This is a genomic window from Tepidanaerobacter syntrophicus, assembly GCF_001485475.2.
In the GTDB taxonomy this organism is placed as follows: domain Bacteria; phylum Bacillota; class Thermosediminibacteria; order Thermosediminibacterales; family Tepidanaerobacteraceae; genus Tepidanaerobacter; species Tepidanaerobacter syntrophicus.
Window position 1 is genome coordinate 230,687 of the sequence record NZ_DF977001.1, and the last position, 57,671, is coordinate 288,357.

Sequence of the window (57,671 nt, forward strand, 5' to 3'; positions counted from 1 at the left end):
GAATCATCCGGGTACCATGCAATTCCCGCAGAAGCAGTAATATTCAGGTCTTTTCCGTCTGGAAGTTTTAAGATAGTATTACAGAGTTTGTTCTGCACCCTCTTGATTATTTCTTTTATTTGTTGCTTATCTTCATATCCATAAATAAAGGCATAAAATTCATCGCCCGACATTCTACCAACAATTCCGTTATAAATAGACAGTTCATTTAGAACCGAAGCGGCTGTTTTGATATACTGATCTCCAAAATCATGGCCATAAGTATCATTTACGAATTTCAAGTTGTCTAAATCCCACATAACAAGAGCGGCTGTCTTAACATCTTTTTCTTTAAGAAGTTTTATTACCTTTGCCTGAAATGCACGGCGATTAAGAAGATGTGTGAGTAAATCTCGATCTCGTTCATATTCTATCTTCTTTTTTTCCATTATTTCCCGCGTCGCATCTTCTATAATTCCAAGTATCTTGCCATCGCTTTTTTGAACCTTTATGCGAAGCCATCTATTACCACAGCTGCCATTTTCGCAGCAATATACATCCTCTGAATCCGGTTCCGGACATCTTCTTATTTCATCGAGTAGTTTATAGAAATATTCGGCGCTTATATATCCGCTTTCGTTTTTTTCTCTTTTTGCCCCTGTAAGCTCAAAAAAAGCATCCGTACATAATACCTTATCATTTTTTAGATCATGCTCAAATGCGCATATAGGCACTTCCATCATGCCGACGATCTTTGAAAGCTCGGCCGCCGATTCAGCAACCTTTGTGCTAAGCGACTCTACTGACCGTGCCAACTCGTCTATTTCGGCTATATTTGTTTTTGTTAAAGTTATAGGCATTTCGGGATCACTGCTCTTAACTTCTTTTACTAAATCTGTTATAGGCTTTATGAACCATATACCTATTAAAATAGAGACAATGAATCCTAAAACAAGGGAAAAAATAAGGGATATTGCTACATAAAACCTTATTCGTTCTGCGGGTTGAAAAAGATTTTTTTCTTCAACTATTCCCAGCAGCGCCCATTTATCCTCTTTAAATGGTGTATTATTGTCATATAAATCTAAATAATGTATACATCCATAAATTGTGTCTTTATTACTAATGCCCGTATTTATGGTAGCTATGTTTTTATATTCTTCTTTTCTTGTTAAGCTTATATCGGTCCCGCTTTTGAAAATCTTATTAAAAGACGATCCGCTAAAGGTTACATTTTCAAATGTCTTACCATTATCTCGAGTAATGGCCAAAAGATATGTCCCTTGTTTATTTGCCGCCATTTCATCATAGTAAAGCATTTTTCGAATATAGTCAGAGTCAAGTTCGATGCCAATTACTCCATATACGCTTCCGTTTTTATTGATAAGCGGGATTGAATAAGAAATTACTTTCGTCCCATAATTATTGAGCGTAAAATGTGTCCAATATCCCAGTTCTGAAAAGTCCGCATAAGGATACATTAGAGCAGTCTCAAAAGGCTTGTAGTAAAAGAATGAGCTTTCATCTTTTTTATCGAAGATAAACTGCGGCTTCCATCCCATTCCTAAGGCAATCTTTGATTTTCTAGCTGCTGCCGACGGTCCTATTTCCATACTCAAGTCTGAGTTATCGCTGGGATTAAATAAGGGGTCTGAGTCTCTTATATAAATCCCCGGATAATTTTCTTTGTTTTCACCATCGAGCACTATGAAAGCACCGGTTACCGCACTTTGTCTAACCGTAAAGACGATTTCATCTACAACTCTTTCCAAGAATTCGGACATAAGTACTGAATCTTGTTTAAAAGCCGCATAATCTGTGCCTTTTTCTTTTAGAAATGAATTTATTTCATCTTGAATGTCTTGTTCGAATTTTGCAATGTTTGAACGCCTTTGAATCATTTCGTTTTGAACATGATTTTTTCTGTTTAAAACTTTTTCATCAAGCAGGTTAATAGAATTCCTATTAAGTTCGTCAATTGTGCCACCATACCGTATATTTGCAGAAAGTATCAAGGTATGTATCAATAAAACCACGAGCATGGACAAAAGTAATCTCACTATTATGGAATTACGTTTAAGCCCCATTTTTCTCATATGCGAAGATCACCCTTACTTTTTTATCGCATCTTCTAATTCTATTTTTAAGCCCCTTAGCCACTCATTAAAGTTTTTATCTGTTGCAAATTGCTTTACTGCTGTTTCTCTACTTCTACCCTCCTCTATTAGCTGAACAACTTTTTCTCTATCTATTTTCGACTTGTCCAGCAAAGATTTTTCTAGCACCTTCCTTGCGTCTGTTCCGTTCTCAAAAGGTTTAGTAGTATATAGTTCATAGGTCTGTATTTGACTAATTATTGTAGGAAGAGCTGCTTTTAACTTATTCGAAGCCTTATTGTCTTTGTCAGCACTTAAAAATTCTTCCATTGTTTTTCTTTCAATAGATTCCTTTTTTACAGGTATATAGCCGGATTGTATGCTAAATCTGATATTATTATCTTTTTTTGTAAACCATTTTAAAAACTCCACCGAAGCAGATTCTTTAATCTCATTTGATTTTGTAACAACTATTCCTGCTCCTTGCTGAACTGCACAAGGATATGTATCCTTAAAATTAGGGAGTGGTAGAGTCAAAGATTCGATAGGGTATTCGGTGCTGTCATTGATAACCACTGTATCAGGAAAATATGTTATTCCCGAAGTAGAGCATACAAGTGCAATTATTTCTCCGGTTTTAGCATCATCAGATCGAAACTTGCCTACGGCCTTATAATATCCGTTGATGTAAGGAATATAAAAATTATCCCACAATTTTCTCATAACTGCATCATTAATGGTCAAATAGGCCTGGCCATTTTTTACATTAAATATCTCGCTCCCTAATTGTTTGGAACCCACAAGCATATAATTTGCCATTGCATCTCGACCAAAAAACGCTTTACCATCATTAGGAGTTAAGGTTAATGAATCAGTCCACTCATAGTATCTTTTTGCTGTTTCTGCCACTCCTTCCCAAGTTTTAAGGTTATCTAAACTTGCACCAGTGCCCAAGGCAAATTTATCCCAATCAGTTTTATTTAGCATCATAATTTCAGTAGCCTTTGCAGTAGGAAAAATTTTAATTTCATTTTTGCCGTTAAAATTTCCTTCAGAAATAAAAGAATCTATATACTCTTTTATTTCTTGCTCTGTTAAATAATCTCCTATATCAGTTGCGAAACCTAGCTTATCAATTTGATAGGCATTGTCTGCATACGCTGTAAACATATCCGGCATAGGTTCTGCTCCGATTTTTCCGTTGATGGATTCAATTACCTTTCTTTCCAAATCATCAATATTGCCTTGGCTAAATGCTTCTACGGCTATTCCCTTTTTAAGTCCTTCAGTTTCATTAAATTCAGTTACCAGCTCATCAAATGCTAATTTTTGAACTCCGTTGTAATAGTGCCATACAGTAAGCAGCACAGGACGGCCAGGGCTTGTCCTGCTATTTTTATCCGGAGAACATCCCAATAAAAAAATTGATAATGAAAAACAAACAAAAATAACTAAAAACCTTTTCATGCTCCGATGCAGCCCTCCCTAAATCTTAACTTTTGATTATACTCAGAATTTATTATCAATAATTGTATCAAAAGATTTCAAAGATGTATATACAAAAATAGGGCGGCATCTTCCAACCCGCCTATAATTTTGGCGAAGTTAAGTGTCTTGAGGAGATGGCGATATATACTTACTTAGAATTTCCATGACTTCTTCGTCTGATACCTGAGCAAAGTTTTCGTAAAATTGGCCTACTGCATAAAAAGGTTCTTCTGATATGATACATACAACTTCATCTGCAAGCTTTTTGAGCTGTAAAAGAGTATCGGGAGCTATGACAGGAACGGTTAGTAATATCTTTTTGGGGTTTAATCCCTTAAGAAAATTTATAGCTGCAATTACCGTATAGCCTGTGGCTATACCATCATCTACCAGCAAGACCTTTTTGTCTGTTAAATCATCGTATGTGTCTTTGCCTCTGTACTTTTTTAACCTTTCCCTTATCTCTTGAAGCTTAATACGTGATTCCTGCTCTATATAATCTTTACCCACGCGCAGCATATTTATTGCATATTGGTTTAGAGCCACTTCACCTAAAGGGTCTACCGCCCCAATAGCTAGTTCCTCATTAAATGGAGCACCCAATTTTCTTGTAACTACTACATCCATGGGAAGATTCAATTTGCTGCATATTTCATCAGCCACTACAACGCCGCCTCTAGGAATTGCAAATACAATCACATCAGGGTCATTCTTATATGCTTTTAGTTTTTCCGCCAACTGCCTTCCTGCATCGGTGCGATCTTTAAACATGCTATAGCCTCCATCTTAAAGAGATTAGTCTTAATCTACTTTAAAAAAATCCAAGATCTATTGCAAGTTCAGATCTTGGATGTCCATAAGTTCAATTAAGGATATTTTACACAAGTTCGCTTATTATTTTTGCCGATATCGAGCGCGCCAAGACTACCGGTATTTTTGTTTTGTCATGCACCATCTCTTTCATCTTCATTGTATAACCAATACAATCCATTACTATTATATCAACTTTTGATCGGGCAAACTTGTCTGCCGCCACTTTAATTTCATCAATATCACCATATGGAGAGCAGGCTTCTACCACTACTTTTTCTGCCGCTTTTTGCCACCTCTCGTAAGCTGACGGCACCTGATCTTGGCTTGGTATGGCAACTCCCAATGTCCTATCTTGCGCTATAGCTTTTATAGTATAATACAACAGTTTTTGTGGTCTAATTAATAACGCTTCTGTGTCCAAATCGGGAAATTCACCGGTACACGCTAAAAATATTACATTGATATTGCTTTTTTCCAACTCTTTTATTCGTTCTTTTAGCAGTGGAAATACTTTTTCTCCTGCAATTTTTACCTCGGTGCCATCTGCCATTCGAGTTACTAAAACTTCCTCTGTCTGCTTCGGATATAGTTCTTTAACTTCTTCCCTCGACAAGCCATCCAGCGCGCCTTTTTCTTCTATGTGCACATCTTCTCCTAAAATCATTTTAAGCTCAGGGGTAAGATCGGTTCTCGGCGCTTGCCCTATCGTCACAAGACCTATTTTTTTCACGCTATCATCCCCGCCTTTTATTCTAATATCAGTTTGCCATTATCCATAATTAATTTTCCGTCTACATGCACGGTAGGATTTAAGACAACCGCGTCCAGGTGAACTCCTGCGCTTACTGTGCCGCCGAATGTATTATTACTGCCAAAGGCCACATGAATAGTTCCCAGTATTTTTTCATCTTCTAAAATATTTCCGGTAAGACGCGCATTAGGATTTGTACCTATACCAAATTCAGCAAGATTTCTTGCTTCTTTAGAGTCTCCTAAAATCTTAAGCCATTTTTCGGCCTCTTTTCCTTCAGCGCTTATTAAAAGCCCATTTTTTACGGTAAGCAGGATCGGTTCATCCAGTTTTCCTATTCCGACTATACTGCCATCTACTAAAATTTGACCGGAAGACTTACCTTCAACAGGAGCAATATAGGCTTCGCCGGACGGAAGATTGCCTGATTCACCTTTTTTAGTATATCTTCCCGGACTTTCTATACCTTTTCTCCCTGTTATATCGATTTCTAGCTTATAGCCTTGTTTTTCTACTATCGCACTACTGCCCCGGGTTAGAATATCTGCAACTTTTTTAGTAAGTTTCTCCACTTCTACATAATCTGCGGTTATAGCGCCTTCTCTGAACATTTCTTCTGTTATTCCCGGCATGGTTGCAATTCTTGCGCCACTTTCCGCCGCAGCTTTTTTAGCATTTGTGTGTGTCACTGAATGCTCTGTTATACACACAACCACATCTGCGTTTTTCATGGCTTCTGCCGCAGCTTTTGGGGGTTCTTGTCCGGATTTTTCCATTGTAGGTATTTTTACAAGTATCGGAGTTGCTCCCAGAACTTTTCCTGCTTTGTACATATTTTGCGCTAATTCTTCTTTTATATCATCCGTAAGCACTAAAAGTTGTTCGCCTGGCTTTAATGCAAGACAATCCCTTAGCAGGTTTTTTGATATTTCTACAAGATCAGCCATCTCAATTCCTTCTTCCTAATGTCTTGAGGTGCTCCATTGAACCATATAATTTGATTATACGTTCCCATTCCTGTTCATCATAAAATTTACACTGATTTCTTCCAAAGCTTTTGGCAACTTCTAAAGCAAATCTTGAGGTAACCTCTATATCTATTTCATGGGATGCTCCCGTAGCACAACCCGGCACTGCTGTTTCTGTTGTAATGGCAACACCAACTACAGGACTTGAAGTGGCAGTACAAGGCTGCATTAAGCTATTTATATGATATAAGTCATTTCCATATGGCGTTATATCTTGCGTAGTTATTGCAAGAACTTGTGCAGGCTTTCCTGTAGCAATCTCCATTATGCTTACTAAATCGTCGCTTATTCTTAGTATATAACCGTCCTTTACAGTAGGCGTTATGGCAAAGCCTCTGTGATTGAAAACTCTATTTCCTTTTGTAGTATCTATTGTCAGGATTGCATCCATTGAAGGATCAACTTCCATTTTATTCATTGTCTGCATATCTACCGGAGAACCCATAAAAGGAACAGGGTCATGAGGTTCCGTAGGGGCATTTGGACAAATATGTGTTGAAATTATAACATCGCCATCAAGTATATCGCCTTTTTGCTTCATATCGCCAAGCTTTAATGCACAGGAAAGAGCTGCGCATGCTCCGTCACCATCAGATACATAGCCGATTCTTTCGGGTCTTGCTCCAATTCCGCCTAATCTGCCTATAATGCCAAGGGTGGGGCAATCCCCTCCTTTTATTTTTCCATTTTTACCCGGGATTACGATTTTTATAAAATCTGTTTTTCCGGTTTTTCCTTTTATTTCTTTAATTGAAATATCTTCCAATCCTCTTTTTGTAAGAAAGTCCTTTACTTTTTCTCCATTTACTGCGGAATCATCCAAGAGTTCTATCATTTCTATTACTTGTTTTAACATTGCTTATCACCTCAATAATTTTATTTTATAAAGTCAGATATTCTAATATTAAGCCTGCGGCTTTTACAGCATCAACCACTTTTATACCAACTTGTTCCTCTATGTCTTTTCTAATATCTATAGTCGTCATTCCTGTGCATCCTAATGCAATAACATCACATCCAGAATCTTTTAAGTCTTTTGCGGCAATTAATGCATTCTTTTTTCCTTGAGCTGTATTCAAATCTAATGTTGTGTCCACTTCTTTGGGTTTCACTGATTTAACAAGCCTTTTGCCTAAAATTTCTACCATTGCCGCAGGTGCTGTTTCAGTAATTCCCAATACACCTATCTTATTGCCCAAGCTTAAAGCTACTGATGCGCAAGAAGAACCTGCTCCAATTACCGGTATCCTCAAGATTTTTCTTGCTTCTATAACCCCGGGATCTGCTGCACAGCTTATGAATACTGCATCCTTACCCTTTTCTTCAAATTCTTTAGCAAGGCTTAGTATTTTAGGCAGTGCAAGTTTTTCAGTTTCATCATCGTGTATTCCTTCCGGTTGATCCGGAATACATCTTGATTCGATTTCTAAATTTGGAAAAAGTCCTTGCAATATCTTGCCGTGCTTGTCTAAAAAATCTCTATCTTCGGTTGTGAGAACTCTTATTAACCCTACTTTAAGATTCAATTTATTCACCTGCCTATTTAACAGATTATCTTACCCACAATCTTGCCGCAATCAGCTAAAAGCTTCGGATCTTTCATTCCTGCGCCAAGTTTTAGATTTTTTCTATCTGTTTTAATGAGAGCTATTTTTTTATCTTCTCTGATTTCAGCTGATGTTAAAGGCATTCCGGTCTCTGCATCGATTGTCATAATTAAGTCCGGAAAAGTTGCTATACGCTCTTTACCTTTTTCTAATGTCATATACTCATTCCAAAAAGTTACTTCTATATCTTCGTCCATTTCAAATTTTCCTACGTCAAAACCGCCTTCCATGCTTAATTTAATGCTTTTTATAGTGCCGACTGACACTACATCTGCTTTGAGAAAGTCGCAAATATTCTCGATCACTTTTGAAGGACCGCTTTTTTTGCCTTCAAGCATTCTGTTTCCAAGCTCTATAGCTTGTTTTACTGCACCTAATGCCGCATTCTCTTTTGCATATTTGCAAGTTACAGGATTTCTGACCACGGTAACAAGACCTCCTGCCTGCACCGCTGCCTGTCTTATTAAAGCTGAGGCTTTTTGCACCGTTCCCATTGCAATTACTTCTATATAGGAAGATTTTTCTTTTCTTCCTCCAACTGCTACTTGATAAGACTTATAGTTCGGATCCTTATGTAACCCCATAGCTCCCATGACTCCCGTGGGATGCGCCCTTCCATTACACGGTGCATCGACAGTTGGCACTTGCAGCATTGCAGCTTGAAGCCACCCATTTACCGTTGCAAGACCACCCATTTCATTAGTAATAACTCCGTCCGGTTCTATACCGCTTACTTTTTTCATAAGTTCTACGGCTTGCAAATAATGAATCGGTTCTGCATAAGCATCTTTAGCAGAAGGTGCGCCTACCGCAGATACGTTTATTAAGATATTATCATCGTTCATATCTTCTATGTCTACAAGCTCTACCGAAGATAAACTCAATGCGATATTTGCAATTTGCCTGCCTTCTTCCATCGAGCCACCACCGCCGCCTCCCAGGACACATCCGCCTAAGACAGCAGCGTCTACCAAGTCTTTGGTAAGTTTTAGCCTTGACATAATAAAAACCTCCAACATTAAACTCTTTTTTGTTAAATAACTTCAATTCTAAAAGAACGTTTTCGCTAATGCCGAGAAGAAACCATACAGACCATCGCCTGCAATTAATCCTGCTTCTCTGATTTCCATAGGTTCAGTACCTATGATAAGTCTTACAGCTACAGCAATTAGGACTCCCCTTATAGAGTTCTATATTCACTTAAATAATTCCTTCTGGCCCCACAAAAATTCTAACTTATTTAGACTATAAGCATAAACTATCCACCTGCTCTGTTGTTTTTCTTAACTTTTTGTAAGGTTTTACCAATGACATTGTAAAAGATTTAGGCAATGCGGTAGGCATTGACTTTTCCAAAAGATTTATGACCCAAGGACAGATAAAAAAAGATCATATCTTACACTAAAAGATAGGTTATTGCACAACAACTTTAGGATTAAAACAAAAAGCCTGAAACCTTTGATATGTACTAGGTTCAGGCTAATTTTTTAAGGGATTTGGTGTAAAAGTTAGGTCATTACATACAAAAAAGCTTTGCTGCCGTACTCGAAAATATGGCAAGGTACAGCAAAGGAATACTTATGTAAATAGTTTATCCAAAACAAGGTTAGTTTTATCTTGCTGGATATAATTGATGTGGTTCTACTACCCACTGAGTTTTTCTACCGGTTGAAAGCCACACGTTTTTAAAAACCTAACATTGTGTTCAAAATTGTTTAAAGCATCCAATGGGTCAATAAGGTCAAAGTTTAGTTCGCTTAATGTGGTTTTATCTATTTTAATCGATAATGTCGTTATGTTGTCAACTTTTCCTACCTGAGTGTCTAATACCTCTGTCTGAACGTTAATAATTGCGCTTCTTATCGGTAGTAATCCAAATACATTTCGTGCTATGCGCAGAGTAAGCCCTGATACATACTCCTTTACTATCACATAATAATCAGTCTTGTTGTATTTCCTTATAGAAAGCTTGCCAGTCTTGGTTAAAGTCTTGTAATGAGTCGGAATTACATCATTTATATTTATATTGCAGTCAATTATTAGGGTATCCCCATCGGAAGCTTGAAATTGAAAGGAACTTATAAATCCTGCCAATTCACTGCAAAATTGAATATCTTTTAATAGTGCCATATATGCCTTCGGATCTTTTTGCAGTATTGATTGAAATAATTTTCTTTGATCTTGCCAAGACTTATAGAGCTTTTTGTCATTTTCTATGGCTTTTTTTAGATCTTCCTCCAGTGCTTCTCTGCGTCTATTATCTAAAACTTTAAACACTTTTTCTAAAACATTAGGCTTGTAATTATCTAATTTCTTTAAAGCTGCCAATTCATTTGGTCCTTTTTCACCTGTATTAAAGGGCGCCGGCTCTTTGACCATTAATTCCCAGTCGTATTCATAATCACACTCTTTGTGAAAAGAAGTTATATAATTTATAAAATCATTAAATTCCGCCACTTCTCGGTAAGAATCAGTATGGTCTTGTCTGTTTGTTGACTGAGGCTTATTTTTTGAATTTGCATAATGACTTTTAGTGTAATAAAGCCCCGTCCCTGGTATGCCAATCGATGAGGTCCTTCTGCCCGTCGAACTTATCGTATATCTAGCACCTTTTTTTCCAAAACTAACACTTGCACTCTTTTTGCCTACATTTAATCGCATTCCCGGAGCTATCTTAACGCTTTTTCTAAATCTAAAGCCCATAATAACCCTCCGTTTAATTTAAATTAAATTATCTATTCAACCCCAAAGGCTTTAAAAACAGCATCCTTAGGATCTTGATAAAAAGATATTTGAAATTTTGCAAACAACTCAGGAGGAACTGTTCCTATGTCTGCCGCAGAAGACATAGGAAGTAAAACTTTTTTTGCTCCTGAATCAAAACACACTTGAAGAACATTTGCCAGTTCTTCTACTTTATTAATAGTTCCGCCTATGCTCATAGAACCTAGTACTACCATCTGGCTTTGCACCGGCTTGTTTAAAGCTCCTGAGCATAATGCAATAAATGCAGCTAGTGCCAACTCTGATGTAAGCCCTATGCCTTGAATATCTTCAACATGCATTAGATAATCTTTTTTTGATGTACTTATAGTGCCACTTATATTCTTGCTATTCGCTCTAAAGTATCTAAAAGCGGTTTCAATTGCTTCCTTCGCTTCTCTGTCTGAACCAAGACCTGTTTTTTCAAACTTACCAGTGCCACTTACTACCTCGGTTTCTATTTTATAGACTCCAATCATGCCCGACTTTCCACGACTGACAGTATATAAATGCCCAGGCTTACTTAATCCTTCTGGAATTATCTTGCCCCCGCCTTGTTCCGGCACAGATACAAATTTTTCTTCCATGGTTTCGATGTCTATATATGAAAAATGCACATCATAAAACTCCATGCCACCTATTTTCTTGAGCTGCTCCTTAACCCTTCTTCGACCCACTAAGGCATATCTTAATACTTCTTCTACATCTTCTTTTGAAAAGTTCCCATCCGGATAAATTAACTTAAGTAAACCTGATACAGTCTTTCTGACAGCAATTACATCCCTCTGATTTAAGTTGTTGCCTAGCCTAAAATATTTGTCAAAAGCATCAGTAAAAGATCTTTTCCTCATTTCTCGCATAAATTCAGACAAATAGTCGGTAATGAACCCATATTCATCGGTAAAATACTCGGGCCGCATTTTGGGTATTTCCCATCCGGGTAAATAATAGTGCATACGGTCAAAAAAAGCTGCATCATTAGCCATGGCTTCAGGGAATGGCTCAAATAAATGAGATGTTTTTAAAAGCACATCAACGCTCTGATTTATGTTTCCAATAAATACCATTGATGCATTTGCATTTTTTTCTTCCTTACCTCTTGCAAAAGATCCGGATGCCATAAAATCTTTCATAATCTGAATCCCATCTTGGTCTTTAAATTTTATCCCTGCCACTTCATCAAAGGCAACACAGTCCCATAGTCCAACAAGGCCGATTTGCCGTGTTGCCATGTTATAAAACAAATTCGCTACGGTAGTTTGTCCTCCGGATACCAATATAGAATTAGGCGAAATTTCTTTGTACAAATGAGATTTTCCTGTTCCTCGTGGTCCCAGCTCACAAAGATTATAGTTGTTTTCAATAAGTGGCACCATACGCTCAAGAATATGGCATTTTACTTTTTGTTCTAATTGCGTCGGTTCCATGCCAACAGATCGCATCAGAACATCTATCCACTCATCTTTTGAAAAATATTTTCTGCCTTCAAAAATTTCTTGCACATCCATATGAGGCATCTGAATAGGCGTAAGAGAGTCTATATTAAAAGGACTTGCGATCTTGTTTTCTTCATTGTAAAAGTAATTCATTTTTACAATGCACCAAATACCCCCCGCAAGAAGCTTATCAAACTTTTTTATATAATTAGGCGAAATTTCTACGCCTTTTATACCCAGGTTTGAGAACTCAGCTTGGTATATATCAAGTTTTTCATTGAGTTTTACTGTTATCATATCAATAACAGTATATCTGCCAAGTTCACGAATTTTTGATTTAACCTTTTCTGCTTCATCGGGTCTTACAAAGTTTTCTGCAAGAATATTTTTCACTGTCTCCACGCCGTCGTTGATACTATCTTCGTCGTCAGTAGCACAGTACATACCCAGCAAGTATTCGAGAACATAGACGGGCACATTAGCTCCTTCTTTGATCTTTTTAGTCAGGTCTTTTCTTACAACTCTTCCGGGAAAATACTTATTCAATTTTTTACTAAGCTCATCCATTCGGCTCTCCTCACTTTAAAAATCAAAGTCATCGGTAAATGCAATATCGATAATAAACGGAATCTTTTCATATATATTTTCGACAGTTTCTTCTTCATCTTCTAAGACTAAGTAATACTTGCTGTTTTTATCATACTTTGTGCTTTTTAGTATGAACTTTTCCTTAAAAGTCCGCTCTTCAGGATTATCTGATTTGCTGTCGGCTATTATTATGTTTTCATTTGATACTCTATTTCCTTTTTCATCTGCAAGATAAACTAAAAGCCTTCTTGGAACGGTTTTGTCTTGAATTTTTTCTACCTGGAAAAATTCAAGATAGGTAATATTATTTGTTATCTTCCTAGATATGCTAGTAAGCTTAACATCAACCTTTTTAACTTCTTTTGCGTTTTTACCTCTCTCATTTTTAAATTTGACAACCGGTATAACCACTTCCTGGAGCGCCGCACCGCCATGAACATAGTTTGCACCTTCGCCTTGGGCTTTAAACCTGTTGACTCCTCGAGGAACTATGCACTTTAGTCTGGTATTTTTAATATGATTCATATTAAAAATAATGGTGCCTTCGAGATCTACGTCTTTTTCAGTGAGAATAAAACGGCGATTTTGTAATGAATCCTCCAAAGATTCCTTGGGTACTTTATCGCTTTCTTGCATATTTCCTCGTTTATATATAAAACCATGATCGGCAGTAATATATATATTGGTAGCTGAAATATTATTTATTAAATCATTAATTAAGGTTTTAATTTCAGTAAAAGCTTCTTCAACAGCGTTAAAAACCTCATTTTCTGTATGAGCACCGTCTCCCCTTGCATCAATTATTTTATGATATATATAAATTACTTTTTTACCACCAAAAAGCTTTCTAAAGTCATCTCTTTTCATATTGCTAAGTTGCTCATATCTGACGGCAACGCTATCTTTTTGTGCTTTTTGGAGAATCTTATTACGGTTTTCCAGTCCGTCAGAACTAAACCCGTCAACAATTACCTGGAACTTCTCATCTACTTCGATTTCGTTGTGCGGAAGCAAAGCAGCCATGCCAAGAGCAGTATAGGACGGAAGTATGCCAAGCATTGAAGTAATTTCCGTCGAGCCATTCCTTTCAGTATTTAGATTCTCTTGCAATTCCTTAGCCGCCTCATATCTTAAACCGTCAGAAATAATTACGACTACTCTCTCATCTTTTTCTTCATAAGGTTTTACATGTTTTATATAGAAATCCTGCTGAGGCTCCAAGGAAGGGATTTGCCAGTTTTGGCCTAAGGTCTCCAGGCTATCGCTCCATTTTATCGACAGTTGGTTTAAATAACCGTTTACATAAGTGTTTTCTACTTTTTCTCTTAGCTCGAAAAACTGTTCTTTACTAGTCAGTTTATCGAAGAAATATATGAATTTTCTATAAGCCATATCTATAATGTAATATTGACCCACATATTTTTGAAATAATTCATATGGCTCGTCTTCTTTTATATTATCTTTAATCTTTTTCCATGAATCTAACAAAACCGAAGACCAGTAAATACAATTATATTCGTTTTCGTATATTCTATACCAATGTTTTGTCCTGCGCTCAAGTATGATATCTTTATATCTGTCAAACTCGCCAGCGTCAGAAATTAAATTTTTGATTAACTTGTCTATTATAGCCTCGTCAAAAATTTTAAATACATCGCTTACCACATAATTATCCATATGCCAGCTATCAATATAATTTTGCAAATTTAATTGTTTCTCTACTTTTATTGAGAGCATATCGAAATAATCCATTGCCTTGGAATTGTTCATAAAATTACTAACGAACACAAAACAATCAGCCTTCTTTGGAGAAACGAACCTTTCCCATTGAGGTGGTATTTTTTCTTCGAGGTTGTAATACAAACCCGTTATTAAGAAAAAAACGCTGAGATGTTCAATTGTTTTCTCCTCTAAAATATAGCCGTAGTATTTCTCTATTAGCATCCAAAAAGCATCAATATCTCCAAATTTATTTATTTCATTAAAATATGTGTTGCCATCTTGAGCATACTCTATTAAAAGAGATTTTACTACTTCGTCAAGGCTAGAATAAGGGAGTTTGCATAAAGCTGACAATATTGCTATATGGACAGATTCTTCATTGGGGTAATCTAAGTTATATGATTTGAGGAGCTTATTTCTTTCTTTGTTGCTAAAAAACTTCCTATAATGTTGAAATACGCTTCTTAAAGCTTCATTTTTTACTCCTAAATTTCTCATGATAACAGTAATTCTATCAGCATAAAATTCTTCATTATATTTTAAAATATCTAATAGCCAGTTTTCTCTAGGACTTGGTTTGCTAAAAGGCGCATATACTAAATAGTTGCTTTCTGTGTCTTGTTTCTCTAAAAGGTACTTTGCATAAAAATAGTTTTTGCCGTCCAATTTTAAAAGTTTAGCAGCTGAGAGCTCTAAACTATCGATCTGATCTTCGAATTCTCCATTATCGTCATACCAAAAGATTATATTTCGCTTTTTCCCTTCAGAAAGCTCTTTATTAAAGTTTTGTTCCAGAATTTTTTTTATTTCATCAAGTTCCAAATCAATCACCTGCTTAAATTTTTGCCAATAAGTTTGCTTTTAATGGTTTCTTCCCTTGCCCTTGTGGTATCTCTATGCCTTGAAACCTAGCATAATTTGCAACTACTCCGTCATCCAGGTCTATTTTTATCCTTTGATTTGCCACATGAGCAATCGCTTGATCATATTCAAAACACTCTCGTATCTGCTTTTGTATTCTTTCTTTTGCTTTTTTTGCATTATTTTTTTCTCGCTGGGATAAATTTGAATTTATAATTACATCAAGTCTTTTTATCTCATCTTCATATTTTCTCTGAAGTTTATGAAGATAGTCAATTCTAACTCGGGCTACGGTATTTTCATCATATCTGTGCATATATATAAGAGCTTTGAACCCATCCTGCTTCCCTGAATCAAATAACCAGTATATTGGCCTTTGTTTATATGTCTGAACATGGTCTTTATAAAAATCCTTTAAGAAATAACGGCGAAGTGTTTGACGAGAGGTTTCGATCTCTCTTTTCCCTATGCTTTCGGCTATATAGTCTAGATTTTCTTCTAATTTTTCTTCTCCAAAAGTCACCTTTAAAAACTCAATAAATCTTGCAACTATGTCATTTTCAAAATACTCTTCATCGTTTATAGGAATAATGTTGTCGCTTTCCGGGATAAAAGTAGCGTCAACCCAAGTATCTTCCAATATATTGTTATTGTCATCCTTGACTAATTTACGGACTTTCCATTGCCCGTTTTCTATCTTCCACTTATCGCTCCACTCTCCTCCTGCATACACCAATCCTTCCACATCAGGAGAATACCTTCCGAACATACAACCTACCGCATATAAGATAAATGACTTAATGTCCCGCTCCCTGTTGGCTTTGCTTACCGTCACATCTTTTTCATCTACTTCAGGAGTAAGCTCATCTTCAAGACCATAGATCTTGATAAATATTCGGTTTAACTCCTCTTCATTTGCCTTAAGTTGGTAAAATTGTCTCTCCGCAAACTCCGCCCAATTGTTAAAGGCTTTCTCTATGGTATTTGCATCGCCTTTGTGTGTGAGTATGGGATGTTTTTTAAAGTCCCATGAAGTTTCAAAGGAGTCCCAGTCGGTTTTGGAGATGGAGATGTTTTGTTGAACAAGTTTATTTATTAATTCTTTATGTGTGTAATCTTTAATTATTGGAAGTTTTCTTAATGGCCCTTGATTAAAATCTAATGTTGGAGCTAATATTTTCAACAAAATTTCACAAATAATGGAATTAAAATATGCCAACAAAAGCGGCTCGTCTTGCTCACTGCAAATAAAGCACATTGGGCCCTTAGAATCAAATAAGTGCCCTTCTTTGCAAAATCTCATTGACAATTTTCCTGATGATAAGGCTGACCATGTTAATCCTCTTCTAAAATAATAGTTTTCGTTCCTGATTACAGATTTTTCGAAGTTTCTTATTTCGGCTCCATTATTCTCCCAGTTAACTACAAATTCATTATTTCCATACCATTTTCGAAACTCTCCACCCTTATTGTATGGAAACCATTTTAACTTGCTTTTTGCTGCCTGTTTGCAATCTTTAAATCCAAATCCTATCTTTGCACATGACACTTCAAACCAGAGTCTTAAAAATCTGTTATTATCTGAAGTAGCCATTCCTTGGCGTGGTTCGGCAATCCTCCCTAAGGGAATACTCTCATTAAAAACTTCTCTTATTCTTTCACTCACCCAGTATGCAATCGGACTGCCTGGAATCTTGTTAAAGTTTGATGCATTAGTTATAAATCTATCTTTATTATTTCCTTTGATGATTCCTATTGTTCTTTGTTCTTTTAATTCGGAAGTTTTATAGTCAACTAATCTAAAATAAGTCCCTTCATATTCACTAAGAAATATTTTTCTACTCACAAAAGCCGTGCTTTGTACTACTTCTCCACCTATTTCTTCAAATGCTCTTGGGCCTAAATGCAACATATTATATATTGTTGTATGTTTGATAAACTTTTTTCTTAGATTCTCAAAACTTGATAAAAACATCCATGACTGCTGATTTATCATTCCCATAAAACCGTATTGCTTCAAATAATTTATTCCGGCTTCCATAAAAACTGCAAATAAATCATTCTTTGAATCTTTGTAGTGCTCATCAATATACTTCTTTAAGTTCTCATTCATTCCTTTTCGCCCCATATAAGGCGGGTTGGTGACTACTACATCATATTTGCCGCTCATTATCTTGGCCTGCTTTATGAGGGGAGGGAGTTTTTCAAGTAGGATTTGTTTATGTCTAAATTCAAATGCGTCGCCGGGATGATTTTGCCGAATTTCCTTTAATCGGTTTTCTAGCTTATCAAAATCAAGCTTTTTTACTTCCAAGATTGAACCATACTCTTTAGCATCGTGAAATACTTGTATAAGGTATCTTGCCTGAATTTCAAAATCCATATCAGACAAGTCGTCTTTGCCCCTTATCTTTTCATCCAGTTCTGTCTTTGAAATAAATTTTTTTCCGCCAGCAAAGTATGTAATAGTTTCTTCAGGTATTTCATCGCTCTCTTGTATAGAGCACAAATTTATATCTACATTTTCGCGAAATATCCGCCTGTTTTTGCTTCTGGCTTTCATCATCACTGCAAAGTAGGCTAGCTGGCCTGCTCGATCGTCAATATCTAGACCGTAAAGGTTATTTTCCAATATAAGCTTAGGTATCTCCCTTTCAGAGTAACCGGCACTTTTGTAGATATCAAAAAGCACATCAAAGGCATAGACTAAGATATGGCCACTGCCCATAGCAGGATCTAATACTTTTAGATCTTCAGGTTTAATGTTTCTGCTTTCTTCTCTTATTTTTTTAAGTTGCTCTTCTACCTCTAGCTTCTGCTCCGCCTCATCCAGATAGTATTTCCACTTTTTCTTTAGTTCTTCATTGGGATGGCCTTCCAACCACAATCGCCCTAGAGAATTTTCCACCATATATTTTACTATCCATTTTGGAGTAAAAAGCTGGGTTGCGGCAGGAATCTTCTCTTTAGTTATCTTTTGATTTTTCTTTAAACCCGCAAAAACCTCATCTTTCTTTTCTGTAATATAGTATTGATAAAGCCAGCCAATTATTTCTACTTGTTCTTTAAAGTATTCTTCTGGTATGTCTGATACAAGACGGCGTATTATTGAGCCTTCTGACAGCAAATTCTTCGGCAGCAATATTTCAGTATAGTCTCCTATCTTTTCAAAAAGCCCTGGCAAAATATCGTTTAACTTGTTGCACTGTTTAACAAGAAGATATCTGAACAGTTCTTCTGTATCATTTTCATCTTTTAATCTTGAAACTACGTTCTGATTTAAATCAAGATCGACATGTTCAGCATATGTGATAATATCCGGCTCTGTTTTTCCGGGTTCTGTCGATGATATAACCCTAATTCCTTTGGGAAGATAGCCATTTACTTCCATAAACCTTATAGCTATAATGCGGTTAAACCAAGTATAGGCAACCTCTTCGATTACTTGATTGAATCCTTTTTCGCGTATTTTAGCTTCAAGGCTTTTACGCTGGCTTACTTCAAAAGGTTTAAGTTTTTTTCCGTTTATTCTGATATAGTCTTGTGAAACTTCTTCAAGCTTTTTTATTTCATTTTTTGTAATTCCAAGTTCATAGGCTCTTTGAGAAATATCCCCAATTAATTTATTTCTAGCCCATACGGCATAATTTTTGATTAAACTTTTGTCCATATAGAGCCTCCTCTTCTGTGTCTTTCTGCATCTATAAAGCTACTTTTTTTGTTCAAACTAAACTAATTTAATAATCGTATTTTCGTCTAAGCTGTTTTCAAGTTTTTCCTTTATTTCAGTCACTAAATTGTCTATGTCTTTTTTGGATTCAATGATTCTAGTGCCTGGAAGTATACTGGCAAGGCTAACGTTTACAGTCTTCCTAACTTTGTACGGCGCCCCTCCTCCTTCACCACAGAGCGGTCCAAATTGTGTTGGTTCAGTCTTTCTTGATTCAATCTCTTTTTGTATTGTATTGAGGCATCGAATTTTTAGTGTGTCGCTTAATTGTGTTAGGCCGTAAATTTCCGCAAGATTGTTCGAATGTTTCAAGGTATTTAGTAAATCATCGAAGCTATTTTTGAATTCTGCTCCATACTTGTCCTTTAAATCATATAAATCGAGTTGTTCCATAACTTTGCTATAATTTTCTTTTATTGACTTTTCTATAGGTTCGCTTTCTTTCTCCAGTAATTTAACAAGCTCGGTATTAAATTTTTCAATTAGCTCAGGAAGCTTTGGTATGTCACTGTAAGGTTCATCCATATTTAATATGAATTTTATTTCATCTATATATTTCATTAGGATAGGATTTGTTAAATAATTCTTATTTTTTTCATATATTTTTATTTTGTCAAGGGCATTATCGAAGATTTTTCTTTGTCTTCCTTCTTTGTCAAAAAAGTTTTTAATCTCAGGAGAATATTCTGCATAATCCAATAAATCGTCCTCATATTGATATAAAGTATCAAAAAACTCTTTGGCATCATTTATAGGCAATAACTTTTTAAATAATTCCAAGCCCTTTTTTAGTACATCTTCTCCGGGATATGGCGCACTATTGTATTCTTTGAGAAGCTCCTCAATTTTATATACTTCAGTTTCAATAAGCTTATCAAGCTCTTTCATTATACTGTCTTCATCATTTGGAAGAGCCGTTATATTAAAAAGTTGCTGGCATAAGCTTTTTGCAGCCGCTATTTGAAAAGCAGGAACCTTTATTCTTTTTTCTATCACCAATCGTTCAGCATAATCCCGTTTAGTCAGATAATTTACCAGGTTCTTATCTTCGATATTTAAATATTTGCTGTTAAGCTGAAGTTTAATTTCTTGCTCTTTAAAGAGTTTTGCAACAATGCCTTCAATATCTAACTCATTCCAGCCAAATGGAGCTTTTGAAAAATAATTTAATACAGAGCGCATGGTAACAGAAATATTTTTTAATGTATTCCTCTCGATATAATCTGCTACTTCCTCTAAAGCCAATTTATTATCATTTTCTTCAATTAAAGACATTTGGATTTTATCTTGTGTTAGAATATTTTCAATATCTTTAATTGATTCTATGAAATGGTCCACATAAGAAAGCTTATGGTAAATACTTACTACTAATATTTTTAAACCCTCATTTATTCTGTCAATCGGGTCCTTTTCCTTTATATCAAGCTTCTGCGAATTAGCATATATTTCCGCTGATTTCAGGGCTTCTTCTAGGAGTATTCGCACTCTTTCCAGCCCTTTGGCTTCCTCTTTTCTCTTTCTCTCTCTAATATCTTCAATTTCTGGCGTCGATGCGCTCTGTCCTGTTTGGCGGAGAAAAATTTCGATCCTCAATACTTCTTCCATTTCTTCGAGAAAAGTAGTATCTTGTGGAAGTTTTATGATTAAATTGTTTTCTCTTCCCGACATGAGCTTGAGCTCTTGATCGGTCAGCTCCGTTTTTGTCTCATAGTAAGGGGTTATGACTTTTATGCCGATGTCATTAGTTTGATTTCCCCTATAGATATCGTCAACATTCTGATTGAAAGGAAAATTATACCGCTGAGAATACTTGTACTTCTTTTCGGAAAATATATCTTCGAAAATTATTTCAGAGATTTTTCTGATCGTTTCAGACATTTCTATATTTATACTCTTTATTTCCCTGTTGATATCCTGCTCTTCATGAGTGAGAAATATATACTCATCTCCACTACTTTGAACCAGGGTTTGCTCTGTTAAGGATTTTAACGAATCCTCCACTTTTTTTCTTATTTCTAATTTGTCATCATCTATGTTTCTAATCATAAGGGTTGTAAGATTTTCTATATTAGCAGGTATCTCTTTTACATATCTTATCATAAAAAGCACTTTCAACAATTCTACGTCAAAGGGCACTAGTTTTATATTTTCTCCAGCATGATATATTACTGTTTTTATTCCTGAATCCAGAAAGGATTCGATTGTATTATAAAAAGCATAAAATGGTATTATTGCCCCTATTTCTTCCTCCGCAAATTGTATGCAGGATTCTTGAAAAGCGCTTAGCATTGAGCGTTCACCTTCTGATAGGTGTTTTCCTGAGGAACCATGTATGCGGATGGAAGTAAGAACTTCTTGCATTAAGTTGAATTGATAAGGTATGAACGGGTAAACTTCTACAAAGTCTTCCGCATTAGTATATAGCTTCTTTTCAGGTGTATTTGCTGAGAATGTAATTAAATTTTTTATAATTGCACTTTTATTTTCATATAATGCTGTCAATGTGTCTTTACCAGTGTTATTTTTAAGCAGTATTCTCTTTTTTATGACTTCATCTACATTGGCACTGGAAAGTGAAAGTCGAGTATCAAATCTGCCCTGAATTTTGGAGAAGTCATTGAGTCTTGTGCCTTTCATATTTGTCATAGAATCGATATCCTGTTGACTTGTTACTATAACCCAGGCCTTTCCCCCGCATTCGGTTCCCAAATCTTCCACTACAGTCTGTAGATTTAACATAAGATCAGAATCATCACCTATATATTGTCCCATTTCATCTACTAAAAACACTACATGATGATTATTACCTTTGCTTTCAATATATTCCTTAACTCTTCTGGCAAATTTATCAACACTTAAAGTGTAATTGTCTGCTGCTTTGTTGTACCAGTTTCTTGCTGCTTCTATGCTCATCTTTGTTGATTCAGCAAGGGCCTGAACTATTGCATCCTCTTCGTAATAAAAATCCTCTCTGGCATCAACCCATTCCCTGCCGGATATTTTCTTAAAAGTTGTCTTGAATGCATCATAAGTTCCGTCTAAAGCCATCTGTCTTTCCAGTTCAGCTACCCATGGAATAGAACCGCAAAACCCTTGCATATCGTTAAAAACCCTCATAAATACTTTCACAATCGCATCCTTATTTGCTTTTGAATCAGAGTCGCTCTTAGAATCAATATTAAATAAGATAACATCTGTAGGAATTTCTCCGGCAAGTTTCATATCCGCCAGTATCATAGGGTCATGTATCTTATCTTTAAAATATTCAATTGCTTTTTTACCTTCTACCTCTCTATTCTCCAGCAAATATGACAATATTTTCAAAAAATGGGATTTACCGCTGCCAAAGGATCCTGATATCCATACACCCATTTTGTCAGTGTAGCCCACAATACCTTTTTTATATGCTTTGAAAAAATCATCGAAATGTTTTAACAGTTCTCGAGTTACTACATATTCTTCTAATTCCTGATACACGTTTTCATCATCGTTTTGACCGATTTTTATAACGCCTTTGATGTCTCTTGTAATTTCTTTATAAAATGTTTCTTTTATTTTCACCTTACATCCCCCGTTTTGACAATGTTTTAATGTTCATCAGCAAATCTGAAAGCTCTATAATAATTATCGTCATAAATCTCATCAAGCAAAACAAGAGAGCTGCCATTGTAGGTTCCCGGGAAAAACATAACTAAAGGGACTTTATCTATTACAGGATGTAAATTATTCAGCACTGTATGCGAACGTATAATGGGCCATGCTTTGCCTACTCCAGTCAAGAAAATTGTGCTGTTTTCTTCAACTCGATCTTTTATGTATTTGATAATTAAATCATTGCTTGTAGTAAGTCTTAAAGTGTTTTTGATAGCATTTGACACATTCTCGAATCCTTTTTTTCGTTCAATTTCAAAATTTTTTTCAAGATATCCTTTTGAGTCAAGTATGTCCAACATAATTTCGTACAAATCGAATTCTATTATTTTAAATCCATAATTTCCGTTTTTGACTTTATTTTTTATAAAGTGAATATAATCTCTTACTAGCATCTCGTATTGAGGCTCATAATCAAAAATATAGTATCCTATCTCATTTCCAAGACCCTTATTTTCTCTAAAAGACTTTTTGGTTATTGTGGGTAGTATTTTGTCGAGTCTCTCCCTTATCGGCGCCATAATGCGCCTCCTTTCCATGTTAATGCTCAATCAATTTTGCCTAATAAAATATTTATATAGAGTTTATCTCCGATTTCTTTAATATGTTCTGTAACTGAAGATTCTACAATAGGTTCTACTATCTTCATCTTTTTCCCTTCACGTTTGCAAAGGCCGGATTCATTTAATGTCCTTGAGATGACCTGTTTAAGTTTGTAAAAAGTGTAATCTGCCCATAACGATACATTAGGGCTTTGCTCCTTTTTTCTGTCAAAAAACATATTAAAATCTTTGTCTAAAATGAGTTTATCTCCAAACATGATTTTGTCCTTATACACTTCATTCATAAATTCAAAAAACAGCCTATCTGTTTTCATTATTGAATAAATTACTATAACCTTGCTTGTCTGTACATCAGAGCTTACCAATTTTTCTATTAAGTATGTATCTAAAACAGACAGCCTTTTTGTAACAGCTGATGCAATTTCGGATTTTCTTGCTGTAGTATTTACTTGAAATATATTATCATCAAGTGACTTATCCCGAATTTGCTGCTTGTCATATCCTTGTAAAACAAGCCTTCCAGCTTTTTTCATTTCAACATACAAAAAGGATTGTGATTTAATTCTTGTGCTATACTTCCATTTATTTTCCATTATTTTACCTCATTTCGGGCCACTTTTTGACTGCTTAATGACATTATAGCATAAATATATTAAGTAGCATAAATGTATTTATAGGTATATAGGATTATATGTAAATAAGTATTTTAAAAAACTGATATTTCACATGCTTTACGTTGATTGCTTCTGCTGGTTTATACACATTTTGGTTAATATTGGGCTTGCCGGACGTGCAAAAAAAATACCTCTGGAACATTCCAGAGGTATTTTTATATAGTTACTTATCAATATTGCATGAGCCGTCCCGCAGTCTTGCTCCACCGTTTCCCATGCCGCCTGCGCCATTTTGATTTCTGCCTGTGGCGTTTCCGCCATTTGTTCCGCCACTGCCGAGACCCTGTCCTTTAAATCCGAAGCTTGCGCCAAAATTGCGTCCAAGTCGCGCGCCGCCTGTGCCATCGCAATTCTTTTGATTTTCTTCAATCCTTGCAATTATTTCGTCTGCCTCTTCTTGGGAAATTTTTCCCTCCGCTACTTGTTCTGCTAATATTTCTTTCTTCATTTCTAGCATTTCTGATTTAAATTCATCCAGCTTACCTGCCTCTGATGCTATTGCGCCGTATGCTTTGTTTGAATTAATTCTTTCTTCCACAACACTCTCAACCGTGCGTCCGGTTATGCCTGCAACTGCTTGCGCAGGTGTATCATAATTCGATGCTGCAAATGCGGTCAAAGATGTTGCTCCTACTAACAAAACTACTGCTCCCACTATAAATATTTTTCTTAAGCTTTTCATTTCATTACCCCCAATTTTTTTATTTGTAGAATGTCTTCTACTGTGATTTAAATATATAAGATATATATGGCAAAACAATGTCATTTTTTAAATATTTTAGGGGCATTTAAAGCTCATAGTTGTGTCATTACAAGCATTTCTAATCCCTTGGTAATTTGCATATAAACTTTGCTCCACCATCCGGATTGTTTTCAGCTGTAAGCATTATATTGTGTCGTTCTGCAATCTGTTTTGCAATAGCAAGTCCAAGGCCTGTGCCGGATTTATTTTCTTGTCCATGGGTCTTAAAAAAGCGGTCGAAGATATACGGAAGATCGGCATCATCTATACCGGGCCCATTATCTCGAATCGAGACCTCGTTTTTCGTAGCTAAAATTTCAATCGTGCTATTATTAGGCGAAAACTTTATGGCATTATCTATAAGAATCAGGAACATTTGTCTGAGTCTGCCGTAATCTCCTTGAATATTAATCGTATCATCTTCAAATTTTGTTTTTATTTCTATGTTTTTCTTATTTGCAAGCTGAGTAGCGCTTCTTGTTACGTCTGATATCACATCGTTAATACTAATAGTGCTCTTATCTATTGCAAATTCAGCATTTTGCAGCTTAGATAAATCAAGCAAGTCGCTTACAAGACGCTCCAGAAATTTTGCTTCGTTAATCATTTGAATCTGATATTCTTCAACTTTATCCGGATCTGTGACCACTTTATCATGTAAAGCCTCCAGCGAACCTCGAATAACAGTTATCGGAGTTCTGAGCTCATGAGAAATGTTTGCCACAAATTCACGGCGCAATTTTTCAAGCTTGCTGCTTTCTTTGCTTGCTTCATCTAAACGAACCGCCAACGAGTCTATGGTATTAGCCAGTTCCCCTATCTCATCATTTTGATTTATATTACACTTTGCGGCATAGTCGCCGGCGGATAATTGCAATGCCACTTCTTTCATTTTGTTTAATGGCTTAGTAAACGAGTAAGAGAAAAAAAGCGATAGCACTGATGTAATGGCAAGAGCTAAAAGCATACTTGTTATGAGAATGGAAAGCCCTTTATTTACTGCTGATTTCGTTCCTTCTATGGGCGAATGGAGCAGGACTGCGCCAATAATTTCACCGCTTTCATTTTTTATAGGTGTACCGACCGTTAGAGTAGGCTGTGCCAAAGTCTCGCTGAAGCCCTCGCTAAATGCTGTTTCCCCTTGCAGAACTTGCATAATAAGTTCTTCTGCGTTCGGCGGCAGTCCAGATAAGTTATATTTGCCGCTCATCATTCCCGGTCCTTTGCCGGCGGTAGTAAGTTCCATATTTTTGTCTAATATCCAAACATCGGTATCTGCAACATCCACAATAAAACGAAGATATGCACCGTAGCCGCCCATGCCTCTTGACAAATTGCGATTTTCTTCTGTTGATAATATATTTGATAGGGACATGGCATATTTAAGAAGTTCATTTTTGTGAATTTCTATTGTATAGTTCCTAAAAAGATAAAAAAACATACTTCCGATTATTATTGAAAACGTCAATAAAGCTATGGCAAAATATACACTAAGCTTTATAGCAATTTTATTTTTTCTCATTTGATTTTACCTCAAATTTATATCCTACACCCCATATTGTTTTTATGTCCCAGGAAGGATGATCGTGTTCTTCCAGTTTCGCTCGTAATCTTTTAATATGACTGTCGACCGTCCTGGTATCACCGAAATAATCCTGCCCCCATACTATATCCAGCAAGTTTTCCCGAGTAAATACCTTATTTGAAGTAGCAAGAGTCCACAAAATTTCAATTTCCTTTTTGGTTAAAGAAATCTTTTTATTATCAATTGTAACTGAGTAATCGTCAAGAGAAATAGTCAGATTGTCATAAGTAAAAACCTGAGGCTTTGTATCTTCCCGTACAATGCGTCTCATTACAGCCCTAATTCTTGCCATAACTTCTCCCGGAGAAAACGGCTTTACAATATAATCATCTGCGCCAATTTCAAGTCCCATAATTCGTTCAAAATCCTCTCCGCGAGCCGTAATCATGATAATAGGCACATTTGATGTTCGGCGAATCTCTCGGACTACTGTAAATCCATCTTTTTTAGGCATCATCACATCCAGTAAGATTATATCAGGGTTTTCTTTATTAAATAACTCTATTGCCTGTTCCCCATCTAAGGCAATTATTGTATTGTAACCTTCTTTTTTTGCATATTCCTCTAATATTGAGGTTATCTGTTTATTATCATCTACTATTAGTAATTTTTGCATGGCAGCACCTCCTGTTAATATTATACCAGTCTAGTCACAATTTTAGCAAAACATTCCGACTGCATAGGAGTTATTTTTCGCGCAGGCCAATACAAAAATAAAACCCCATCTAAAGGTTCTTCTCTAATACTTCAAGTATGTCTTTAGCTGTAGGAGGACATCCCGGCACGTTTTGCGTAAAGCCTCTAGTGCAGTTTCCAACTCCTATACCTTCACCTTTTTCCCCTTTATAACCTTGACCTATAAAAACTTTTGTCTTAAGCTTTCTTAAAACGCCTTTTTCGTCAAGCCTTGCAAGAGCATGAATTAAGCTGCCGTAGCATGCAGAGCAGGCATCTTTTTCATTAACATATTTGGACAATTTTTCAATTTCACGGGAATAAGGTATTTTCTTGGTGTTATTATTTTCGTTTAATTCATTTACCTGTTCCTTTGAAGATATGCACCTTCCTACCCCTATGCCCTCCGCTATTTTTATATACGGTATTTCATTTTCGTCATAGCCCATTAAATTCGCCACATATGAATCCACTAAAACCGGATCGAACCCTAAGATAATTCTATCCATTTGAACAGGATTACCGCCTTCTTCAAAGTTCAAGTCTCCTATCAGTCCATCTACTATTATCAAATCAGTCCTCAGGACCTTATTTAAATATGCGATGGGTTTATGCAGCCCCATAGTGTGAAATCTTCTCTTTTCCGAATTTGGAATACAACCCTTCAAATTTTTTAAAGCACAGGTCATCTTGGTCTGGCAGTGTCCTTTAAGAACCGGCATGTTTATCAAGTAATCCACTTCCAATGCTTTTTCGCATACGTTTATCTGCATACCATTTGCGTCGCAAGTCCTGTACTTGTCCTTTTGCAAGTCGATTAAGGGAATATGATATTTTTCGGCAATTTTTGTATATCCGCATACTTCAAAAGCTCTTGAAGTTTTATCTCCAACCCAGGAGCCTTCCATAATAAGGATGTTGTTAAAACCTTTTGACTTTAAGTATTCAATTGTCCCCTCTACAAGTTCCGGCGATGTGGTAGCTCCGGAGGCAGAAGGTTTTGCTACCACTAGGTTAGGTTTTATGCCTATAAGTGCATCTCTTTTGATGTCATTTTTGATTTTAAGTTTTGAAAGGGCATCAAAAATCATTTCCTTTGGCTTGTTGCCGTATATCACATAGATTTTATCTTTTAGCATATTTTGCATTGTCCCACCTTCCTGTTGTGATTTTTAATATTTATTTTACCATATTAGAGGTTGCAGCCATAATTTTGCGGTATAAAAGGCCTACTCCTCTATTATAATTAGTGTAGGGGCAGACATAAATGATTAATTTACAAAAGATATATGATACTATAAAAATATGAATCTTTTATGCAAAGGAGGTTTTGTTTTGACCGAGGCAGAGAAAATAAAGGCCTTTATAAAAGAAAATATTGAAAGGTATAAATTTAGCGGAGTCGTCATCGGAATTAGTGGCGGAATTGATTCGGCAGTAGTGGGAAAACTGCTGGTAGATGCAATCGGCAATGACAAAGTGTTCGGGTTGATTCTGCCGGAAAGGGATTCGGCAAAAGAAACCGTAAAAGATGCAAAATTGGTTTGCGAGTTTTTAAAAATAAATTATAAGATAAAAAATATCAGCAGGATACTCAGAAGCATGGGCGTGTATTCTCTTAAGCCCCCTGCCTTGATATTTCCCAGATCTGTTCAGGAAAGATACGCCCAAAATGTTTGGCTGGCAGAGGACAAGCCCTACATCCAAGATTTGCAAAACCGAGGAAACAAGAGTTTTAGAGAAAGTCTTGCTTATTACAGAGCAAAACCCAGGATAAGATCAGTCATTTTTTATTTTTATGCCGAGCAATTAGGTTATGCTGTAGCAGGATGTACAAATAAGACAGAGGCCCTGACAGGATTTTATGTTAAATGGGGAGATGAGATTTGCGATATCGAACCTATTAGTCATCTTTATAAAACTCAGGTTTACGAACTTGCTGAAATACTGAAAATTCCTCAAAAAATCATCAACAAAAAGCCCAGCCCCGACATTGCCCCCGGAATCACTGATGAATTTGCCCTTGGAATTAGTTATGAAGAAATCGACAGGATATTAATTAAGATCGAGAAAGGAGAAGACCTTTCTGGAGAAAAACAGGAAAGTATTGGGAAGATTAAAGAGGTCCTGGCAAACAAAAAACTCCGGGAAATAAAGTGCCTTCACCTATAAAATATGCTTCCCTTGCCGGAAGTCTTATTTCCGGTTTAAAGGAAGCATTCTTTCTATTTGCTAGACTTTTTTCTTTTTTAGGAGTTTTAGTCTAAAGAAATCTTCTCTATCCTTTTCTTCTAGGACATCTGATATCATTTTTACTAGATATTCGTATCTTGGAATTTGAATATTCTGCAGGGCATTAGCTCTTTTTTGCGTTTTTTTGATTTCAACTGCCAGCTTATAAACTGAATCTTCTACCTCTGCCAGTTCATATATTAAATAAATTACATCATGGAATTTCTGCAGGGCGACATCAAGTGCGGTATTTGTGTGATAAAAGCTATAGTAATGATCAACATCTTTCTTCTCATATTTTACCATGGGAATTTCCACACCCATTACGCTGTGGTTTAAGATAGTGATTTCGTCGGCAAGGGGAATTGATTTTGCCACCTGATAAACTTCGCTAATTCCTAATGTAACATTAGCTAAAATTAATGCCTCATAAGCTTCTTTAAAGGTTTTGCCTATGCTGTCTTGAAGTTTTTCAGCCCTATCCATAAATCCCATCATTTCTCTTATAAGCACGTTTCTTTTTTTATCCAGCAATTCATAACCTTTTTTGGAAAAGTCGAGGGCTGCCTCAGAATCCATTAAATTGGCTTTAGTTGGTGCAATATTTTCTTGCACGAAAATCACTTCCTAAGATATTTTTGCACAAGGGCCGGATCTATTCTGTTAAGCTCTTGTTCAGGCAAAATCTTAAGTAAATCCCACATGAGATCCAGCGTATAAATAATATCTCTATTTTCTTCGAAGCTTTGTTTTGCAAAAACTTCCTCAAAATTCTTTCCAAATTCCATATACTTTGTATCAGTTTCCGAAAGTTCATCTTCACCTATAACCTGTGCCAGCGCTCTTATCTCTTGGACATTCGAATAAGCGGAGAAAACCTGGTTTGCTACATCCGGATGATCTTCTCTGGTATACTCTGCGCCTATGCCGTCTTTCATTAAACGAGAAAGGGATGGCAGCACATCGATAGGGGGATATATACCCATTTGGTATAGTGATCTGCTCAAAACTATCTGGCCTTCAGTAATATAGCCGGTAAGGTCAGGCACCGGATGGGTAATATCGTCATTGGGCATTGTAAGTATAGGTATCTGGGTTATACTGCCCTTTGCGCCCTTTAACATTCCTGCTCTTTCGTAAAGGCTGGCCAAATCTGAATAGAGATAGCCGGGATAGCCTTTCCTGGAAGGCACTTCTTCGCGAGCAGAGGATATTTCCCTTAGAGCTTCACAATAACTTGTCATGTCTGTCAATATAACCAGCACATGCATATCACACTCAAAAGCAAGATACTCTGCAGCAGTAAGTGCGCATCTCGGCGTCAAGATACGTTCAACCACAGGATCGTCCGCCAAGTTTACATACATAACAACTCTGTCCATAACCCCGGCTTCTTCGAAAACCTTGCTGAAATAATTAGCTTCATCATGCTTTATACCCATGGCTGCAAATACGACGGCAAATTTTCCGGCTTCTTCTCCGCTGATTTTAGCCTGTCGAACTATCTGAGCCGCAAGCTGATTGTGAGGAAGACCGTCTCCTGAAAAGATAGGAAGTTTTTGCCCTCTTATAAGGGTTATAAGGCCGTCGATTGCAGATATGCCGGTTTGTATATAATTTCTGGGATATAGCCGCGCCACCGGATTCATCGGTCTGCCGTTTATATTATAATACTTATCGGAATAAATTTCGCCCGCTCCATCTGCAGGTTCCGCTATCCCGTTAAATCTTCTGCCCAATATTTCTCTTGATAAAGGTATCTCCATTGGCTTGCCGCTAAATACAACGCCTACATCATTTAAGGAAATTCCTGATATCCCTTGAAATACCTGAATTATTACTTTGTCTTTATTTATCTGAACAACTTTGCCTGTTCTGCGTTCATGATTTGGCATTTCCACTTCTACAAGCTCATCATAAACGGCACCTTCTACGTTGCTCATAACCACTAAAGGCCCCTCAGCTTTATCCAGTTTTCTGTATTTAACCTTCATTGGCGGCACCTTCTTTATACATGCTTTCCAAGCTGTCGTAATGATTGTCTATTCTTTTGCTAAGTTCATCAAAGATCTCAGGCTTGTCGTCCGAGATATTGTACTTCATCATTATAATATCGGAAAATAACGTCTCTTCTTTTACCTTAGACAATGGTATACCCTTTTTTATGCAAGCAGAAGCCCGATCATATAACTTGTCGATTATCTTCAGCATTTTATATTGTCTCGAAAGAGGAGCATACGCATCTTGAGGGTGGTAAGCATTTTGCTGCAAGTATCCTGATTTTATAATTTTTGCTATTTCAAGGATTATTCGCTGCTCATCAGGAAGCACATCTTCCCCTACCAATTTCACTATATCCATAAGTTTATCTTCTTCTTGAAGAATTCTCATCATCTTTGCTCTTAAATCCACAATATCAGGCGCAACATTTTCCTTAAACCAATCCTCCAGCATTGGAATATAGCCGCTGTAAGAAGAAATCCAGTTTATTGAGGGAAAATGCCTTGCATGAGCAAGTTCTCTGTCCAGAGCTAAAAAAGCGCCTACTATTCGCTTTGTAGACTGAGTAACAGGCTCGGAAAAATCGCCGCCTGCCGGTGAAACTGCGCCTATGATAGTCACCGAACCTTCTGTTCCGTTCAAGTTTTTAACATACCCGGCCCTTTCATAAAAAGCAGCAAGCCGTGAGGCAAGATATGCAGGGTAACCTTCTTCGGCCGGCATTTCTTCAAGTCTTCCGGCAATTTCCCTAAGCGCTTCCGCCCACCTAGACGTGGAGTCGGCCATTATAGCCACACTGTATCCCATGTCTCTGAAATATTCAGCAATAGTAATTCCCGTATAAATCGATGCTTCTCGAGCTGCCACAGGCATGTTCGATGTGTTTGCTATGAGAACTGTCCTATCCATCAAAGGATTGCCGGTTCTAGGGTCGCGCAGTTTAGGAAAGTCTTCCAGAACTTCGGTCATTTCGTTGCCGCGCTCTCCGCAGCCTACATATACTATGATGTCAGCATCGCTCCATTTTGCAAGCTGATGCTGTGTTATAGTTTTTCCTGTGCCAAATCCTCCGGGAATAGCTGCCGTTCCGCCCTTTGCTATGGGAAAGAATATATCTATTACTCTTTGACCGGTAACCAAAAGCTTTTCTATGGGCATACGCATTTTTACAGGCCTTGGAACTCGCACAGGCCACTCTTGCTCCATTTTAAGCTCATGTTTTTTGCCCAAGGAATCTTCTAATACTGCAAGTGTATCGCAAATAGTATATTCTCCGCTATCTGCAGCGCTTACAACTTTGCCTTCTATGCCTGGCGGAACCATGATTTTATGGGTTACCATGGAGGTTTCCTGCACTGTAGCAAATATGTCGTCAGATTTAAGGACATCGCCGACTTTAGCCAAAATATCGGCATGCCATAGTTTCTTCTCATCTATTGATAAAAGGCCAATACCTTCAGGTATGAATTTAAGGCCGGAGCTATATATCTCGGAAAGAGGCCTTTCAATTCCGTCAAAGATGTTTCCTATGATACCGGGTCCCAGCTTCAATGAGAGCGGGCTGCCTGTGCCGATTATTTTTTCATTTGTCTTAAGGCCCGATGTTTCTTCATATACCTGAACCGTTCCTATATCTTTTTCAAGAGAAATAACTTCGCCGATAAGTTTTTTCTCACCTACCATGACCATCTCTCTTACCGAAAAGTCTTCCATGTTATTGGCTTTGACAACAGGACCGTTAATATAAATTATATTACCTTGATTCGACATTCTGCCACCCCTCGCCAAGCCTTGAAGACAGGATTTCACCTGCTAGTTTGCGGCTTTCTTCTATTATGGTATCAATTGTAAAATCTACTTCAAGACTATCATCTGAAGTCTTCGCAAAAACGCCGCCGCTTATGCTCTTTGCTTCTTCGATCTTAAAGTTGTCTTCACTTCTTGATAATTTTATAGTATTTAAAATCATATCCTTATGTCTTTCGATGTCATTTGGACTAAAACTAAAAATTACAAACTGATCATTTGAAAACTTGCTGTTAACTTTTTTAATAGCTTCTTGCAGAAATTTGGTATATTCCTCTGTTTCGGCAAAGGATAAAGCTTCCTTTTTTACCTCGTCTATTATTCTTTCAACAAACTTACGTCTTTGTTTTAGCACCGCAAGATGCATATCTGATTTTGCCTTTGAAATCATCTGCTGTTTTTTTACTGTAGCGTTTCTTGTTGCGTTATCAACTGAATTCTTTATTTTTTGCTCATAGTCTCTTATGATCTCCGATTTACGGTTTTCGTAATAACGGGTAAGTTTTTCACGTTTTTCTGCATAATCCTGCTCTATTCTCTCTATGAGCACCTTTGTAAAAAGCGCTATTTTATCTTCAATGGTAGTAGCCATGCTGTCACCTCAAATCTTAACTCCTATGGACTCCTTAATATTCCTCGTTAAAAAGTCAGGAGGGCGTCTTGTTCCGTGTCTGTCCGGAATTTCAATTATGATAGGAAGTCCGGAAGAAAGTTTCATTGCATCCAATTCATTTTTTACCTTTTCTGCCGCAAGTTCTGTTATGATCACTATTCCTATATCATCACTTGCTCTTGCCTTTTTTAATTCATTTAGGATTTCTTCTCTCTCATGTACCACTACGCCCTCTACTCCGGCAAGTCTCATTCCTGCCAGTGTAGTATGGTTGTCACTTATCAAGAAACATTTCATTCGTATCCCTCTACAATCTTCCGAGAATCATTATGGACACAATCAAGCCGTAAATTGCGATACCTTCTGCAAGACCTACGAATATCAAAGTTTTACCCAAAACATTCGGATCTTCGGAAACTGCTCCTAATGCCGAAGAACCAACTGCACCTACAGCATAGCCTGCGCCTAGGGTAGCAAGACCTGTTGCAAGAGCCGCTGCGATAAATCCCAAACCAGATGAAGAATCAGCTGCAGATGCCGCACTGGCAAAGCTTGGTATCATAAAAAACAGGAAAGTCGCGATTAGACCGGCATAAACTGCTGTGCTGTATTTGCTGAGCTTTTTGAAACGTTTTGCCCTTACTTCATCTTTCATAAAATAAATAACAAACCCTGTTGTCAAAGTTATTAATGATATAGCCATTGCAATAAATAATATAATATACATATTAGCTCCTCCTCAAAACTTATAAAGTTAATATAGAATTTAGTTTTCTACACGCCGGCATTAATACTCTCAAGTTTTTTAGGCACAAATGACACTCGTTTCACCCTGACAGGCTTATACTCGATACCGTCACCTCGGAAATACTTAGTAAAGAGTTCATAGTATTCTAGCCTGAGGGCCTGTATAAATACTATTAGCCCTTCTAGACCAATTATAACTATGTTGCCTATAACCAGCATCACTATGTTGCCTACTTTAGAACCCATCATCTCCCCCATCGTTGCAAAAGCCATGTAAAGGCCTACATGGTTTAAGGCAAAAGCTCCTACTCTTATAAATGATATGGTATTTGACATCATTGAAAGCAATGTTTCTATAACACCAAAGCCTTCTTCAATATAATAATCGGTAGGGGAACTGTTATATAGTTTGCCTGTATGCATAATGGTGTTCGCTAAAGGCTGCTTTAGCACCATTAAAACCAAAAAAACTATAAGTGCATAGACCAATATTGGCGAGATTCCACTTTTTGCAATAACTGATGATGTAACCAAATACAGCACTGTTAGGTAAAATGCCAGCCCAACTACGCCGTTTCTTCCAAAGACACCTTCTTCTACATTGCTTTCAAGATATGAATTCATGATATTGTAAATATAGCCTACTATGGTTAGGACAACGCCTAAAACGATGGCTGCCACCAGCATATAATTTATATTCGCCATCGGCCTTATAACAAGAGGCTGGATAATTTCTTCAGAACCAAAGACGCTTCCATAGAAAAAGCCGAATATCGTCGACGCAAAGCCCATTCTACTTAACACACCGCCTAGGCTGGTTCTTTTTAGTGCGATTTCCATAAAAAGTCCTGCGCTAAAGAGTATAAGGCCTTGTCCTACATCTCCAAACATCGCTCCAAAAAGCAGCATATACGTTATGCTAAAAAAAGCTGTAGGATCTATTTCATCATAAGCAGGTGTGCCATACATCTTTACTAAGGCTTCAAAAGGCCTGAAAATTTTAAGGTTGCTGAGCTTAGTAGGGGGTGTAATGATTGAATCTCCCGTTTTCACATCGTCTATCAGTAGGATAATTCTATCGCCAAACTGCTGTTTGAGGCTGTCTGTTAATTTGGATACCCGGCTTATGGGTACAAAACCAAACATGAAAAATAAGTCTTCGCCTACTGCAACATCAGACTTGACCTCTTCAATTTTCTTTTCCATTTCCAGCCTCGAAAAGCCCTTTTCGACTTCTTCTGCAAAGTCTATTTTAAACTTTTGAAGCGATTCTTTCAGTAATTCAACTGCTTTTTGGTCTTCTTCTATGCTTGCAGTAAGTTCTTCTATAATATTTTCTGCGGTTCCGCCCTTGTCAGGAGGCAGCGGTAAAACGCTATAATTTAATGAACTGAATATTTTTTCTACAGTCTCTTCTAGGATAATAGGAGTTATAATTGCTGCAACAACATCCTTGCCTTCTGTTGCCACTTTCAGGATTACAGCGGGTATGTTTTCATAGTTCTTTTTTACTCTTACATAGTCATCTCGCGAAAACTTCAGAAGCCGAAATGTCAAGTACTTCATTCCGGAAAGTCTTGATATATCCAAGCTGTATTGTCTCAAATATTTCAGGCTTTCTATATATGTCTGCTTTTGCTCTATTAACTGAAGTTTTTCATTTATTTCATCTGCAGTTTTGCGCACTTCTTTGTAAATATCGGAGAGGCTTTTCATAAATTCCTCATAATCATAATCCTGCCCTAGGTGCTCAAGTTTTACGCGAGGCGAAAGTTCAAAGAGGCTTGCTAGTGCTGCAATCATTTGCTCGTCCTGGGTAAAATCACGTTTAGAAGTATATGGCTTTAGAAAGGGAAGTTCTTCCAAAGCCTTTATGTTTTTTTCAGTAGGGGGCAGAAAGAAATCGCTGGAATTTACCCGGGCAAGAGCATTTATCATGTGCATGCTTTCATCTACCAAAACAAGTCGTAAAAGGCGGTTTAATATAGAATTTTCCCCGATTATGCCAACGATTTTCATCTTTTCAACTGCCATAAAATCATCTCCCGCAACTTATATAGCCTTAATTAGAAATTTATTTATTTGGTCAGGCTGCATATTGTATCTGATGCTTTCCATTATAGAAATGATATCCCGAATTTCAAATTCAAAAGAGTATATATAGTTAATTGTCTGCATTATACTCATTGAATATTCACGGGCAAGTTTTTTGAGTTTATAGTATATATATCTATTTATGCGCCTTTCCATATAAATGTCTCTTGACATTTCCTCTTTTTTAAATAAAAACCCGTATCCCGCATCTTGCGCCATGGCATAAAGCTCGTCAAGAGTTTTAGTGTAGCACATTGATCTTCTTTTAGTAAAATTCAGCTTGTCTCCAAAATTAATTGTATAATTCAAGAGTTCCTCAGGAGAAATGTTGTAGAACTTTTTGCCCCGATATATCCACTGAATATTGTAAAGGTCCGCTACCATGCCTTCCCATTTTTTAAGAATTATGCTGTCTTCTTTTGAAACATTTTTCATTTTATTTTCTAGGATTCTAAAATATCCTGCATCAAGAAGCATTTCAAATCTAAACAAGTTTTCGGTTTTCGTCCTAAGCAAAGGCTTAAGTATATCGAAGAAATCGGAACCTTCTGTAGCATAAATAAGTTCTTCGACAGTTTTTGCCTTCAAAAACTTTTCGGGCTCAATTTTGCTGTATTTGCCTAAAAAGGAAAGAGGCCTTTCTGTTATGTCAAACTTTTCGTTGTTGAAGATTTCTCTGGCCAACACTTTCAAGTCTTCAATTTCATATTTGAGATAAAATGAAGAAATAAATTTTTTGTAGTCGTAGCGAAAATAATGCAGCAGTTTGTCCATATTTATTATCATATTGCGTTTTAATATATCTTCAATATATCTGCGGCTAAGTTTGTCAGCAGGCAAGTCTTTTAAAAACTGGCCATAAAATGTGCTGTCTCGCAAATAAAAAGCAATTTCAGGAACAGATTTTTTCTCAAGCAAAGTTTCGTAATCACTTTCCGTAAGAAACTTTCCCTCCATTGCTCTGATTTTAGTATTTACTGCTGCGTAAATTGCTATTTTATCCATAGCGTTCACTCTCTATGTCGAAAATCCGTTTTAATATCTCTGCTACCAGTTCTTCATGGATATTCTGAAATTCCTGTTCCATGTAGCTTACGACTTCTTTTGATTTTTTATTAAGATTATCGACTTCTTCTTGGGCTTCTTGCATTATTTTCCTAACAACTGCATTTGTTTCTTCTTCCAGTCTCTTTGATAAATCTTCAACTATCTTCTGTTCTTCTGCCTTGTAGCGCTGTTCTAATTCTGCCAATTGTTTTTCTCGGGCGGCACTGATCTCTTGTATCTTGTCGTCCAATTCGATGAACTTTTTTATTACATCTTGTTCCTGCAAAGTATCACCTTCTTAAAAGGTTTTAAAATAACTAACTATGTGTTTATCTTTCACAAATTAGATATATCTTGTAGTTTATTACTCTTAATATGTAAAAGCAATTGTCAATTAATTACAAATCACCTTGAATCAAGACAATTAATTAAAAAGAACCCAATAACGCCAGTCATGCTCTAACAACCTTTTAATTACTGCAAATTGCTAAAAATAGCCCCCTTCGCCCAAAGACAGAGTCTGTCTTTGGTTCAAAGGGAGCGTGTTTAGATTTGCAAAATATGTTTAGGTTTTTATTTAGGATTTTGCCGTGTGTGTAGAAGCTACAAACTAAATAGTTCTTGCCACTTCATACGCATCCCATATAGCATACATTATATTGCGTGCTCTATTGGCATCTCCTATAGTATAAACTTTAGGCAGCTTGCCTGATATTTCATTATATAGGCACTTATTTGGCTTTAAACCTACTGATATAACTACCGTATCGGCCGGGATAGTGGTTCTCTTGAAGTTATTATCTATAACTTCCACTGCTCCGTCTTTTACTTCAAGGAGGCTGTTGTTTAAGACTGTCTTTATATTGTGAAGTTTTATCATATCGAGCACCATTGTCCTATTCATGTGAGGCACAGGAAGACCTGCCGACATCAGTTCAGGAAGCATCTCGACAATAGTTACCTCTTTGCCTGCCATCGCAAGACTTAAAGCTGTCTCACATCCGACGAGGCCGCCGCCGACAACTACAACTTTATTGCCTACCGGTTTTTCTTTAAGAAGAGCTTCTGTGGCTGTAACAACATTGTCTTTGTCTATTCCGGGCACATTCGGTTTAATGGGTGTAGAGCCTGTTGCAACTATTACCACATCTGTTGCATTTGCTTTTACAAACTCAGAGTCAACTTCTGTGTTTAGTTTGACATCGATTCCAAGTTTATTCATTTGAGTTTTATACCAATCAAGTAATCTCTCGTTATCCTTTTTAAATTCGTCAACTGATGCTTCTATTAGATGTCCCCCTAATTTGTCGGTTTTCTCATAAAGCGTCACCTTATGTCCTCTTAAGGCAGCTACTCTCGCGGCTTCCATACCGGCTACGCCGCCACCAATAATCATTACATTTTTGGTGCAGCAGGCAGGATAAATGCCATAGTCTACTTCTCTTGCACATGCAGGATTTACTGCGCAGCATAGCGGTTTGCCTTCAAAAGCTCTTCCAAGGCAGCCGTCATGGCAGCCTACGCAGGGACGAATATCTTCCGGTCTGTCTTCCAAAACTTTATTTGGCCATGCAGGATCCGCAAGAAGTGCTCTACCTAAGCAGACCATATCTGCGGCCTTTCCTTCTTCTAGCGTCTTTTCTGCAAGTTCCGGCAAATCCATTCTGCCTGCAACTATTACAGGAACATTTACTACTTTCTTCAATTGTTCCGTAAGCGGCAGATAAAGGCCGTGTTTCTGGTATATCGGGGGATGTGCCCAATACCAGGCATCATATGATCCTGCATCTGCATCAAAGGCATCATATCCGGCTTTTTCCAAAATTGGCGCGATGGTAAGCCCTTCTTCTGTGTCTCTTCCTTTTTCCACAAACTCTTCCCCATCGAGTCCGCCTTGATTCCAACCTTTGATATAACTCTTTATGCTAAATCTTAAACTGACCGGAAAGTCTTGACCATTTACCTTTTTTATAGCCTTGACAATTTCAATAGGTAAAGTAAGTCTCCCCATTACGTCTCCGCCGTATTTATCTGTCCTTCTGTTAAACATTCCAATTGTAAACTGATCAAGTAAGTATCCTTCATGAACAGCATGGATTTCAACACCGTCAAATCCTGCTACTTTTGCTATAGCAGCTGACTCGGCAGCCATTTTAACCAATTTTTCTACTTCTTTTGTCGTAAGTTCCCTGCATGTAACAGAGGGATCCCAGTAATTGGGTATTGCAGATGGCGCAACGGGTTCGCCGACAAGCATTGCAGGAGCCGCAACCCGGCCAAAGCCTATTGCAAGCTGCAGGAATATCTTGGAATCATATGCATGAATTCGTTCCACCATTTCAGATGTTGTATTTATAAAGTGAGCAGGGTCCATTGTTGTGCAAACAATGATTCCGGGATGCATTTTTTCAATTTCATTTTCAATTTTGGTAACGCTTGTAATAATTAGACCGGTTCCACCCTTGGCCCTTTCTATGTAATAATCCTGGGCTCTCTTGGAAAAACCGCCTTTGTCAGTCGCAAGTCCTAATATACCCATTGGAGCCATAGCTATTTTGTTTTTAACTTCTACCTTGCCAATCTTAATTGGCTCAAAAAGTTTCTTATAACCAGACATTAAATGGTCACTTCCTTAATTTTAAATTTTACTTACTATTTATTAAATTCTACATCCGATTGACAAAATCCTGCTTAAGTTAAAAAATTATAAAAAAAATTGGGTTTCGTCTTATTTTTTCGTATCCCGGCGCACATTGATTTTTGCGAATAGTCATGATATATTACTTTATATAAGTTGCACTAATTGCAAGTATATAAACAACATACAACAGTTGAAGGGGCGTGGGCCAATGAAAGTTATTAAGCGAGACGGACGTATACAGGAGTTTGACATCGGCAAGATTCAAGTAACCCTGGAAAACGTATCTGATGAAATATCAAAACCGCTTACGGCATCTGATATTAAAAAACTTCTTACAAGCATTGAAAAAGCAGTTTATTCTCGTAATCAGGAGGAAATCAGGTCATCTGAAATATTCGAAATTGTTATCGAAAAATTAGAAAAGGCAGGTTTTCACGATATAGCAGCTGCTTATAAAAAGGGGAAAGATTAGTTTTTTAAAAGTTTTACATGAATTCAGCAGGAGTGGTATCGCAGAAATTTATTTTTGGTGTCATAGATACTTATTTTGCGCTTACATTACCATAAAAAAGAAATCAGGTAAGAAGAGAATAATCATCTCTATCTTACCTGATTTGTTATTATTGTCATAAAGTTGTTATTGTTATTGCCATCCTTTTATTGCTGTCGTTCTAACTTTTATAGAAAACCTATTTTTATCTTATAAAAGCAAAATATAGTACGAAAGTTACCGCAAGAACATACATCATCCAATGAACTTCTTTTCCTCTCCCTGAAAACAGCATAAGCGCCGCATATGCAATAAAGCCTACCGAAAGACCTAAAGAAATACTGAAGGTAAAGGGCATTAGAACGGCTGTAAGAAAAGCCGGAAATGCTTCATAAAAGTCATCAAATTTAATTTCGTTAAGACTTGTTGCCATAAAAATTCCCACGATAATCAGCGCCGGAGCTGTAGCCGCCGTTGGAACCGCCAGAGCTATAGGCGAAAATATAATACTTGCAATAAAAAGAACCGCCACTGTAACTGCCGTAAGACCAGTCCTGCCGCCAACGCTTACGCCGGCTGCGCTTTCAACATATGTAGTAGTGTTGCTTGTTCCCAGCAAGGAACCTATAACAGTACCTATGGAATCTGCAAATAGGGCCTTGTTTCCTCTTTTAAGGTTGCCGTGTTCATCTATCATACCTGTGCGGCTGGCCACACCTACAAAAGTACCTATTGTGTCAAAAAGATCTGCAAAAAAGAGCGAAAATATAACGGGATACATAGAAAGCTGTAAAGCGCCTTTAATGTCAAGTTTGAGAAGACCTGGCGCTATACTTGGCGGAGCCGAAATAATCGATGCCGGAATTTTTGTTATACCCATTGGAATTCCTATTATTGAAGTAATCATTATTCCGAGCAAAATTCCGCCTTTAACACCTTTTGCCACAAGAACTGCTGTAATTATAAGACCTACCGCCGCAAGTAAAACAGCAGGATCTCTAAAATTCCCCAGGTCCAAAAAAGTATCCGGGTTACTAATAACAATTCCAGAATTTTTAAATCCTATAAATGCAATAAAAAGTCCTATGCCAGCGCCTACCGCATGCTTTAGTGACATTGGTATCGCCCGAATTAAAAGTTCCCTTAAACCTGTAAGTGTAACAATAACAGCTATAATACCTGAAAGAAATACTGCTCCCAGCGCAGTCTGCCACGGAATTCCCATTTTTCCCACCATGACATAGGCAAAGAAAGCATTAAGGCCCATGCCCGGAGCCAGTGCGAAGGGATAGTTGGCATAAACTCCCATAAACAGCGTCGCTATAGCTGAAGCAAGCGCTGTAGCCATGAATACCGCTCCCTGGTCAAGGCCGGCATCTTTTAAAACTATAGGGTTTACGAGAAGAATATAAGCCATAGTAACAAATGTTGTAATACCTGCCAGAATTTCCGTTCTGACATTTGTCCCATTTTCCGACAGCTTAAAAAACTTTTCAAAAAAATTAGATTGGCTGCCGGCAGAAACATCGTTTTTCAATAGAAAAGCCTCCCTTTAAGATTATTTTGTTTGTAAAAACTACGTATAAAGTAAATAAAAGTTGTAAAATTAATGTGTAAACAGGAGCCGTAATTTTTTCCGTATTGCCGGAATTACGCAGGTATGAATATTGTTTTTTCCAGAGAATATATTACCAAATAAGCTAGACAATGTCAATAAAAATACGAATTTTATCTTTGTAAATAGATTTAACGTTCGTATTTTTACGTGATATAATCTAAATAAAGAAAGCAAAATTGTCTATGGAGATGTGGTAAGTGTGAATATTCCTCCTTTAAATATTCCTGAGGAAAAGAGCGATAGTGTAAATTCAAAATTAGTTTCTAAGGATCTTCAAGCTGCCGGAGGCGGAGCAAATCTTGAAAATAAGAACAGTATAGATACCGTCAACAATAATTCCTTAGCCTTCCTTGACATTCCTCAATCTTTAGAGACAAATATCGCCTTAGGCATTTTATCTAAATTGAATTTGCCTATAACTGCTGAACGCATCAATATAATTATTGATTTATTAAAATACTTGGAAGGCGCTAAAAATCAAGAGTTCGAGGGGTTTACAGATGAAAATCCTCAAACTCAGTCTCAAAACTTATTGTTTTACAAGGCCGTTGACAGCTGGGCAAAAGCAGGACCTTCACCTTTAGAAACTCAGCTTTTAAAATATCTTGAAGGCTTTTCTCCAGCGTCAAAAGACAAAGAAATGGCTACGGAGAACCATGTCAAAGAAGGAATTTTAAAGGACTATCTTGCAGCGAAAGTCTTAAATGCCGCAAACAATCCTATAAACATAACTACTGATGAAAAGGCATACTTTTTTATAATCGAGCTGCCTGTATACCAGAAAATTTACATAAAAATTTCTCATGAAATTTTAGATTCTGCAAGACAGCAAGCGTTTGTTAAATTAAGCTTTATCGTAAATACAAAAAACCTGGGGGCGGTGCTTATTGAACTTACTTACTTGGACGGCACCATAAAGGCTGCTTCTACTTTTGAAAGTAAAAAATCGTTGGATTACATGAAGAATTTTCTCGCTGCTTCAAATAACACAAGCGCCTTAGTTCGCAATATGGAATTTAAAGTAGGTAAGATTTCTCTTGAAAATTTTCTTTTTGATAAAGCTGGACATTCTCCTCTAAAAGGAATAAATATTAAAATTTAGGGTGAAGCTATGGTAAAAGAATATAGTGCTAATAAAAACAAAAAAGCCGCAGCGCTGAAATACGACAGCAGTGCCGATAACGCACCAAAAATTTTAGCTTCCGGCAAAGGCTTTATAGCAGAAAAAATTTTAGAAATAGCAAAAGAAGAAAATATAGCTGTTTACAAAGATCCCGTTCTGGTAGAGGCATTGGTTAAGCTCGAGATAGGTCAAGAAATCCCGGCAGAGCTTTACAGGGCAGTTGCCGAAGTTCTTGCATTTATCTATTCAGCGGACATAGCCGGTTCTTTGGAATCTTTAGATAATGTTTAATCAAACTCTGTATTAACTTCATATACTCCCCCTATCTCTTGCAACTTCTGTTTTATTTCCTCGAATTCTAAGCGGTTAATTTTGGGAATCATTAAAGTTATCATTAACCTATTTTCATCCAAACTCTCCATCTTGATGTTTCTAATGCTGATATTCATTTCGCCGAGGCAAGAACCTATTTTCCCTAATTGGCCGGGACTGTCGTCTATTACCACAAACAGCATTTGTAAAAATCTCTTCTTTAAAATTAACTGATCCAACTTATTGAAAGTCATGAGAGTAAGCAGCATCATAAATGTAGCAAGAGTTGCTCCATAATAAAAACCTGCTCCGATTGCAAGACCAATTGCAGATACCGCCCATAGACTTGCAGCTGTAGTCAGTCCTTTTACAGAAGCTCCTTCCCTTATTATCGTGCCTGCGCCAAGGAAACCTATGCCGCTTACAACTTGAGCAGGTATTCGAGTAGGGTCTACATTGGTTTTCCCCTGAAACTGGCTAAAAATAAATATCGAAGTAAGCATGATTACAGCAGAACCCATACAAACTAATATATGCGTTCTAAAACCTGCCGGTTTATTAGTAGTTTCTCTTTCTAGGCCTATGATTCCGCCAAGCACAAGAGATAAGACAAGCCTTATGGTAAGTTCCGCATTGCTAAGAAGCATTGCTCCACCTCTTTTTATAATTTTCTTACTAAATTATACTCTATTATACTTCTCTTTAAAGCCCCGGGTCAACTATAGCGAGCTTTTTCAAGGAACTTTTCGGATAACTAATGCGTCAATATAGAAAAGAAGATAAAACTAGGGGGCGATAGAATCTAAAAATATATTTAACGCTGTTGACTAAGAATTCTACTAAAAACAAGAAAGGTTGAGATGTTATGAGAAAAAGAGTTTTTTCAACAATTATAGCTTTAGTATTCATGCTTTCTATTTTATCTCCTGGGGCAGCATCAGCTCAAACAGCTATTTCTCAGGAAAAGGCGATAGAAATTATTAAAAATCTATTTGACACATCTATTTATGATCAATTTAATATAAACTACAACGAAATTGATGAGAATAAAAACGTGTGGGAACTTAACTGGTCTCAGTCAAAGGAGGCCTATGGCAGCTTAAGTGCAAGCGTTGACAGCGATACAGGAAATATATTAAGTATTTATATGTACCGCGGTTACGATTCAGGAAGAACGACGTCAGGAATACCAAAGTACACAAAGAATCAAGCTTTAGAAATAGCGCAGAATTATGCTAAAAAAATTCAGCCATCTGAATTTGCCAAAACAAAGCTTACCGAATCTAAAGGCGCAGTTTATCCTACAAAAAACTATAGCGAAAGTTACTTCTTTAACTTTATCCGCACAGAGGGCAATATACCCGTTGAGAATAATTATATTAACGTAGAAGTAGACGGCTACACCGGCGATATTCTAAGCTATTCCTTTAATTGGTGCTGGGATCCATTGCCATCTGCTGCAAATCTAATCTTGCCGGAAGATGCGGAGAAAATTTTTAAGACTAATGATAAATTAGGTTTAAAGCTTGTATATAAACGCTACTTTGATTATTCCACAAAAAAAGAAGATATTAAACTGGTTTATGTTTTAAATTCGGAAAGATTTTTAATAGATGCAGTTACCGGAGAGATAATAGACGATAGGTATTATGATTTTTACGGTGCAGGCGCCGGAGAAAAATCAGCGCAAGCCGGATATGACACGTCTCTTACCCCTGCTGAAAGCAAGGAGGTTGAGATAACTAAAAACTGTATTTCAAAAGATGAGGCAATTAATATCGTTAAGAATTATATCACCATCCCTTCCGATTATAAGCAAAAGACGGCAAATCTTTATGAAATTTACGACGATCCGGGACAAAAAATATGGAATATTAGCTGGCAAAAAACAGATGAAAATGGTGACATCAGTGGTACCATATACGCATCAGTAAATGCACTGACCAAGGAATTATTGAGTTTCGATATTTATGATGATAGCAGATGGTCTCAAGAATTTAAGCAAAATTACGATAGAGCTGCGGCTCAGAAAAAAGCAGAAGAATTCTTGCAAAACTTCCAGCCTTCACGCTTTAAAAATGTGAAGCTTGAGGATATTGACACAAATATTGATGAATCCGAAAAAGCTCGCGAACATTATTTTGTTTATACAAGAATAGTTAATGAAATCCCATACAATGCCAATGGTTTTAATATAACGGTAGATTCTCAAAGCGGGCAGATAGTCAGTTATCGCATGGACTGGCACGAAAGAGTATTTCCGGATCCTACAGGAGTTATTCCAAAGGACAAGGCGCAGGAACAATTCTTGAAAAAGGTGGGTTTAGAATTAGTTTACGCCTACCTTTATAATCCCAAAGAGGAAGATGCAGGGAATTACAAACTGGTATACAAACCGAAAGATGCTGATTCTTACACCTTTGACGCTTTTGATTTTACACCTTTAGATTATAGCGGAAAACCCGTTAAAGAAGAAGTTGCAACTTCGTTTACCGACATCAAAGGACACTGGGCGGAAAAAGATATTCAGCTCCTAATTGATTTAGGCGTTATTGAATGCTCAGAAGACAAGTTCCTGCCCGATAAAAACATAACAGAAGGCGAGTTTGTAAAATTTCTCCTTTTAGCTAAGAATCAGAACATCCCTGATGATGCCTTGATGAAATCTTCGGATGCTGATGATATACAGCCATATATTGATTTAGCCTTAAAGCTGGGATGGATAAAGCCAAATGAGATAGATGCTAAAAGACTTATATCTCGCGAGAAAGCTGCCGCTCTTGTCGTAAGGGCCATGGGTCTTGAAAAGGCAGCAAGTCTTTCTGATATTTATAAAGATATTGCAGCCGACAGTACTTCCATAACAGCTGATTATAAGGGTCATGTAACACTAGCCTTAGGATTAAAACTTATGTCATGTGAAAACGACAAATTCAGTCCCAGCGGCAGTGTTACCCGGGCCGAGGCTGCAGCCATACTTGTAAGAATGCTTAGAAACCAGTAGTTCGCGCAATCATCGCGCGCCTGTATAGCGGGTGGTTTATGTTCCATTGCTGTGCGCTAAGCAGGCTAAAGTATATAATAAAAAGTGAGCTTAAAAGCACAAAACGCTTTTAAGCTCACTTTTTTGATTAAATTATTTCAGCATTAATTCCTTTAGCTTTTCAGCATCAATTTCTACCCTTGCCACTTTAGAGTTCATAGCTGCCTTTGCAACTTCATAGGCCACATTCGCGGCTACTCGCTTATCAAAGGCTCCCGGAATGCAATAATCCGGTGATAGCTCATCAGGAGAAATAAGTGACGCTATGGCATGGGCTGCCGCAATTTTCATTTCTTCGTTTATATCCGATGCCCTAACTTCTAAAGCGCCGCGGAAGATGCCGGGAAAGGCCAGCACGTTGTTTATCTGATTTGGAAAGTCTGAGCGGCCAGTGCCTATAACCTTTGCTCCGGCTGCTTTAGCCTCGTCCGGATATATTTCAGGCACAGGGTTTGCAAGAGCAAATACTATCGCATCTTTTCCCATCTTTTCTATCATTTCCTTTGTAACGGTTCCGGGGCCAGAAACTCCGACAAATATATCGCTTCCCTTTAAGGAGTCTGCGATAGTTCCTTTAATATTCTCTTTATTTGTCACATTTGCTAATTCTTGCTTACTTTCATTTAGGTTTTCCCTTCCCCTGTAAATTACCCCCTTGCTGTCGCACACAATTACATCGGCAACGCCTGCCGAAAGCAGAAGTTTTGTAATAGCAACCCCTGCGGCACCTGCTCCGCTTATAACAACCTTAACGTCCTTTATATCCTTATTTACTATTTTAAGTGCATTTATGGCAGCTGCAAGCACCACTACGGCAGTGCCATGTTGATCATCGTGAAATACAGGAATATCCAGTTCTTGTTTTAGTCTCTTTTCAACCTCAAAACATCTTGGAGCTGAAATATCCTCCAGATTGATTCCGCCGAAGGTCGGCGCTATGCGCTTAACTGTTTCCACGATTTCATCCACATCTTGAGTAGCAAGACAGATAGGAAATGCATCTACCCCTCCAAAATTCTTAAAAAGTACGGCTTTTCCTTCCATAACAGGCATACCTGCGGCAGCTCCGATATTGCCTAAGCCCAATACCGCTGAACCGTCTGTGACAACTGCAATCATACGGCCTTTTGCCGTATACTCATATATTAAATCCGGATTTTCTTTTATCTTCTTGCACGGTTCTGCTACACCCGGCGTATATGCAAGGCTTAGATCCTTTGCATCTTTTAAGGGAACCTTGCTAATTACCTCAATTTTCCCCTTGTTTTTTGCATGCAATTCAAGTGCTTCTTTTGTTAAATCCATATAAAGGCCTCCTATTGAATTTTGTATTTTTGGGGTTCGCTTTCATAAAGGTTGTTCCCCAACGAATCTATTACAACTATCGCCGGAAAGTCTTCCACATAGAATTTATGTATAGCTTCCGGCCCTAAATCCTCATAGCATACAATTTCTGCTTTTTTAATGCTTTTTGAAATTAACGCCGCAGCACCGCCTACAGCTGCAAAATAGACTGCGCCGTATGTCTTCATTGCATCAATTACTTCTTTTGATCTTACTCCTTTGCCAATCATTCCCTTTAAACCTAGTTTCAAAAGAGGCGGAGTATAGGGATCCATTCTGTAGCTTGTAGTAGGCCCTGCCGGTCCCACTGCATAACCGGGTTTTGCCGGCGCAGGGCCAACATAGTAGATAATTTGATTTTTTACTTCAAAAGGAAGCTCTTTCCCGGAATTTATCAGCTCTATCAGCCGCTTATGCGCAGCATCTCTCCCTGTGTAAATTATGCCGTTGATAAGTACGTTATCGCCAGCCTTAAGTTCTCTTACTTTTTCATCGTTTAAAGGCGCCTGTATCTTGATTGTCTCTGTCATGTTTATCCCACCCCCTATATTATCCTTTGTGCATGCCTTGCCGCATGACAGCAAATATTTACAGCTACAGGCAAGCCTGCTATATGTGTGGGAAATTGCTCGATATTTACAGCAAGAGCTGTTGTTCTGCCTCCCAGGCCTGCCGGTCCAACACCGGATTTATTGATTTCGTTTAAAATTTCAGCTTCCAACTCTGCGTATCTTTTATCCGGATTATGCTCGCCTACAGGTCTTGCGGTAGCTTTCTTAGCCAAGATTGCTGCAACTTCCATAGTCCCTCCGATACCTGCTCCAACTACAATCGGCGGGCAGGGATTCGGGCCTGCTTCTACCGCCGCAGTTACAATGAAGTTTTTAACGCCCTCTACTCCGTCTGCAGGTTTTAGCATCTTTATTCTGCTCATGTTTTCGCTGCCAAAACCCTTTGGGGTAACCAAAATACTTATCTTGTCCCCCGGAACAATTTTCAAATGAATTATTGCAGGTATATTGTATTTTGTATTCACACGATCAAACAAAGGATCATCTACTACCGATTTACGAAGATATCCTTCTGTATACGCCTGCTTTACTCCCTCATTGATAGCATCATTAAAATCACCGTCAATAATTGCAACTTCCTGACCAAGTTCTACGAATACAACCGCCATTCCTGTATCTTGGCAAATGGCTATTTTTTCTTCTGCTGCTATTTTATCATTTTTTATAATCTGTTCAATAACTGATTTTCCGATAGGCGACTCCTCTTTCTCATACTGAGCTTTTAATTTGCTTAAGACATCATCTCCGATTAAGTAATTTGCTTGCAAAAATAACTCTTTTACCGTTTGCTCGATTGTCCTTACGCTTACCTGTCGCAATTTAACAACTTCACTCCTTCGTAACATGTATTATAAAAAATACTTGCCTGTTATATTTATTTCTATTTATTTAACAAAATTCCTTCTTTTCATCTTAATATTTATCGATAATTATGACTCATTATGGCTGCTTTACTTTCTTTATTTGATTTTTTAGCCCCATTGTTGTAGAATTTACCTAGTTTCCCGCTTTTTCAATATGAAGATATAATTGGTGATGTATATGACAATATTAAGTGTTTCAAATTTAAATAAAAGTTTTGGAGATACCATCGTTCTCGAAAACATTAGTTTTTCAATTGAAGAAAATGACAGAATAGGGCTAATAGGATTAAACGGCACCGGAAAATCAACTTTGCTGAAAATCCTCGTTGGAAGCATGCCTTATGACAGTGGTAATATTTATATAGATAAAAATATCAAAATAGGTTATCTTGCCCAGGATACCGGTCTTGAAGGTTATAAGACTATAGGCGAGGCTCTTTCCTCTGTTTTTTTAAAACAAAAAGAACAAGAGGATGAACTGCACAGATTAGAAAATTTGATGGCTTCACCCAAAATTTATGAAGACGAAGATCGCTTAGAAGATTTAATGCATCAGTACTCTATGCTTTTTGAGGAATTTAAGGAAAATGGAGGCTTTGAAATTGAAAGCCGTATACGAGGAGTATTAAAAGGTCTTGGTTTTACAGATGAAGATTTGGAAATTTCGAGCCTTAGCGGTGGTCAAAAGACCCGCCTTGCTTTAGGGCGAATTTTACTGGAGTCTCCGGATCTTCTGCTTCTCGACGAGCCTACTAATTATTTGGATTTAGAATCTCTTCAGTGGTTGGAGGGTTTCTTGAAAAATTACCCAAAAGCATTCATGATTGTATCTCACGACAGATACTTCTTAGACAATACTGTAAAGAAAATTTTTGAGTTGGAAAATAATACTATCACATTATACAACGGAAATTACTCTGAATTTGTAGACAAAAAACAGGCTTTAGCAAGAATCCATGAAAAGCAAGAAAAAATTCGTCAAAAAGAGATTCAAAAGCTTGAAGAGAACATACAAACTTTTATCTCCCATAGGAATTATATCCAGGCTGAGAACCGAAAAAGAAGGCTGGAAGAATTACTGCCAAAGTCTATGTCCGGCAAAAGCAGCGCTCCTGCTGTTCGCTTGCGATTTGATATGCAGGATTCCAGCGGCAAAGAGGTGCTTAGAATTGAAAACTTAGGTTTTTCTTATGGCGACAAAAACATATTAAAGAATGTCAATTTAAAAGTCTTTCGAGGGGAGCGCATAGGCATAATCGGACCGAACGGCATAGGAAAGACTACATTTTTAAAGATACTTGCCGGTCAGCTTGAGCCTCAGGAAGGTTTTGTAAATTTCGGCCATCAGGTAGAGCCTGTGTATTTCGAGCAGGAGCAACAAGATTTTTCTTCTAAATCAACAGTGCTAGATGAAATGTGGAATGCTGCCCCCGGCCTTAGTCTTACTGAAATCAGGACTTTTTTGGCAGGTCTGTTGTTTTTCCAAGACGACATAGAAAAAACCGTCGATGTGCTAAGCGGTGGAGAAAAGAGCAGGCTTTCTCTTGGAAGGGTAATTCTTCAAGGAGCAAATCTTCTTTTACTTGACGAACCTACAAACCATCTTGACATAATTTCAAAAGAGAATTTAGAAGAAGCTTTAAAAAGCTTTAAGGGGACTATAATCGCAGTATCTCATGACAGATACTTTTTATCTAAAATTGCAACTCGAATCTGGGAATTTTCTGATGGTAATATTATAGATTTTGATGGTTCTTTCAGTTACTACCTGGAAAAGAAAAATGAAACTGCCAAAACTGAAGTTGCGTCCGAGAACAAAGAAAGCAAAACCGTAATTCAAAAAATCAAACTTCGCAAGAGGCAGGAACGGGAAAAAAAGAGGCAAGAAGAACTTGCAATAAAAGAACTGGAAGAAAATATTTTAAAAAAAGAAGAGGAATTGGAAGAACTGGAACATATGTTGTGCCAGCCGGAGGTATACAGTAACCCTGAAAATTCTCAAAAGGTTAATAAGGCATATAACCAAGTAATTTATGATTTGGAGCAACTATATGATGAGCTTGACAGGCTGGCTTAGAAGGAGCGATTTTTTTGAAAAAAGACATTATCGCAATGGGCATTGAAACATCTTGCGACGAAACTTCGGTTTCTATAGTAAAAAACGGCAGAAAAATCCTATCGAACACTATATTTTCTCAAATCAAACAGCATCAAAGATTTGGCGGTGTGGTGCCTGAAATCGCCTCAAGACAACATCTCGAAGCCATGGCTCACGTTGCGGAACAATCGCTGAAAGAGGCCGATATAAGTTTTAAAGATGTGGATTTGGTGGCAGTAACCCATGGACCGGGTCTTATAGGTGCCTTGCTGGTGGGGGTTTCTTATGCTAAAGGAGTGGCTTATGCTTTAAATAAGCCTTTAGTGGGAGTAAATCATATAGAGGGGCATATTTTCGCAAACTTTTTGGAGAATAACTTTGCTCCGCCATTTTTGTGCCTGGTTGTCTCAGGAGGTCATTCTCATTTAGTATATATTAATGATTACGGAGATTATGAAGTAATGGGAAGAACTATAGACGATGCAGCAGGAGAAGCTTTTGACAAGATAGCCAGAGCCCTTGGCTTAGGTTACCCCGGCGGGCCGGCTATTGAGGAAGCCGCAAAAAGTGGAAATGAAACAGCCATATCTTTTCCTGTGGCCCATATAGAAGAAAACGACCTTTCTTTTAGTTTTAGCGGTCTAAAATCTGCTGTTCTAAATTATTTGAACCATCAAAAGCAAAAAGGTGAACCTATAGTTGTGGAAGATGTGGCTGCCAGTTTTCAAAAGGCAGTAGTTGACGCCCTTGTAGAAAATACATTAAAGGCGGCTCAGCTAAAAGACGTTAGAGAAATTGCCTTAGCAGGCGGGGTAGCATCTAATCACAAGCTGCGGAATGAATTAACGAAAAGAGCGGGGGATAATTTCAGAATTCATTTTCCGCCGCCTATTCTCTGCACTGACAATGCGGCAATGATTGCTTGCGCCGGATATTACCAATATTTAAGAGGAGTAAAACATGATCTTTCTTTAAATGCTTATGCTAACTTGAGTTTATAGACAGGATGTAAGGAGAGATTAAAATGCGAAGGGTCGAAAGGCACAAGGCAGGATCTGTCAATTCTCTGTGGTTTTGGTATAAAACAGTAAATCCTTTAAAGGCAGTATACAACTTTATCTTAATTTATATTGCAAGGTTTGTGCCTTTTCTTCCTCTTAAAAATTTTATGTACAGACTCACCGGAATGAAGGTAGGAAAGAATGTATCCATAGGTCTTATGGCAATGTTTGATATATTTTTCCCTGAACTTATAGAAATCGGAGACAATACGATAATCGGCTATAATTCTACGATACTTGCTCATGAATACATGGTAAAAGAATGGGGAAAAGGAAGGGTTGTTATAGGGAAGAATGTGACAATAGGTGCAAATGTCACAATACTCGCCGGCATTGTCGTCGGCGATGATGCTACTGTTTCTGCCTGTTCGCTGGTTAATAAAGATGTGCCTTGCGGAGCTTTTGTTGGAGGGGTGCCGATAAAGCCTCTAAAGTGAGTCCTTCCACATTATAACTGCATCCTCGCCATCGTCTATATAATAGCCTCTTCGGATTCCGATTGGCTCGAAGCCAAGTTTGGAATATAGGTTTTGAGCTATATAATTGCTCTTGCGCACTTCTAAGGTCATTTTATTAGCGCCTTCAGTTTTAGCTAGCGCCATAAGAGATCTCATCAGTGTTTCTCCTACTCCCTTACCTCTGTATTCCGGCAAAACTCCTATATTGGTTACATGGGCTTCGTCTAAGATTATCCACATTCCTGCATAACCTATAATTTTACCGTTATGCCTTGCGATAATATAGTGTGCAAACTGATTATCGGTAAGCTCACACATAAAGGAATAACGAGACCAGGGTGTCTTAAAGCAATGGCGCTCTACCTCCATCACTTCGTCTAAATCTTTTACTTTCATAGTCTCAATTGTAAAATCATCCTCGGCTCTTTGTTCCATAACGCTCCTCCTGCTTTTCTTCAGCGCTGGACTTTCTTATATAAAAAGGTTTTATGGAAAAACAAGTGTCTTTCTCACCTTGCGCATATCTATCTAATGCCGCTGCCGCTATTGATGAAGCGCGCGGCATAGAAAATGCGGGATTTGCAAAAATTATATCACAATCAGAGCCGCTGCAACAGACATTTAGTACTTCTTTTAATAAAAAAACGCCATCGCCTAAAACTGTCACTTTTTCTTTGAGCGAAAAAAGCTCTTGTACTAACAGATCTGCTTTAATAAGTCTGTAGTCCCAAAGCCTGTTGAGCTTGCCTTCATCCCAACGGTAGAGTGATGTGTAAACTTCTTTACGCTGCGCATTTATTATCGGGCAAATTAAGGTTTTTGAGCCAATTAAGTTATAGGAAAGACCATCAAGGGTATTTATGCCTATCATCGGTTTGTCCAAGGCATGGGCTATGCCTTGGGCACAGGCCATGCCAATACGAATTCCGGTAAATGAGCCGGGCCCTTTGGCAACTCCGATTACATCCAGCTCTTCTGCAGTTGTCTCGGAATCTTTCAACACTTTATCGACAATCGGCATCATTTTTTCTGAATGCATTTTTTTATTATTCACAAGATACTCGGCAAACAGCTTTTCTTCGCTGAGAACAGCTGCTGCAGCAACAATTGAGGATGAATCGATTCCGAGAACTTTTGTCATTTATTTCCAACTCCTGAACAATTTTTCAGTTCTTCAATAATACTATCATAATGAGCGCTTTTTGAGGCAAATTTTATTTTTCGCTTACTTTCTCCCGATACCTTAAAATCTACCCACAAGACATCTTCGGGCAGTATCTCCTTTACTTTGTCAGCCCATTCCATTACAATAACAAAGTCTTGCAGGTAGTCATAAAATCCTATATTTTCCAGTTCCTCCGGATTTTTTAGTCTGTACACATCCATGTGAGCTAAGCTAACACTTCCACCGTGATATTCATTTATGATGGTAAAAGTAGGACTGGTAACTTCCTCATCTATCCCTAAGCCTTTGGCAACTCCCTTTGTAAAAGCGGTCTTACCTGCGCCCAAATCTCCGGTCAACGCCAAAAAGTCCCCTTTTACCAGTAACTTTCCCACTAGAACTCCCAGTTTTTCTGTTTGCTCTATATTTTCGCTTTCAAAAACTATTTCCATTTATTAAAATTCAACTCTCTTTATATGCAATCTCGCCGCTTACCAATACACAGGAAGGTTTGGACTTGACTTCCAGGGGATGGCCATTCCAAATGACGATATCCGCATCTTTTCCCTTTTGAATACTGCCAAGTCTATCAGATACGCCAAGAATTTCGGCAGGGTTTATAGTTATGGCAGCAAGAGCATCCTTCTCTTCCATTCCCTCGCGGACTGCCATAGCAGCACAAATTCTAAGATACTGTATCGGTATTACCGGATGATCTGTCATTATGGCAACTTTTATGCCTTTCTTTGACAAAATGCCCGGTGTTTCAAATGTTAGATTTTCAAGTTCTATTTTTGAGCGAGATGAAAGGGATGGCCCGACTATTGCAGGGATACCAAAACTTGCAAACTCGTCAGCTATTAAATGGCCTTCTGTGCAATGTTCTATAACTATATCTGCATCAAACTCTTTTGCAATCCTTATAGCAGTCATAATATCATCTGCTCTGTGGGCATGTGCTCTCAGCGGTATTTTTTTGTCTAATACATCGCACAGCGCTTCCATTTTAAGGTCTCTTTCAACAAACTTTTCCGGATCGCTTTTTTCACGCTTTGTCTTGTAATTTTGCGCGCTTATTAAAGCTTCTCTAAGCAAGGCCGCGCTTGCCATTCTTGTGGAGGGCATTTTTTTCTGCTCGCCATAAACCCTTTTTGGGTTTTCCCCAAAGGCAATCTTTAATCCTGCCGGATTTCTCACAATCATATTATCGACAATTTTCCCATAGGTTTTTATGACAACAGACTGCCCACCGATAACATTGGCGCTGCCAGGCCCTGTAAAAGCCGCTGTAATGCCGCCTTTTACAGCATCATCAAAAGCTCTGTCTGCAGGATTTATTGCATCAATAGCCCTAAGTTGGGGGGTTATCGGATCTGTGCATTCGTTTCCGTCTTCTCCGGGTTCCCCAACAACTTCTTCATAAAGTCCGATATGACTGTGGGCATCTATAAAGCCGGGAAACACATACTCCCCTGCAGCATCAATTACTTGTGCGTTTTGAGGTGCTTTTAAATTCTCCCCCACTTCCGCTATTTTCCCATTATCAACAATTATGGTTCCGTTTTCAATAAATTTGCCTTCTATGTTGTTATATATTTTCCCATTTATAATAGCAATCATTCTTATTTTATCCTCCGTATATTATTCATTTTATACCGCCTGTTAATACCAGCATTGCTCTAAATACTTTAAAACTTTCCAAATAGTCCCTGCCGGTATAAACTACCGTCCTTGCACTTTTTCTTGTAACTCCAGGTATTAATTCGGTCATTGCCGCCATATCAGATATTGTAAAGGTAACTTCAAGCTCTACCGGCTCTTTTTCTACCGTAGGTTTAAGCTTTGGGATTTTTTTCATCGCCTCAGCGACACCTTCTTTTAATTTGGGTGCAACTTGGGTGAAGGGATGAATTATTGCCGCTGTCCGCCCTACTGACTTTTTAACAGCAACGCCTACCGGCTCAAAAAGCTCCTCTTTTGCACATCTTATTGCATTTTGGTCTCCTGATATAAACGCCACCGGAACATGATAGTAGCCAGCTACGCGGCCGTTTAAACCAGCCTCACTCAAGGGCTTTCCGTTTACTTTAGCTTCCAAAACCCGGAAAGTATATGTATGATCAATTATGGATTCACTGCTTCCCGCTCTGGCATGATATCCTACGAAAAAAACCGCATCGAAAGATTGGTCTATTCCTTCCATCATGCTAAGGGGTTTACGATCGCCGCTTATAAGGGATGCTCGCGAGTCAAGCTCTTCGATAAGAATGTTGTCCATGTTATTATGAGAGTCGTTGACAACAACCTCTTTTGCGCCATTGTCAAATGCTGCCTCTATAACTGCGTTTACTTCTTTTGTCATCATGAGTCTTGCTCTTTCATATTCGCTGTTTCCCGGCTCTGTCTGCTGCATGGAGACAACCCCGGAAATCCCTTCCATATCGGCAGAAATATAGATTTTCATAAAAAGTCCCCTTCCTCTTTTTAGGTTACCTTAAGGCTTCCGCCTTCTCTGCGGCCTCTATCAAAGCCTCAAACAAACTAAAAAATCTCGGCTCACAAAGCATTTCTTCCGGATGCCACTGAACTCCGACACAAAATCTATCTCTATCAATAGATTCTATAGCTTCAATAATTCCGTCCGGCGCTATCGCACAGATTTTGAAGCCCGGCGCAACCTCTTTTATGGCCTGGTGGTGAAAGCTGTTAACTCTTAGTTTCCTATGTCCAAACAAACGAAAAACTATAGAATCTTCTTCGCAAATTTCAATTTCATGGCTTTTATACCAGCGAGGAGCATCTTGCTCATGCTTTAATGGATTCTCTAGGTGAGCAGTCACGTCCTGAATCAGTGTTCCACCAAAAGCAACATTTAAAACTTGCATCCCCCGGCAGATACCTAATATCGGCTTTTTAAGCTCAAACATTTCCCTTGTTATCAATATTTCGGCGGTATCTCTGTCAGGGTCTATGTTCCCTAATTGAGGAATCGGCTTTTCGTTATAATGCATCGGATCTACATCAGGACCGCCCGACAAAACAATTCCATCTAATTTTTCGCTCAAATCTTTAAGTGCCGCTTCATTTCTAATCGGTGGTATGCATACAGGCAATCCGCCTGCCAGTTCAATAGTGCGAAAAAAATTTTCGTTGATTTTTGCCTGATTTTTGTTGTAATCATATGACATCGTAACACCTATTAATGCCACTTGGCAATCAGCCCCTTTCCTTAAAGAACGCCTACGGCAGCTTTTACTACAACAGGATCAAACTGGCTTCCGGCATTCCTTGCCAGCTCTTCCTTGGCTTCTCTTCTGCTTCTTGACTTTTGGTAAGGTCTTAGTGATGTCATGGCATCAAAAGAATCTGCTACAGCCATTATGCGAGCTCCCAGCGGGATATTTTCACCTCTTAAACCTTCCGGATAGCCAAAGCCATCGTACCTTTCGTGATGGCCTCCGGCAACTAACACTAAATCTTTTAGCTCACTTATCATACTGACAATTTCCATAGTATACACCGGATGCCTTTTCATCAGCTTAAACTCTTCGAGAGTTAAGGAAGACGGCTTATCTAAAATGCTCTTTGGTA

At 37.7% G+C, this 57,671-nt stretch carries 49 protein-coding genes (2 of these 49 running past the window's edge); 8 read left to right on the forward strand and 41 right to left on the reverse strand.

The features are described from left to right. From TSYNT_RS06085 to TSYNT_RS06175, 19 genes are all read right to left on the reverse strand, one after another. A protein-coding gene (locus TSYNT_RS06085; protein ID WP_059032607.1) for an EAL domain-containing protein crosses the window boundary here: on the reverse strand, positions 1-2,075 show its 5' portion. The gene continues 898 nt to the left of window position 1, outside the view; 2,075 of the gene's 2,973 nt are visible here — the first part of the coding sequence; its start codon is at positions 2,073-2,075; the stop codon falls past the left edge of the window. Between the two features lie 15 nt (positions 2,076-2,090). Next, positions 2,091-3,542, reverse strand: a complete 1,452-nt coding sequence (locus tag TSYNT_RS06090) for an extracellular solute-binding protein (RefSeq protein WP_059032608.1) — start codon at positions 3,540-3,542, stop codon at positions 2,091-2,093. A gap of 138 nt (positions 3,543-3,680) precedes the next feature. Then, the gene (locus tag TSYNT_RS06095; RefSeq protein WP_059032609.1) at positions 3,681-4,334 is read right to left on the reverse strand and encodes a phosphoribosyltransferase; all 654 of its coding nucleotides are present in this window, start codon (positions 4,332-4,334) and stop codon (positions 3,681-3,683) included. Positions 4,335-4,440: 106 nt separating this feature from the next. Continuing rightward, a complete protein-coding gene (locus TSYNT_RS06100) occupies positions 4,441-5,106 on the reverse strand; it encodes an AroM family protein (protein WP_059032610.1) in 666 nt (221 codons plus the stop codon). Positions 5,107-5,123: 17 nt separating this feature from the next. Next, positions 5,124-6,074 (reverse strand): aminopeptidase, encoded by a 951-nt coding sequence (locus TSYNT_RS06105; RefSeq protein WP_059032611.1) that lies wholly within the window; start codon positions 6,072-6,074, stop codon positions 5,124-5,126. A 1-nt stretch (position 6,075) separates the two neighbouring features. Next, positions 6,076-7,011, reverse strand: coding sequence for a DUF1177 domain-containing protein (locus tag TSYNT_RS06110; RefSeq protein WP_059032612.1), 936 nt, complete (start codon positions 7,009-7,011; stop codon positions 6,076-6,078). Between the two features lie 25 nt (positions 7,012-7,036). Beyond that, positions 7,037-7,681, reverse strand: coding sequence for an aspartate/glutamate racemase family protein (locus tag TSYNT_RS06115; protein ID WP_059032613.1), 645 nt, complete (start codon positions 7,679-7,681; stop codon positions 7,037-7,039). A gap of 17 nt (positions 7,682-7,698) precedes the next feature. Further along, positions 7,699-8,763: a DUF917 domain-containing protein gene (locus TSYNT_RS06120; protein WP_059032614.1), complete on the reverse strand. Its 1,065-nt coding sequence runs from the start codon at positions 8,761-8,763 to the stop codon at positions 7,699-7,701. A 643-nt stretch (positions 8,764-9,406) separates the two neighbouring features. After that, positions 9,407-10,465, reverse strand: coding sequence for a DUF4236 domain-containing protein (locus TSYNT_RS06125; protein ID WP_059032615.1), 1,059 nt, complete (start codon positions 10,463-10,465; stop codon positions 9,407-9,409). Positions 10,466-10,497: 32 nt separating this feature from the next. After that, positions 10,498-12,528 carry a protease Lon-related BREX system protein BrxL gene (gene brxL / locus TSYNT_RS06130; RefSeq protein WP_059032616.1) on the reverse strand — a complete coding sequence of 677 codons (2,031 nt, stop codon included), beginning with the start codon at positions 12,526-12,528 and terminating at the stop codon, positions 10,498-10,500. A 15-nt stretch (positions 12,529-12,543) separates the two neighbouring features. Then, positions 12,544-15,093, reverse strand: coding sequence for a BREX-1 system phosphatase PglZ type A (pglZ, locus tag TSYNT_RS06135; protein WP_059032617.1), 2,550 nt, complete (start codon positions 15,091-15,093; stop codon positions 12,544-12,546). A 13-nt stretch (positions 15,094-15,106) separates the two neighbouring features. Continuing rightward, positions 15,107-18,802, reverse strand: coding sequence for a BREX-1 system adenine-specific DNA-methyltransferase PglX (pglX, locus tag TSYNT_RS06140; RefSeq protein WP_059032618.1), 3,696 nt, complete (start codon positions 18,800-18,802; stop codon positions 15,107-15,109). A gap of 57 nt (positions 18,803-18,859) precedes the next feature. After that, positions 18,860-22,423, reverse strand: a complete 3,564-nt coding sequence (brxC, locus tag TSYNT_RS06145) for a BREX system P-loop protein BrxC (protein WP_059032619.1) — start codon at positions 22,421-22,423, stop codon at positions 18,860-18,862. Between the two features lie 26 nt (positions 22,424-22,449). Beyond that, positions 22,450-23,034: a DUF1788 domain-containing protein gene (locus TSYNT_RS06150; protein ID WP_059032620.1), complete on the reverse strand. Its 585-nt coding sequence runs from the start codon at positions 23,032-23,034 to the stop codon at positions 22,450-22,452. 26 nt (positions 23,035-23,060) lie between these two features. Continuing rightward, entirely contained in the window at positions 23,061-23,669 is a 609-nt protein-coding gene (locus tag TSYNT_RS06155; protein WP_059032621.1) for a DUF1819 family protein, read from the reverse strand. Between the two features lie 244 nt (positions 23,670-23,913). Continuing rightward, positions 23,914-24,432: a DUF2680 domain-containing protein gene (locus TSYNT_RS06160; RefSeq protein ID WP_059032622.1), complete on the reverse strand. Its 519-nt coding sequence runs from the start codon at positions 24,430-24,432 to the stop codon at positions 23,914-23,916. Positions 24,433-24,571: 139 nt separating this feature from the next. Then, on the reverse strand, positions 24,572-26,014 hold the full coding sequence (locus TSYNT_RS06165; RefSeq protein WP_059032623.1) for a HAMP domain-containing sensor histidine kinase: 1,443 nt from the start codon (positions 26,012-26,014) through the stop codon (positions 24,572-24,574). Next, the gene (locus TSYNT_RS06170; RefSeq protein ID WP_059032624.1) at positions 26,001-26,693 is read right to left on the reverse strand and encodes a response regulator transcription factor; all 693 of its coding nucleotides are present in this window, start codon (positions 26,691-26,693) and stop codon (positions 26,001-26,003) included. Before TSYNT_RS06170 ends, TSYNT_RS06165 begins: the two co-directional genes overlap by 14 nt. 109 nt (positions 26,694-26,802) lie before the next feature. Then, positions 26,803-27,891, reverse strand: coding sequence for a DUF362 domain-containing protein (locus TSYNT_RS06175; protein ID WP_059032879.1), 1,089 nt, complete (start codon positions 27,889-27,891; stop codon positions 26,803-26,805). Between the two features lie 166 nt (positions 27,892-28,057). On the opposite strand from TSYNT_RS06175, the gene nadE reads away from it, so the two are divergent. Continuing rightward, positions 28,058-28,924: an NAD(+) synthase gene (gene nadE / locus TSYNT_RS06180; RefSeq protein WP_059032625.1), complete on the forward strand. Its 867-nt coding sequence runs from the start codon at positions 28,058-28,060 to the stop codon at positions 28,922-28,924. A gap of 60 nt (positions 28,925-28,984) precedes the next feature. On the opposite strand, the gene TSYNT_RS06185 is transcribed toward nadE, so the two are convergent. From TSYNT_RS06185 to TSYNT_RS06230, 10 genes are all read right to left on the reverse strand, one after another. Continuing rightward, complete coding sequence (locus tag TSYNT_RS06185) at positions 28,985-29,599, reverse strand: V-type ATP synthase subunit D (protein ID WP_083497674.1); 615 nt, start codon at positions 29,597-29,599, stop codon at positions 28,985-28,987. Positions 29,600-29,604: 5 nt separating this feature from the next. Beyond that, positions 29,605-30,978: a V-type ATP synthase subunit B gene (locus tag TSYNT_RS06190; protein WP_059032626.1), complete on the reverse strand. Its 1,374-nt coding sequence runs from the start codon at positions 30,976-30,978 to the stop codon at positions 29,605-29,607. Further along, positions 30,968-32,755 (reverse strand): V-type ATP synthase subunit A, encoded by a 1,788-nt coding sequence (locus TSYNT_RS06195; RefSeq protein WP_059032627.1) that lies wholly within the window; start codon positions 32,753-32,755, stop codon positions 30,968-30,970. The genes TSYNT_RS06190 and TSYNT_RS06195 overlap by 11 nt, the downstream gene beginning before the upstream one ends. Beyond that, a complete protein-coding gene (locus TSYNT_RS06200; RefSeq protein ID WP_059032628.1) occupies positions 32,739-33,383 on the reverse strand; it encodes a V-type ATP synthase subunit E in 645 nt (214 codons plus the stop codon). Before TSYNT_RS06200 ends, TSYNT_RS06195 begins: the two co-directional genes overlap by 17 nt. A gap of 9 nt (positions 33,384-33,392) precedes the next feature. Further along, the gene (locus TSYNT_RS06205; RefSeq protein WP_059032629.1) at positions 33,393-33,701 is read right to left on the reverse strand and encodes a V-type ATP synthase subunit F; all 309 of its coding nucleotides are present in this window, start codon (positions 33,699-33,701) and stop codon (positions 33,393-33,395) included. Between the two features lie 10 nt (positions 33,702-33,711). After that, positions 33,712-34,131, reverse strand: a complete 420-nt coding sequence (locus tag TSYNT_RS06210) for an ATP synthase subunit C (RefSeq protein WP_059032630.1) — start codon at positions 34,129-34,131, stop codon at positions 33,712-33,714. 47 nt (positions 34,132-34,178) lie between these two features. Next, the gene (locus TSYNT_RS06215) at positions 34,179-36,185 is read right to left on the reverse strand and encodes a V-type ATP synthase subunit I (RefSeq protein WP_059032631.1); all 2,007 of its coding nucleotides are present in this window, start codon (positions 36,183-36,185) and stop codon (positions 34,179-34,181) included. An 18-nt stretch (positions 36,186-36,203) separates the two neighbouring features. Beyond that, positions 36,204-37,250 (reverse strand): V-type ATPase subunit, encoded by a 1,047-nt coding sequence (locus TSYNT_RS06220; protein WP_059032632.1) that lies wholly within the window; start codon positions 37,248-37,250, stop codon positions 36,204-36,206. Next, complete coding sequence (locus tag TSYNT_RS06225; protein WP_059032633.1) at positions 37,243-37,578, reverse strand: hypothetical protein; 336 nt, start codon at positions 37,576-37,578, stop codon at positions 37,243-37,245. The genes TSYNT_RS06220 and TSYNT_RS06225 overlap by 8 nt, the downstream gene beginning before the upstream one ends. A 324-nt stretch (positions 37,579-37,902) precedes the next feature. Next, the gene (locus TSYNT_RS06230; protein ID WP_059032634.1) at positions 37,903-39,909 is read right to left on the reverse strand and encodes an oxidoreductase; all 2,007 of its coding nucleotides are present in this window, start codon (positions 39,907-39,909) and stop codon (positions 37,903-37,905) included. A gap of 232 nt (positions 39,910-40,141) precedes the next feature. On the opposite strand from TSYNT_RS06230, the gene TSYNT_RS06235 reads away from it, so the two are divergent. Further along, positions 40,142-40,405 (forward strand): ATP cone domain-containing protein, encoded by a 264-nt coding sequence (locus TSYNT_RS06235; protein ID WP_059032635.1) that lies wholly within the window; start codon positions 40,142-40,144, stop codon positions 40,403-40,405. Positions 40,406-40,628: 223 nt separating this feature from the next. On the opposite strand, the gene TSYNT_RS06240 is transcribed toward TSYNT_RS06235, so the two are convergent. Further along, positions 40,629-41,960, reverse strand: a complete 1,332-nt coding sequence (locus TSYNT_RS06240; RefSeq protein ID WP_059032636.1) for an NCS2 family permease — start codon at positions 41,958-41,960, stop codon at positions 40,629-40,631. 280 nt (positions 41,961-42,240) lie between these two features. Between TSYNT_RS06240 and TSYNT_RS06245 the strand changes: the two genes are divergently transcribed. Both TSYNT_RS06245 and TSYNT_RS06250 read left to right on the forward strand, forming a co-directional pair. After that, positions 42,241-43,143, forward strand: a complete 903-nt coding sequence (locus tag TSYNT_RS06245) for a hypothetical protein (RefSeq protein ID WP_059032637.1) — start codon at positions 42,241-42,243, stop codon at positions 43,141-43,143. Between the two features lie 9 nt (positions 43,144-43,152). Continuing rightward, on the forward strand, positions 43,153-43,455 hold the full coding sequence (locus tag TSYNT_RS06250; RefSeq protein WP_059032638.1) for an EscU/YscU/HrcU family type III secretion system export apparatus switch protein: 303 nt from the start codon (positions 43,153-43,155) through the stop codon (positions 43,453-43,455). Here TSYNT_RS06250 and TSYNT_RS06255 read toward each other — a convergent pair. Further along, the gene (locus tag TSYNT_RS06255) at positions 43,452-44,123 is read right to left on the reverse strand and encodes an MgtC/SapB family protein (RefSeq protein WP_059032639.1); all 672 of its coding nucleotides are present in this window, start codon (positions 44,121-44,123) and stop codon (positions 43,452-43,454) included. The two genes, TSYNT_RS06250 and TSYNT_RS06255, sit on opposite strands and share 4 nt — an antisense overlap. A 218-nt stretch (positions 44,124-44,341) precedes the next feature. On the opposite strand from TSYNT_RS06255, the gene TSYNT_RS06260 reads away from it, so the two are divergent. Beyond that, positions 44,342-46,480, forward strand: a complete 2,139-nt coding sequence (locus tag TSYNT_RS06260; RefSeq protein WP_059032640.1) for a YcdB/YcdC domain-containing protein — start codon at positions 44,342-44,344, stop codon at positions 46,478-46,480. Positions 46,481-46,612: 132 nt separating this feature from the next. Here TSYNT_RS06260 and TSYNT_RS06265 read toward each other — a convergent pair whose 3' ends face one another. Genes TSYNT_RS06265 through TSYNT_RS06275 form a run of 3 tightly spaced genes read right to left on the reverse strand, consistent with a single transcriptional unit; the run spans position 46,613 to position 49,253 of the window. Further along, positions 46,613-47,824: an NAD(P)-dependent malic enzyme gene (locus tag TSYNT_RS06265; protein ID WP_059032641.1), complete on the reverse strand. Its 1,212-nt coding sequence runs from the start codon at positions 47,822-47,824 to the stop codon at positions 46,613-46,615. Positions 47,825-47,835: 11 nt separating this feature from the next. Continuing rightward, positions 47,836-48,393, reverse strand: coding sequence for a Fe-S-containing hydro-lyase (locus TSYNT_RS06270; RefSeq protein WP_059032642.1), 558 nt, complete (start codon positions 48,391-48,393; stop codon positions 47,836-47,838). Between the two features lie 14 nt (positions 48,394-48,407). Then, the gene (locus TSYNT_RS06275; RefSeq protein ID WP_059032643.1) at positions 48,408-49,253 is read right to left on the reverse strand and encodes a fumarate hydratase; all 846 of its coding nucleotides are present in this window, start codon (positions 49,251-49,253) and stop codon (positions 48,408-48,410) included. Positions 49,254-49,476: 223 nt separating this feature from the next. Here TSYNT_RS06275 and TSYNT_RS06280 point away from each other — a divergent pair, with 223 nt between their 5' ends. From TSYNT_RS06280 to TSYNT_RS06290, 3 genes are read left to right on the forward strand one after another with little or no spacing between them, the layout of a single operon-like run. Further along, on the forward strand, positions 49,477-51,375 hold the full coding sequence (locus TSYNT_RS06280; protein ID WP_059032644.1) for an ABC-F family ATP-binding cassette domain-containing protein: 1,899 nt from the start codon (positions 49,477-49,479) through the stop codon (positions 51,373-51,375). A gap of 35 nt (positions 51,376-51,410) precedes the next feature. Then, positions 51,411-52,397 carry a tRNA (adenosine(37)-N6)-threonylcarbamoyltransferase complex transferase subunit TsaD gene (tsaD, locus tag TSYNT_RS06285; RefSeq protein ID WP_174221086.1) on the forward strand — a complete coding sequence of 329 codons (987 nt, stop codon included), beginning with the start codon at positions 51,411-51,413 and terminating at the stop codon, positions 52,395-52,397. 23 nt (positions 52,398-52,420) lie between these two features. Continuing rightward, on the forward strand, positions 52,421-52,894 hold the full coding sequence (locus TSYNT_RS06290; protein WP_059032646.1) for an acyltransferase: 474 nt from the start codon (positions 52,421-52,423) through the stop codon (positions 52,892-52,894). Here TSYNT_RS06290 and rimI read toward each other — a convergent pair. The 7 genes in view from rimI to TSYNT_RS06325 are tightly spaced (at most 25 nt apart) and all read right to left on the reverse strand, a layout consistent with a single transcriptional unit that may run on beyond the window. Further along, positions 52,886-53,350 carry a ribosomal protein S18-alanine N-acetyltransferase gene (gene rimI / locus TSYNT_RS06295; RefSeq protein ID WP_059032647.1) on the reverse strand — a complete coding sequence of 155 codons (465 nt, stop codon included), beginning with the start codon at positions 53,348-53,350 and terminating at the stop codon, positions 52,886-52,888. The genes TSYNT_RS06290 and rimI overlap by 9 nt on opposite strands. Next, positions 53,328-54,056, reverse strand: coding sequence for a tRNA (adenosine(37)-N6)-threonylcarbamoyltransferase complex dimerization subunit type 1 TsaB (gene tsaB, locus TSYNT_RS06300; protein WP_059032648.1), 729 nt, complete (start codon positions 54,054-54,056; stop codon positions 53,328-53,330). Before tsaB ends, rimI begins: the two co-directional genes overlap by 23 nt. Next, positions 54,053-54,532: a tRNA (adenosine(37)-N6)-threonylcarbamoyltransferase complex ATPase subunit type 1 TsaE gene (gene tsaE, locus TSYNT_RS06305; protein ID WP_083497675.1), complete on the reverse strand. Its 480-nt coding sequence runs from the start codon at positions 54,530-54,532 to the stop codon at positions 54,053-54,055. The genes tsaB and tsaE overlap by 4 nt, the downstream gene beginning before the upstream one ends. A 10-nt stretch (positions 54,533-54,542) precedes the next feature. Next, the gene (locus TSYNT_RS06310) at positions 54,543-55,700 is read right to left on the reverse strand and encodes an amidohydrolase (RefSeq protein WP_059032649.1); all 1,158 of its coding nucleotides are present in this window, start codon (positions 55,698-55,700) and stop codon (positions 54,543-54,545) included. Between the two features lie 25 nt (positions 55,701-55,725). Beyond that, a complete protein-coding gene (locus TSYNT_RS06315) occupies positions 55,726-56,544 on the reverse strand; it encodes a M55 family metallopeptidase (protein ID WP_059032650.1) in 819 nt (272 codons plus the stop codon). Positions 56,545-56,569: 25 nt separating this feature from the next. After that, positions 56,570-57,289, reverse strand: coding sequence for a gamma-glutamyl-gamma-aminobutyrate hydrolase family protein (locus TSYNT_RS06320; protein ID WP_238142651.1), 720 nt, complete (start codon positions 57,287-57,289; stop codon positions 56,570-56,572). A 20-nt stretch (positions 57,290-57,309) separates the two neighbouring features. Next, positions 57,310-57,671: the 3' end of an HD-GYP domain-containing protein gene (locus TSYNT_RS06325; RefSeq protein WP_059032651.1), read on the reverse strand. It continues 838 nt past the right edge of the window; 362 of the gene's 1,200 nt are visible here — the last part of the coding sequence; its start codon lies off the right edge, out of view; its stop codon occupies positions 57,310-57,312.

Excerpts from the sequence above, each read along its gene's own strand:
- TSYNT_RS06150 (WP_059032620.1), bottom strand. The coding sequence starts at position 23,034 with ATGGCGCCGATAAGGGAGAGACTCGACAAAATACTACCCACAATAACC.
- TSYNT_RS06230 (WP_059032634.1), bottom strand. The coding sequence starts at position 39,909 with ATGTCTGGTTATAAGAAACTTTTTGAGCCAATTAAGATTGGCAAGGTA.
- TSYNT_RS06155 (WP_059032621.1), bottom strand. The coding sequence starts at position 23,669 with ATGGAAAATAAATGGAAGTATAGCACAAGAATTAAATCACAATCCTTT.
- TSYNT_RS06090 (WP_059032608.1), bottom strand. The coding sequence starts at position 3,542 with ATGAAAAGGTTTTTAGTTATTTTTGTTTGTTTTTCATTATCAATTTTT.
- TSYNT_RS06250 (WP_059032638.1), top strand. The coding sequence starts at position 43,153 with ATGGTAAAAGAATATAGTGCTAATAAAAACAAAAAAGCCGCAGCGCTG.
- TSYNT_RS06265 (WP_059032641.1), bottom strand. The coding sequence starts at position 47,824 with ATGGATTTAACAAAAGAAGCACTTGAATTGCATGCAAAAAACAAGGGG.
- TSYNT_RS06190 (WP_059032626.1), bottom strand. The coding sequence starts at position 30,978 with ATGAAGGTTAAATACAGAAAACTGGATAAAGCTGAGGGGCCTTTAGTG.
- TSYNT_RS06165 (WP_059032623.1), bottom strand. The coding sequence starts at position 26,014 with ATGAGAAAAAATAAAATTGCTATAAAGCTTAGTGTATATTTTGCCATA.
- TSYNT_RS06255 (WP_059032639.1), bottom strand. The coding sequence starts at position 44,123 with ATGCTTCTTAGCAATGCGGAACTTACCATAAGGCTTGTCTTATCTCTT.
- TSYNT_RS06290 (WP_059032646.1), top strand. The coding sequence starts at position 52,421 with ATGCGAAGGGTCGAAAGGCACAAGGCAGGATCTGTCAATTCTCTGTGG.
- TSYNT_RS06175 (WP_059032879.1), bottom strand. The coding sequence starts at position 27,891 with ATGCTAAAAGATAAAATCTATGTGATATACGGCAACAAGCCAAAGGAA.
- TSYNT_RS06170 (WP_059032624.1), bottom strand. The coding sequence starts at position 26,693 with ATGCAAAAATTACTAATAGTAGATGATAATAAACAGATAACCTCAATA.
- TSYNT_RS06280 (WP_059032644.1), top strand. The coding sequence starts at position 49,477 with ATGACAATATTAAGTGTTTCAAATTTAAATAAAAGTTTTGGAGATACC.
- TSYNT_RS06215 (WP_059032631.1), bottom strand. The coding sequence starts at position 36,185 with ATGGCAGTTGAAAAGATGAAAATCGTTGGCATAATCGGGGAAAATTCT.
- TSYNT_RS06105 (WP_059032611.1), bottom strand. The coding sequence starts at position 6,074 with ATGGCTGATCTTGTAGAAATATCAAAAAACCTGCTAAGGGATTGTCTT.
- brxL (WP_059032616.1), bottom strand. The coding sequence starts at position 12,528 with ATGGATGAGCTTAGTAAAAAATTGAATAAGTATTTTCCCGGAAGAGTT.
- TSYNT_RS06235 (WP_059032635.1), top strand. The coding sequence starts at position 40,142 with ATGAAAGTTATTAAGCGAGACGGACGTATACAGGAGTTTGACATCGGC.
- TSYNT_RS06110 (WP_059032612.1), bottom strand. The coding sequence starts at position 7,011 with ATGTTAAAACAAGTAATAGAAATGATAGAACTCTTGGATGATTCCGCA.
- TSYNT_RS06210 (WP_059032630.1), bottom strand. The coding sequence starts at position 34,131 with ATGTATATTATATTATTTATTGCAATGGCTATATCATTAATAACTTTG.
- nadE (WP_059032625.1), top strand. The coding sequence starts at position 28,058 with ATGAATCTTTTATGCAAAGGAGGTTTTGTTTTGACCGAGGCAGAGAAA.
- tsaB (WP_059032648.1), bottom strand. The coding sequence starts at position 54,056 with ATGACAAAAGTTCTCGGAATCGATTCATCCTCAATTGTTGCTGCAGCA.
- TSYNT_RS06160 (WP_059032622.1), bottom strand. The coding sequence starts at position 24,432 with ATGAAAAGCTTAAGAAAAATATTTATAGTGGGAGCAGTAGTTTTGTTA.
- tsaD (WP_174221086.1), top strand. The coding sequence starts at position 51,411 with ATGGGCATTGAAACATCTTGCGACGAAACTTCGGTTTCTATAGTAAAA.
- TSYNT_RS06095 (WP_059032609.1), bottom strand. The coding sequence starts at position 4,334 with ATGTTTAAAGATCGCACCGATGCAGGAAGGCAGTTGGCGGAAAAACTA.
- tsaE (WP_083497675.1), bottom strand. The coding sequence starts at position 54,532 with ATGGAAATAGTTTTTGAAAGCGAAAATATAGAGCAAACAGAAAAACTG.
- TSYNT_RS06125 (WP_059032615.1), bottom strand. The coding sequence starts at position 10,465 with ATGGGCTTTAGATTTAGAAAAAGCGTTAAGATAGCTCCGGGAATGCGA.
- TSYNT_RS06270 (WP_059032642.1), bottom strand. The coding sequence starts at position 48,393 with ATGACAGAGACAATCAAGATACAGGCGCCTTTAAACGATGAAAAAGTA.
- TSYNT_RS06205 (WP_059032629.1), bottom strand. The coding sequence starts at position 33,701 with ATGAAATGTTTCTTGATAAGTGACAACCATACTACACTGGCAGGAATG.
- pglX (WP_059032618.1), bottom strand. The coding sequence starts at position 18,802 with ATGGACAAAAGTTTAATCAAAAATTATGCCGTATGGGCTAGAAATAAA.
- TSYNT_RS06315 (WP_059032650.1), bottom strand. The coding sequence starts at position 56,544 with ATGAAAATCTATATTTCTGCCGATATGGAAGGGATTTCCGGGGTTGTC.
- TSYNT_RS06120 (WP_059032614.1), bottom strand. The coding sequence starts at position 8,763 with ATGTCAAGGCTAAAACTTACCAAAGACTTGGTAGACGCTGCTGTCTTA.
- TSYNT_RS06310 (WP_059032649.1), bottom strand. The coding sequence starts at position 55,700 with ATGATTGCTATTATAAATGGGAAAATATATAACAACATAGAAGGCAAA.
- TSYNT_RS06260 (WP_059032640.1), top strand. The coding sequence starts at position 44,342 with ATGAGAAAAAGAGTTTTTTCAACAATTATAGCTTTAGTATTCATGCTT.
- TSYNT_RS06200 (WP_059032628.1), bottom strand. The coding sequence starts at position 33,383 with ATGGCTACTACCATTGAAGATAAAATAGCGCTTTTTACAAAGGTGCTC.
- TSYNT_RS06195 (WP_059032627.1), bottom strand. The coding sequence starts at position 32,755 with ATGTCGAATCAAGGTAATATAATTTATATTAACGGTCCTGTTGTCAAA.
- rimI (WP_059032647.1), bottom strand. The coding sequence starts at position 53,350 with ATGGAACAAAGAGCCGAGGATGATTTTACAATTGAGACTATGAAAGTA.
- TSYNT_RS06220 (WP_059032632.1), bottom strand. The coding sequence starts at position 37,250 with ATGGATAAAATAGCAATTTACGCAGCAGTAAATACTAAAATCAGAGCA.